This is a genomic window from Chromobacterium haemolyticum (genome assembly GCF_002081825.1).
Taxonomy (GTDB): domain Bacteria; phylum Pseudomonadota; class Gammaproteobacteria; order Burkholderiales; family Chromobacteriaceae; genus Chromobacterium; species Chromobacterium fluminis.
This window is the reverse complement of sequence record NZ_MUKU01000030.1, coordinates 1-56,137: the sequence shown is the minus strand read 5'-3', so window position 1 is coordinate 56,137 and position 56,137 is coordinate 1. Positions and strand designations below refer to the sequence as shown.

51 protein-coding genes and 1 tRNA gene (1 of these 52 cut by a window edge) are annotated in these 56,137 nt (G+C 62.7%); 26 read left to right on the top strand and 26 right to left on the bottom strand.

The genetic code is table 11. The annotated features are described in order from the left end of the window. Positions 1–2,068, bottom strand: partial view of a M9 family metallopeptidase gene (locus B0T39_RS18700; protein ID WP_081549233.1) — the 5' portion only. Its footprint begins 182 nt before the window's first position; only the first 2,068 of its 2,250 coding nucleotides appear in the window; it begins with the start codon at positions 2,066–2,068; its stop codon lies beyond the left edge, outside the window. Positions 2,069–2,785: 717 nt separating this feature from the next. Here B0T39_RS18700 and B0T39_RS18690 point away from each other — a divergent pair. Then, positions 2,786–2,870 (top strand) — tRNA-Tyr (locus B0T39_RS18690). A 50-nt stretch (positions 2,871–2,920) separates the two neighbouring features. On the opposite strand, the gene fghA is transcribed toward B0T39_RS18690, so the two are convergent. Together fghA and B0T39_RS18680 are read right to left on the bottom strand one after the other, a co-directional pair. Further along, positions 2,921–3,754: an S-formylglutathione hydrolase gene (fghA, locus tag B0T39_RS18685; protein ID WP_176219605.1), complete on the bottom strand. Its 834-nt coding sequence runs from the start codon at positions 3,752–3,754 to the stop codon at positions 2,921–2,923. A 19-nt stretch (positions 3,755–3,773) separates the two neighbouring features. Continuing rightward, entirely contained in the window at positions 3,774–4,898 is a 1,125-nt protein-coding gene (locus tag B0T39_RS18680; RefSeq protein WP_081549226.1) for an S-(hydroxymethyl)glutathione dehydrogenase/class III alcohol dehydrogenase, read from the bottom strand. Between the two features lie 131 nt (positions 4,899–5,029). On the opposite strand from B0T39_RS18680, the gene B0T39_RS18675 reads away from it, so the two are divergent. From B0T39_RS18675 to B0T39_RS18655, 5 genes are all read left to right on the top strand, one after another. Continuing rightward, on the top strand, positions 5,030–5,923 hold the full coding sequence (locus tag B0T39_RS18675; RefSeq protein ID WP_081549225.1) for a LysR substrate-binding domain-containing protein: 894 nt from the start codon (positions 5,030–5,032) through the stop codon (positions 5,921–5,923). A gap of 76 nt (positions 5,924–5,999) precedes the next feature. After that, the gene (locus B0T39_RS18670; protein WP_254894600.1) at positions 6,000–7,010 is read left to right on the top strand and encodes a nucleoid-associated protein; all 1,011 of its coding nucleotides are present in this window, start codon (positions 6,000–6,002) and stop codon (positions 7,008–7,010) included. Between the two features lie 829 nt (positions 7,011–7,839). Beyond that, positions 7,840–9,093 (top strand): EAL domain-containing response regulator, encoded by a 1,254-nt coding sequence (locus tag B0T39_RS18665; protein ID WP_081549223.1) that lies wholly within the window; start codon positions 7,840–7,842, stop codon positions 9,091–9,093. Positions 9,094–9,187: 94 nt separating this feature from the next. After that, on the top strand, positions 9,188–9,844 hold the full coding sequence (locus B0T39_RS18660; RefSeq protein WP_081549221.1) for a response regulator transcription factor: 657 nt from the start codon (positions 9,188–9,190) through the stop codon (positions 9,842–9,844). Positions 9,845–9,846: 2 nt separating this feature from the next. Next, positions 9,847–12,225 (top strand): ATP-binding protein, encoded by a 2,379-nt coding sequence (locus B0T39_RS18655; RefSeq protein ID WP_176219603.1) that lies wholly within the window; start codon positions 9,847–9,849, stop codon positions 12,223–12,225. Between the two features lie 232 nt (positions 12,226–12,457). On the opposite strand, the gene B0T39_RS18650 is transcribed toward B0T39_RS18655, so the two are convergent. The 8 genes from B0T39_RS18650 to hemF form a co-directional block, all read right to left on the bottom strand. Continuing rightward, the gene (locus B0T39_RS18650) at positions 12,458–13,357 is read right to left on the bottom strand and encodes a 4-deoxy-4-formamido-L-arabinose-phosphoundecaprenol deformylase (protein ID WP_019103780.1); all 900 of its coding nucleotides are present in this window, start codon (positions 13,355–13,357) and stop codon (positions 12,458–12,460) included. A gap of 163 nt (positions 13,358–13,520) precedes the next feature. Further along, positions 13,521–14,564 carry a bifunctional UDP-4-keto-pentose/UDP-xylose synthase gene (locus tag B0T39_RS18645; protein WP_081549216.1) on the bottom strand — a complete coding sequence of 348 codons (1,044 nt, stop codon included), beginning with the start codon at positions 14,562–14,564 and terminating at the stop codon, positions 13,521–13,523. A gap of 68 nt (positions 14,565–14,632) precedes the next feature. Next, on the bottom strand, positions 14,633–15,535 hold the full coding sequence (locus B0T39_RS18640) for a formyltransferase (RefSeq protein ID WP_019102859.1): 903 nt from the start codon (positions 15,533–15,535) through the stop codon (positions 14,633–14,635). Next, complete coding sequence (locus tag B0T39_RS18635; protein ID WP_019102860.1) at positions 15,532–16,479, bottom strand: glycosyltransferase; 948 nt, start codon at positions 16,477–16,479, stop codon at positions 15,532–15,534. Before B0T39_RS18635 ends, B0T39_RS18640 begins: the two co-directional genes overlap by 4 nt. A 7-nt stretch (positions 16,480–16,486) precedes the next feature. Then, complete coding sequence (locus B0T39_RS18630; protein WP_081549214.1) at positions 16,487–17,614, bottom strand: DegT/DnrJ/EryC1/StrS family aminotransferase; 1,128 nt, start codon at positions 17,612–17,614, stop codon at positions 16,487–16,489. A 14-nt stretch (positions 17,615–17,628) separates the two neighbouring features. Next, positions 17,629–18,000 carry an SMR family transporter gene (locus tag B0T39_RS18625; RefSeq protein WP_019102862.1) on the bottom strand — a complete coding sequence of 124 codons (372 nt, stop codon included), beginning with the start codon at positions 17,998–18,000 and terminating at the stop codon, positions 17,629–17,631. 28 nt (positions 18,001–18,028) lie between these two features. Further along, complete coding sequence (locus tag B0T39_RS18620) at positions 18,029–19,699, bottom strand: glycosyltransferase family 39 protein (protein WP_081549212.1); 1,671 nt, start codon at positions 19,697–19,699, stop codon at positions 18,029–18,031. Between the two features lie 126 nt (positions 19,700–19,825). Then, positions 19,826–20,737 (bottom strand): oxygen-dependent coproporphyrinogen oxidase, encoded by a 912-nt coding sequence (gene hemF, locus B0T39_RS18615; protein ID WP_019102864.1) that lies wholly within the window; start codon positions 20,735–20,737, stop codon positions 19,826–19,828. A gap of 99 nt (positions 20,738–20,836) precedes the next feature. Between hemF and B0T39_RS18610 the strand changes: the two genes are divergently transcribed. Further along, positions 20,837–21,457 carry a glutathione S-transferase family protein gene (locus B0T39_RS18610; protein ID WP_081549241.1) on the top strand — a complete coding sequence of 207 codons (621 nt, stop codon included), beginning with the start codon at positions 20,837–20,839 and terminating at the stop codon, positions 21,455–21,457. Positions 21,458–21,517: 60 nt separating this feature from the next. On the opposite strand, the gene B0T39_RS18605 is transcribed toward B0T39_RS18610, so the two are convergent. The 4 genes from B0T39_RS18605 to B0T39_RS18590 all read right to left on the bottom strand — a co-directional run bounded on the left by B0T39_RS18605 (position 21,518) and on the right by B0T39_RS18590 (position 25,766). Next, a complete protein-coding gene (locus B0T39_RS18605; protein ID WP_081549210.1) occupies positions 21,518–22,108 on the bottom strand; it encodes an outer membrane beta-barrel protein in 591 nt (196 codons plus the stop codon). A gap of 460 nt (positions 22,109–22,568) precedes the next feature. Further along, positions 22,569–23,390: an alpha/beta hydrolase gene (locus B0T39_RS18600; RefSeq protein WP_081549207.1), complete on the bottom strand. Its 822-nt coding sequence runs from the start codon at positions 23,388–23,390 to the stop codon at positions 22,569–22,571. Positions 23,391–23,696: 306 nt separating this feature from the next. Beyond that, on the bottom strand, positions 23,697–25,043 hold the full coding sequence (locus tag B0T39_RS18595) for an ATP-binding protein (protein WP_081549205.1): 1,347 nt from the start codon (positions 25,041–25,043) through the stop codon (positions 23,697–23,699). Between the two features lie 3 nt (positions 25,044–25,046). Then, the gene (locus B0T39_RS18590) at positions 25,047–25,766 is read right to left on the bottom strand and encodes a response regulator (protein ID WP_081549203.1); all 720 of its coding nucleotides are present in this window, start codon (positions 25,764–25,766) and stop codon (positions 25,047–25,049) included. Positions 25,767–26,010: 244 nt separating this feature from the next. On the opposite strand from B0T39_RS18590, the gene B0T39_RS18585 reads away from it, so the two are divergent. Beyond that, positions 26,011–28,071, top strand: a complete 2,061-nt coding sequence (locus tag B0T39_RS18585) for a carbon starvation CstA family protein (RefSeq protein ID WP_081549201.1) — start codon at positions 26,011–26,013, stop codon at positions 28,069–28,071. Then, entirely contained in the window at positions 28,071–28,259 is a 189-nt protein-coding gene (locus tag B0T39_RS18580; RefSeq protein WP_043589723.1) for a YbdD/YjiX family protein, read from the top strand. Before B0T39_RS18585 ends, B0T39_RS18580 begins: the two co-directional genes overlap by 1 nt. A 66-nt stretch (positions 28,260–28,325) precedes the next feature. On the opposite strand, the gene B0T39_RS18575 is transcribed toward B0T39_RS18580, so the two are convergent. From B0T39_RS18575 to B0T39_RS18565, 3 genes are all read right to left on the bottom strand, one after another. Next, complete coding sequence (locus B0T39_RS18575) at positions 28,326–29,273, bottom strand: AEC family transporter (RefSeq protein WP_081549199.1); 948 nt, start codon at positions 29,271–29,273, stop codon at positions 28,326–28,328. Between the two features lie 3 nt (positions 29,274–29,276). Further along, positions 29,277–30,518, bottom strand: a complete 1,242-nt coding sequence (locus B0T39_RS18570; RefSeq protein WP_081549197.1) for a pyruvate carboxyltransferase — start codon at positions 30,516–30,518, stop codon at positions 29,277–29,279. Between the two features lie 390 nt (positions 30,519–30,908). After that, on the bottom strand, positions 30,909–31,934 hold the full coding sequence (locus B0T39_RS18565; RefSeq protein ID WP_081549195.1) for a YeiH family protein: 1,026 nt from the start codon (positions 31,932–31,934) through the stop codon (positions 30,909–30,911). A gap of 117 nt (positions 31,935–32,051) precedes the next feature. Between B0T39_RS18565 and B0T39_RS18560 the strand changes: the two genes are divergently transcribed. Beyond that, a complete protein-coding gene (locus tag B0T39_RS18560) occupies positions 32,052–32,936 on the top strand; it encodes a LysR family transcriptional regulator (protein WP_081549193.1) in 885 nt (294 codons plus the stop codon). 7 nt (positions 32,937–32,943) lie between these two features. Here B0T39_RS18560 and B0T39_RS18555 read toward each other — a convergent pair whose 3' ends face one another. The 3 genes from B0T39_RS18555 to paaN are packed head-to-tail and all read right to left on the bottom strand — an operon-like array spanning position 32,944 to position 36,610. After that, the gene (locus tag B0T39_RS18555) at positions 32,944–34,578 is read right to left on the bottom strand and encodes a cation/acetate symporter (RefSeq protein ID WP_081549191.1); all 1,635 of its coding nucleotides are present in this window, start codon (positions 34,576–34,578) and stop codon (positions 32,944–32,946) included. Beyond that, positions 34,575–34,883: a DUF485 domain-containing protein gene (locus tag B0T39_RS18550; RefSeq protein WP_019101120.1), complete on the bottom strand. Its 309-nt coding sequence runs from the start codon at positions 34,881–34,883 to the stop codon at positions 34,575–34,577. Before B0T39_RS18550 ends, B0T39_RS18555 begins: the two co-directional genes overlap by 4 nt. A gap of 59 nt (positions 34,884–34,942) precedes the next feature. Next, positions 34,943–36,610: a phenylacetic acid degradation protein PaaN gene (gene paaN / locus B0T39_RS18545; protein ID WP_081549189.1), complete on the bottom strand. Its 1,668-nt coding sequence runs from the start codon at positions 36,608–36,610 to the stop codon at positions 34,943–34,945. 201 nt (positions 36,611–36,811) lie between these two features. On the opposite strand from paaN, the gene paaG reads away from it, so the two are divergent. The 13 genes from paaG (at position 36,812) to B0T39_RS18480 (ending at position 48,514) form a co-directional block, all read left to right on the top strand. Further along, entirely contained in the window at positions 36,812–37,609 is a 798-nt protein-coding gene (gene paaG / locus B0T39_RS18540; protein ID WP_081549187.1) for a 2-(1,2-epoxy-1,2-dihydrophenyl)acetyl-CoA isomerase PaaG, read from the top strand. 1 nt (position 37,610) lies between these two features. Continuing rightward, positions 37,611–39,125 (top strand): 3-hydroxyacyl-CoA dehydrogenase, encoded by a 1,515-nt coding sequence (locus B0T39_RS18535; protein WP_081549185.1) that lies wholly within the window; start codon positions 37,611–37,613, stop codon positions 39,123–39,125. Continuing rightward, complete coding sequence (paaI, locus tag B0T39_RS18530) at positions 39,118–39,549, top strand: hydroxyphenylacetyl-CoA thioesterase PaaI (RefSeq protein WP_019101124.1); 432 nt, start codon at positions 39,118–39,120, stop codon at positions 39,547–39,549. Before B0T39_RS18535 ends, paaI begins: the two co-directional genes overlap by 8 nt. Before the next feature lie 131 nt (positions 39,550–39,680). Next, positions 39,681–40,994, top strand: coding sequence for a phenylacetate--CoA ligase PaaK (gene paaK, locus B0T39_RS18525; protein WP_019101125.1), 1,314 nt, complete (start codon positions 39,681–39,683; stop codon positions 40,992–40,994). 123 nt (positions 40,995–41,117) lie between these two features. Further along, the gene (paaA, locus tag B0T39_RS18520; RefSeq protein ID WP_019101126.1) at positions 41,118–42,101 is read left to right on the top strand and encodes a 1,2-phenylacetyl-CoA epoxidase subunit PaaA; all 984 of its coding nucleotides are present in this window, start codon (positions 41,118–41,120) and stop codon (positions 42,099–42,101) included. Between the two features lie 12 nt (positions 42,102–42,113). Continuing rightward, the gene (locus B0T39_RS18515; RefSeq protein WP_019101127.1) at positions 42,114–42,614 is read left to right on the top strand and encodes a 1,2-phenylacetyl-CoA epoxidase subunit B; all 501 of its coding nucleotides are present in this window, start codon (positions 42,114–42,116) and stop codon (positions 42,612–42,614) included. A 10-nt stretch (positions 42,615–42,624) separates the two neighbouring features. After that, positions 42,625–43,407 (top strand): 1,2-phenylacetyl-CoA epoxidase subunit PaaC, encoded by a 783-nt coding sequence (paaC, locus tag B0T39_RS18510; protein ID WP_081549183.1) that lies wholly within the window; start codon positions 42,625–42,627, stop codon positions 43,405–43,407. Then, on the top strand, positions 43,407–43,913 hold the full coding sequence (gene paaD, locus B0T39_RS18505) for a 1,2-phenylacetyl-CoA epoxidase subunit PaaD (RefSeq protein WP_039754569.1): 507 nt from the start codon (positions 43,407–43,409) through the stop codon (positions 43,911–43,913). Before paaC ends, paaD begins: the two co-directional genes overlap by 1 nt. A gap of 33 nt (positions 43,914–43,946) precedes the next feature. Beyond that, positions 43,947–45,014, top strand: coding sequence for a 1,2-phenylacetyl-CoA epoxidase subunit PaaE (paaE, locus tag B0T39_RS18500; protein WP_019101130.1), 1,068 nt, complete (start codon positions 43,947–43,949; stop codon positions 45,012–45,014). 122 nt (positions 45,015–45,136) lie between these two features. After that, positions 45,137–45,769, top strand: coding sequence for a TetR/AcrR family transcriptional regulator (locus B0T39_RS18495; RefSeq protein ID WP_081549181.1), 633 nt, complete (start codon positions 45,137–45,139; stop codon positions 45,767–45,769). Then, positions 45,738–46,511: an enoyl-CoA hydratase-related protein gene (locus tag B0T39_RS18490; protein ID WP_019101132.1), complete on the top strand. Its 774-nt coding sequence runs from the start codon at positions 45,738–45,740 to the stop codon at positions 46,509–46,511. The genes B0T39_RS18495 and B0T39_RS18490 overlap by 32 nt, the downstream gene beginning before the upstream one ends. Positions 46,512–46,526: 15 nt before the next feature. Further along, positions 46,527–47,741, top strand: coding sequence for a 3-oxoadipyl-CoA thiolase (gene pcaF / locus B0T39_RS18485; protein WP_019101133.1), 1,215 nt, complete (start codon positions 46,527–46,529; stop codon positions 47,739–47,741). Further along, positions 47,741–48,514, top strand: coding sequence for an enoyl-CoA hydratase-related protein (locus B0T39_RS18480; protein ID WP_081549175.1), 774 nt, complete (start codon positions 47,741–47,743; stop codon positions 48,512–48,514). Before pcaF ends, B0T39_RS18480 begins: the two co-directional genes overlap by 1 nt. A 48-nt stretch (positions 48,515–48,562) precedes the next feature. On the opposite strand, the gene B0T39_RS18475 is transcribed toward B0T39_RS18480, so the two are convergent. The 5 genes from B0T39_RS18475 to arsC all read right to left on the bottom strand — a co-directional run bounded on the left by B0T39_RS18475 (position 48,563) and on the right by arsC (position 53,786). Continuing rightward, complete coding sequence (locus B0T39_RS18475; RefSeq protein WP_039754557.1) at positions 48,563–50,095, bottom strand: DHA2 family efflux MFS transporter permease subunit; 1,533 nt, start codon at positions 50,093–50,095, stop codon at positions 48,563–48,565. A 12-nt stretch (positions 50,096–50,107) separates the two neighbouring features. Continuing rightward, complete coding sequence (locus B0T39_RS18470; RefSeq protein ID WP_081549173.1) at positions 50,108–51,268, bottom strand: EmrA/EmrK family multidrug efflux transporter periplasmic adaptor subunit; 1,161 nt, start codon at positions 51,266–51,268, stop codon at positions 50,108–50,110. 10 nt (positions 51,269–51,278) lie between these two features. Beyond that, positions 51,279–52,685, bottom strand: coding sequence for an efflux transporter outer membrane subunit (locus B0T39_RS18465; RefSeq protein WP_141111297.1), 1,407 nt, complete (start codon positions 52,683–52,685; stop codon positions 51,279–51,281). A 109-nt stretch (positions 52,686–52,794) separates the two neighbouring features. After that, a complete protein-coding gene (locus B0T39_RS18460) occupies positions 52,795–53,295 on the bottom strand; it encodes a MarR family transcriptional regulator (protein ID WP_081549171.1) in 501 nt (166 codons plus the stop codon). A gap of 143 nt (positions 53,296–53,438) precedes the next feature. Then, positions 53,439–53,786, bottom strand: a complete 348-nt coding sequence (arsC, locus tag B0T39_RS18455; RefSeq protein WP_081549169.1) for an arsenate reductase (glutaredoxin) — start codon at positions 53,784–53,786, stop codon at positions 53,439–53,441. A gap of 185 nt (positions 53,787–53,971) precedes the next feature. Here arsC and B0T39_RS18450 point away from each other — a divergent pair, with 185 nt between their 5' ends. The 3 genes from B0T39_RS18450 to B0T39_RS25710 all read left to right on the top strand — a co-directional run. After that, positions 53,972–55,174: a multidrug effflux MFS transporter gene (locus B0T39_RS18450; RefSeq protein WP_081549167.1), complete on the top strand. Its 1,203-nt coding sequence runs from the start codon at positions 53,972–53,974 to the stop codon at positions 55,172–55,174. Between the two features lie 151 nt (positions 55,175–55,325). Next, positions 55,326–55,688, top strand: a complete 363-nt coding sequence (locus B0T39_RS26525; RefSeq protein ID WP_081549165.1) for a transposase domain-containing protein — start codon at positions 55,326–55,328, stop codon at positions 55,686–55,688. Then, the coding region (locus tag B0T39_RS25710) for a transposase (RefSeq protein ID WP_176219604.1) at positions 55,610–56,137 on the top strand (528 nt) is incomplete at its 3' end. The genes B0T39_RS26525 and B0T39_RS25710, both read left to right, overlap by 79 nt.

Below are 56,137 nucleotides of genomic sequence, written 5' to 3'. Positions count from 1 at the left end.
CGTCGCCGCTGCCGCCGCTGGTCCACAGCTTGAGGTTGCGCGCGCCGGCCGGCAGCAGGATGGTGGCGTAGGCCGCGCCGGAAGCGGAGGCGGAGAGACCGCCGATGGAGCAGTTCTTGCCCAGGTAGCTGGGAGAGGCTTCCTTGCACGGCGGCAGGCCGGTGTCCGACGGCAGCGGCGGTTGGCCTGCGGTGGTGGCGCTTTGTGCCCAGTTGGAGAATTCGGCGTCGTAGCGGGCGCCTATCTGCTGGATCTGATTGAGATAGCCGTTGTAATCGCCGCTGCGGAAGCGGGCGAGGAAGCCGTCCACATCGCCGCGGTGGCGTTCCATCATGAAGCGGGTGGCCATATAGCCCCAGCGGTAGGCGCGGGTGACGTAGTCCGTCATGCCGTAGGTGTTGCCGAAGATCTGGCTCAGCGTGTAGTTGCCGCTGCGGGCGGCGTCTATGGCCGGCTGGTTGACGTTGCCCAGCGACAGGTATTCGGCCAGCCCTTCTATCCACCATACCGTGGGCAGGCGGGTGCTGGCGCCGAAATCGCCGTACATGTCGAAGCGGCCGTCCAGATAGTGGATGTATTCGTGTTCCAGGTTCCAGACCTTGAAGGTGGGGCGCAGCCAAGAGGCTTCGTGAGCGATGAAGCGCGCTTGGTTGCCGGCCGCGGCCGGGTCGCCTTCCAGATACATGCCGCCGTTGTCGGTGCTGATGCCGTAGATGATGGAGGCGTATTTGGCGTAGTTGTTGTAATCGTTGAACACCACCACTTCCAGCGAGGTGTTGTTGTCGTTGGCCACCGGCTGCTTGCGGGTTTGCAGCATCTGGTGGAAGTAGGACTCCTCTTTTTGCAGCAGCGCGCAGGAGGACTGCAGCTGGTCCAGGGTCATTTCCTGGGAGCGGATGCGGATGCTGGCGCTGCAGGTGTAGCGATTGACCAGGATGGCGTCGGCGAGCCGGGTTTCGAAGTCGCAGGTGCCGTAATCGGCGCAGCTGGCGGCGTCGTAATACTTCACCGCTTCGGCGGCGGCCAGCCACAGCTCGTTGTCGTTGCCGGTCATGCTGCTGCCGGAGAGAATGGCCTGGACCTGGGGTTTGATCGCGGGCTTCAGCGCCGGGTATTGCATGAAGCGCAGCCCTTCGCGGGTGGCGTCGCCCAGCTGGAAGGCGCTTTCGGTGCCGAGCAGGGCGCTCTTGTTGGCCAGGGCGAAGCGGGTCAGCGCCGCCGAGTAGCTGCCGTCATTCTGCAACAGCGGCGCGGCGTTGGCGCGGCCGTGGGCGTAGAAGAACACGGTCAGCGCGCCGGTGAAGCCCTGGCTGGCGGTGGTTTCGCGCAGGGCCTGGGCGGCGTTGGGCTGGCCGGCGCTATTAGTGTAGCGTTGCACGATGGCGCGCATGCTGGGCAGGTAGTAAGCCTCGTCCGCCATATTGGTGATCAGCTTCATCACCTCGCCGGCGGTCGTGGAGGCCTGGGCGTTGGCGGAGAATAGTGCGTTGCCGTCGGCCAGTTGTTTGATGCCGGGGCGCAGCACGGAGAGCAGATTGGGGTCCAGCGCCGGCAGGGCGCCACCGCTGGCCAGGTAATAGCCGGCGCGCAGGTAGAGGGTGAGGTTGACCAGGGCCATGGAGCCGGCGTTGTACGCCGCGGCCTCTTGGGCGAAGCGTCCGGCGACGGCGTTGAGGTTGGCCGCGCTGTAGAGCGTGGCGGCCAGTTTGCTGTCCAGGGAGAATAGGCCGTAGGTGCAGGTGTAGTCGGGCAGGCCGGCCAGGTAGTTGGCCAGGGCCGCGCCGCTGTAGCCGGCCATGGCTTTCACGTCCGGGCATTGCACAACGGCGGCGCGGCGGATCAGCTTGCTTTTGGGCTTGCCGATCACGGTGCGGTCGTCAGGCAAGCGGTAGCGGGATTGCGCGTCGCTTGGCGGACGCTGTTGCCATTGTCGCGGCGGCGGCGCTTGTTTCGGCCGGGCCTGCGCCTGGTGGGGGGCTTTTTGCAGCTTGGGCGCGGCCAGCGCCGGCTGCGCCAGCAAGGCGGCGGCCAAGCTTAGGCTCAGCGCGGCGAGAGGAATGATCTGCATGGCTTGTCTCCGTATGTCAGGGCGTGTCCCTGATGGCGAGATCATGCCAATGGCACAGCGGGCTTTCTTGGCGCGCTTGAGCGTCCGCGCGCGCAGATTTGCCAAATCCGCGGCTGGCGCGGGGGAGCAGGCTAAGAGCCTGTTTACGATCTCGCGAGCAAGGGCGAGACAAGGCGTTGCCGCTAAGGAGTGGAGTGGTCATACGGTGCATGAGCATGTCGAAGCCGGTTTCAACGCCCTTTATCTATCCATCCCGCCGGCGCGCAGCAGATCGTAAACAGGTTCTAAGAACCTGTTTACGATCTTTTGTCTGTGCTTTGAAACACGGTTTTCTGCACAGGAGGCAGCGTATCCGACGCGCCCCGGGTCCCTTCAAGCCTGCCGTCGGGTGGCAGGTCCGAGGTCTTAAGCGGCTGCCTGTTCGAGCCGCGCGACGGTAGCGCGCTGCGAGTTCAGCCGCGCCTCGGACCTGACGGGAACCGGCGGGAAGCCGTAGGCCTGGCTTGCAGGGTGGCCTTTGGGGGTGGAGGGGATATTTGGCCAAGCAAATATCTCCTCCCTGCTCGTCGGGCAGCCCCGGCAATGAAAATCATCATCCGCGCAGCGGATTCCATGTCTTGGAGCCATCTCTCGGAAAGATCGTGAACAGGCTCTAAGGGTTTTCGCTAGGCAGTGATTGACGTGGGCGGCGCGAGGCTATATTATCCGCCTCTCTCTGGAGGGGTTCCCGAGCGGTCAAAGGGATCAGACTGTAAATCTGACGGCTCTGCCTTCGAAGGTTCGAATCCTTCTCCCTCCACCAGATTCAACAAAAAAGCCAGGCGATGCCTGGCTTTTTTGCGTTCCGCCGTCTCACAGGCCAAGGTGGCGCGCGTGGAAACGCAGCTGTTCCTCAATCAGGCTGGCGACGAAGTAATAGCTGTGGTCGTACTCGGCGTGGCGGTGCAGCTCCAGCGGGTAGCCGCAGTCCCGCGCCGCCCGTTCCAGCGCCTCCGGCTGCAATTGCACATCCAGAAAGCTGTCGGCGAGGCCAATGTCCACGCGCAGCGGCAGTTGTCGCTGCGCGTGTTTGAGCAACAGGCTGGCGTCCCAGTTCTCCCAGGCGGCGCGGTCTTCGCCCAAGTAGGCGGCGAAGGCCTTTTGGCCCCAGGGCGCGTTGACCGGGTGGCAGATGGGGCTGAACGCCGATGCCGAGACATAGTCCTGCGGTCGTTTCAGCGCGCAGATCAGCGCGCCGTGGCCGCCCATCGAGTGGCCGGCCACCGCGCGCAGCCCGGTGACGGGGAAGTTGGCTTCGATCAGCGCCGGCAGTTCCCGGCTGACGTAATCGTACATCCGGTAATGACGGTCCCACGGCGCCTGGGTGGCGTTCAGGTAGAAGCCGGCGCCCTGGCCCAGGTCGAAAGCCTCGTCGTCCGCCGCTTCCGCGCCGCGCGGGCTGGTGTCCGGCGCGACGATGGCCAGTCCCAGTTCCGCGGCGACGCGTTGCGCGCCGGCCTTTTGCATGAAGTTCTCGTCGGTGCAGGTCAGGCCGGACAGCCAGTACAGCACCGGCACGCGCCGGCTGGCCCCCGCTTGCGGCGGCAGGTAGACGGCGAAGCGCATCCGACAGCCCAGCGTCTCCGAATCATGCAGATACTGTCGGTGCCAGCCGCCAAACGATTTGTTGGCGCTGATGTTTTCCAGGTTCACGCGCGTCTCCGGCTCAGTAATGGATCACGGAACGGATGCTCTTGCCCTCGTGCATCAGGTCGAAGGCTTCGTTGACGCGTTCCAGCGGCATGGTATGGGTGATGAAGTCGTCCAGGCGGAATTCGCCCCTCAGATAACGTTCCACATAGTCCGGCAACTCGCTGCGGCCGCGCACGCCGCCAAAGGCGGAGCCGCGCCATACCCGCCCGGTGACCAGCTGGAACGGGCGGGTGGAGATTTCCTGCCCGGCCCCGGCCACGCCGATGATCACCGATTCGCCCCAGCCCTTGTGGCAGCATTCCAGCGCCGCGCGCATCACTTTGACGTTGCCTATGCATTCGAAGGAGAAATCGACGCCGCCGTCGGTCATTTCCACGATCACGTCTTGGATGGGCTTGTCGAAATCATTGGGGTTGACGCAATCGCTGGCGCCCAGCTTCTTCGCCAGTTCGAACTTGCTCTCATTGATGTCGATGCCGATGATGCGGCCGGCGCCGGCCATGCGCGCGCCGATGATGGCGGACAGGCCGATGCCGCCCAGGCCGAAGATGGCCACGCTGTCGCCGGCCTTGACCTTGGCGGTGTTGATCACCGCGCCCATGCCGGTGGTGACGCCGCAGCCCAGCAGGCACACTTCTTCCAGCGGCGCGGCCGGATTCACCTTGGCCAGCGAGATTTCCGGCAGCACGGTGTATTCGGCGAAGGTGGAGGTGCCCATATAGTGGTAGATGGGCTTGCCGTCCTTGGAGAAACGGGTGCTGCCGTCGGGCATCAGGCCCTTGCCCTGGGTGGCGCGGATCTTCTGACACAGATTGGTTTTGCCGGACAGACAGAATTTGCACTCGCGGCATTCCGGGGTGTACAGCGGGATCACGTGGTCGCCCACCGCTACGCTGCTGACACCGGGGCCGACGGACTCTACGATGCCGCCGCCTTCATGACCCAGGATGCAGGGAAACACGCCTTCCGGGTCTTCGCCGGACAGGGTGAAGGCATCGGTGTGGCACACGCCGGTGGCCACCATTTTCACCCGCACCTCGCCTGCGCGGGGCGGCTGCACTTCCACTTCTTCTATGCTCAGCGGCTGGCCGGCGGCCCAGGCCACGGCGGCCTTGCATTTGATGATGTCCTGGCTCATGAGCCCTCCTTTGGTGTTGGATCGCCGTCGCCGACGGTTTTGAACCGGCGGCGGCAAAACTTTCATTGTATTTCTCGTGTTTGAATAGATAATCGTGGCAATTGGTAAATGATTTTTTCCGAGGTGGAATAATGTTGGGTTGGGAAGGCATTTGCGAATTTGTCAGCGTGGCGGAACAGGGCAGTTTCACCAAGGCGGCGCAGGCGCTGGGGATTTCCGTCGCCCAGGTTAGCCGCCAGGTCACGCATCTGGAGCAGCGGCTGGGTGCCAAATTGCTGTATCGAACCACCCGCCATCAGGCGCTGACCGAGATCGGCGCGTTGTATCTGCGCCACTGTCGGCAGTTGTTGGATTCGCTGGCGGAGGCGGAGCAGGCGATTTCGCGTCATCAGGCGCAGCCGCAGGGCAAGCTCAAACTCACCGCGCCGCTGGCTTACGGCGAAAGCCATATCGCGCCGCTGTTGACTCGGTTTCTACAGCGCCACCCGCAGCTGGAGGCGAGTTTGAACCTGTCCAACCAAGTGCTGGATCTGGTGCAGGACGGTTACGATCTGGCGATCCGCATCGGGCATCTGAGCGATTCCACGCTGATGGCGCGGCGGTTGGCCTCGCGCCGTCATCATGTCTGCGCCGCGCCGGCCTATCTGGAGCGCTGCGGCACGCCCTTGGAGCCGGCGGACCTGGAGCGCCACAACTGTCTGTCTTTGGGGGGAGAGCATTGGCATCTGCTGGACGGCGGCCGCAGGCGGCAGGTGAGGATCAAGGGCAGCTTGCGTTGCAACAGCGGTCACGCCTTGGCGCACGCGGCGCGCTTGGGCCTGGGGCTGGCGCAATTGCCGGATTACTACGTCGCCCGCTTTTTGAGCAGCGGAGAGCTGATCGAGGTGCTGGCCGATTACCGCGAGCCGGAAGAGGGCATCTGGGCCTTGACGCCGCATAACCGCCAACTATCGCCCAAGGTTCGGCTGCTGATGGACTTTCTGGCGGACTCCCTAACCGACGATCCGTTGGCCTTGCCGGAATAGCAGGCCGTTTTCGCGGTTGCCAAGCCAGGGCGCAGTGGCAATAATCGCGCATTCGATTTTAGGCGGGAGCGCGGAAATGTTGGCGATTGGCGAATGCAGGGTGGAGCGGTTGGTGGTGCACCGGGTGGGCAATGCCGCGCGCGGCGAGGGAGCGCGCCTGTCCGAGCGGGCGAGCTCCGTGGACGAAGAAGTGTCCTCGCTGTTGCTGGGCGGCTATTTGAAGAACATTGTGTCGGACAAGCGCCAACACCAGTTTTTCCACGAGTCCGATCTTAATCTGAACGAGATTTACCATTTCACTCGCCAGTTTTTCCGCGGAGAGCTGGATTTCCTGGCGGTGTCCCAGCGCATCGCCAAGCATCTGTACGCGCGTTCGCAGCATCCCAACATCAATGCCGGCGACCTGCTGGTGATCTTGTTTTCCGGCCTCAACGACGGCGACCGCGAGCTGCGCGCGCTGGGGGTGTTCAAATCCGAGATCCGCGATGACTTTCTCACAGTAGTGGAGTCCGGCGACGTGTTCGACATCAGCCACGCGTCCGGCATCAACCCGCGCTTGATAGACAAGGGCGCGTTGATTTTGGAGCATGGCCCCACGGTGTACGCGGTGGACCGGCTCAGCCGCGAGGCCAAGTTCTGGCTGGACGATTTCCTGAAAGCCATGCGGGTGCCGGACAAGGCGTCCAGCAGCAAGATGATGGCCAGCGTGGTGGAGCAGTTGTCGGAGGAGATAGAAGACCCGCTGCAACAGGCGCGCTTCAAGGATGAGTTCCTCAACCTGGTGAGCAGCGAGGAAGACGTGTCGGCCAGGCAACTGGCCAGCGCCGCCGAGAAGTTCGTTCCGCGCGAGCAGGTGGATCAGGCCATGGGTTCCGCCGCTGAGTCCTATGGTTTCGCGCTGGACGAGGAGGCGAAACTGCCGGCCAAGGGCATGGCGCGGCAGTTGGAAAAAACCTTGTCCAAGTATGGCGTCGGCCATGGCATCAGCGTGTTGCTGCCCAGCGGCGTTACCTTGAAGAATATCCAGTCGCAAAATGACGGCGAAGGCGAACTGACCCTGACCCTGCGTCTCAACAAACGCGGCTGATCGCCAGCCGAGTTTGTGTCTTGCTGCGCCGGTCGAGTGACCGGCGCGAAATCTTTTGTCGTGTTTCCGCGTCAAGCGGGCGGCTCTTGTCGCCTTGCCCTGCTTAGAGCCGCTGAAAACCCTCTACCCCTTCTTGTCGTTCAATCTGTACCGTCTGCGGCGGCGCGCCTTGGTCCAAGTGGTCTGCGGGGTTTTGTTTGTCTTGCTCTCCCTTCTTGTCGCTATTCTCGGCATCGCCATGTCTGGCGGCCTGGGTCGTATGCGCTATTGATTATTGCTTGTCGGAAATAATGTTGGTGTTGTTATTTATATCTTTAAATGTTTATTAATTCATATATTAATAATATATTTAAAAAAGAATTATGCGTACTGGGTTGTGTTTTAAGATAAATCCTATATTTGATTATGAAATATTTTTTTATCATCGAGTTTTAAAGCCTAAATAAAGCGGCGTTATTCCGTTTTATTTCACACGCGAGCCGCCGCCGCGGGAGCGACGGCTATGAATACGCAGGCATGATGTGTGCGGTGAGTCACGGCCGGCGCGGCTTATTTGGTAAAGACGGACCTTGCATTGCCATGTCAAAGACATTATGGCGCGGGGCTTTGCCGGCAGGGGTTTGCAACCTTGGATGATTCTTTGAGATTCATTGACTTGGGATGGGTGCTGCCGGCAATGTGACTGCCACATTGTCATGAGTTAATTGGCTAAGTCAGAGCCGTAATTAAACTTGTAAATCATATGCTTTTTGGGATTCTTAAAATGACGGCGCGTCAAGGCGAGCGTGGCGGATATTAAGCTGTCAGTATTCCAAACGGTAGGAAATCCATGGAAAATCTTAATGTTATGCTGGTGTCCGGGTCTTCGCGGGACAATGACCGTTTTCAGCGCATGCTGTTTCGGGCCGGTATCCGCAATATTCGTCATTGCGGCCATATTCGCGAGGCGGAGCAGCAATTGCTGCGCGAGCCGGTGGATTTGCTGGTATGCGATATTCAGATGCCGGACGGCGGCGGCGCCGAACTGATCGCCAAAGTGCATGCCGGCGTGCGTCGCGGCGAGTTGGCGGACACGCCGATGCTGTTGTGGCAGAGCGCGGCGGGCAAGCTCTTGCAGGAGTCGCATGTCAGGCTGGCGCGCGAAGCCGGTTTCAACTATGTCTGGGTGACGCATCCCAGCATGGATGACGGCGAATGCGCGCTGTTTCTGCGTCAGGTCGAGTTGGCTAGGGAGGCGATGGCCGAAGCCGTCCGGGTCAACGGCGTGCCGGGGCGTTTGGGAACCCGGCCTTTTAGCGAGCAGGAGGTGATTGAAGCCCTGTGCTCCAAAGGCAATATCTCGATCGATTTGCAGCCGCAGGTGCGCCTGCGCGATGGGGCGGTGGTTGGCGCGGAGGCGCTGGCGCGTTGCATGCATCCGACGCGGGGCAATATCCGCCCGTCGGTGTTTCTGCCTGTGGTGAGCAAGTTGGGCCTGGATTTGCTGCTGTTCTTCCATGTGCTAAGCGGCGTGATCGCCACTCAGCAAGCGTTGAACGAGCAGGGCGTGCGCTTGCCGATTTCCATCAACGCGTCGGCGGCCACCCTGGCGTCGCCGAATCTTGTGCGAGAGATCACCATGCGTTGGGACAAGACCAAGCTGGCCCGATCGTTGCTGGTGATCGAACTGACGGAAAACATCGAGCCGGAAATCGGGCTCAATTTGATGGTGGCCTTGAACCAGTTGCGCGCCAATGGCTTCGACATTGCCTGCGACGACTACGGCATCGGCATCTCTTCGTTAAAGATGTTGTCCGCCATGCCTTTCTCGTCCCTGAAGCTTGATCAACTGTTCGTCGCTTCGATGCTGGAGAGCTCGCGACATTACGAAATCGTCCGCTCTTCCATCCTGCTGGGCAAAGAGCTGAATCTGCAGGTAATCGCCGAAGGAGTGGAGAGCGCGCGTCACGTCAAAGCTTTGCGGGAAATGGGCTGCGAGACTGGTCAGGGCTTTGGTCTGTACCGTCCGATGGCGCCGTCTCGCTATATCGAACTGGCGCGGTGGGCACCGGTAGAGTGGGATGCGCGAAGCCCGGACAGTTAGGCTAGGCGGCGGGGAGGCCGGGCGGGGAAGGAGGCGGAGGCATTCCCGCAGGAAGCGGCGATAAGCGGATGGGTCAATTTTAAATGAGAACGGCATGAGAAAAAGAATATCGCTGATGATTCTGGATGACCATGACGTGGTCAGGGTGGGGCTGGAAGCCAACCTCAAGCAATATCAGGAGTTCGAGATCGTTGGAAGTTTCGCGCAGAGCTCCCAGCTGCTGGCGGTTTTCCGCAAGCAGCTGCCGGATGTCCTGTTGATGGATTTTTCCTTGGGCAGCAATGAAGTGGACGGACTGAACCTGATTCAGTCCATCAATGTCCGTTATCCGGAGTGCAAGGTCCTGGTGCTGTCGTCGGTCGACTTGGTGGGAACGGTCAACCTGATGCTGCGCGCGGGCGCCCGCGGCTTTTTCAGCAAGTCGCAGCCGGTGGACGCGCTGGCGGGGGCGATTCACAGCGTTTATGCCGGACGGGTGTATCTGACGGTCAAGATGATGAGCGAGATGAATCTTTTGCTGTCGGGCGACATCAAGCTGGAGGAGGGCAAGGTGTTGGATCCGTATTCGCGCCTGTCGCCGCGGGAACGCGAGGTGGTGCGCTGTTGCCTGGATGGCATGAGCACCAGTCAGATTGCGGAGAAGTTCTCGCGCAGCATCAAGACGGTCAGCACCCAGAAAAAGGCGGCTTTTCAGAAACTGGGCATCAATACGGACAGGGAACTGTTTTTATTGAACTCCAAATTGGAGTAGCGGTGCGACTTCGACATTTGGGCTGCCTGATCGTCCTGTGCGCGCTCTTGTCCGCTTGCGCGGATCAGGGCAGCAAAATCCAGTTGAGCCGGGAAGAGGCGGAGTGGGTAGGCCGGCATCCGGTAGTGGATGTGTACGTACTCAGGTCCAAGCTGGCGCCCAATCGCAAGAACAGCAATATCCAGTACAAGGGTGTTGAGGCTTTCTTTCTGCAGTACGTGGGCAAGAAAAGCGGCTTGCAATTCAACATCGTGCAAGTGCATTCGGCGCAGAGCCTGATCGAGGCCAGTCGCGGCGGACGGGCGATGATGCTGGCCAGCATCAATCAGGACGCGATAGGCGAATTGAACCTGAACAAGGACTACTACTTCACCCAACCGTATTCCTCGCAGCCCTTGATGGCGATCACGCGTCGCGACCACCCGGTGGTGTTCGACCACGACAAGCTGCACGGGCGCAAGCTCGCTTTCATCTTCAACGACAACTCCCGTTCCTGGCTGCTGGGAGACCAGGCCAATCTGGACCTGCTTGTGGTGGAAACGCCGACTCAGGCCTTGAGGGCGATCCGGGACCGGCGCGCGGATGTTGGCCTGGTGCCGGAAAGCTACGCCCGCTTTCTGTTGAATTATCGTTTTCCCGATTTGACCAGCTCCGGCGCGCTTCCCGGGTATTACGCGATCTACCGGATGGGGGTCAGCAAAAGCCAGCCCCTGCTCTATGCGATCCTGCGGCGCAGCCTGGAGCAGATGTCGGCCGACGACGTCGACGCCGCCCGCCTGGCTTGGGAAGAACAGGTGGCGGCCCGGCCGTCGGTCTACAACGTGTTCAGAAACTATGCCGGAGAGGGCACCGTGCTGGTGCTGCTGTTCTTCGTCTTGCTGTTGGCGATGCGCTCTACCACGCAACTGCTGCGCAAGGCGCGAATGGGCGAAGCGGCCAAGAGCGAGTTCCTGGCGGTGGTCAGCCATGAAATCAGAACGCCGATGAACGCCATCATCGCCGCCGGCGAAATGCTGCAGGCCATGCCCATGGGCGAAAAGCAGCGCGAACTGGTGTTGCAGTCCAATCTGGCGGCCAACAGCCTGCTGCAACTGCTCAACAATATTCTCAACGCTTCGCGCTTGGACGCCGGTCAGGAAAGCCTGGAGCCGTCCTTCGTCAATGTCGGCTCTATCCTGGAAGGGCTGGTGAAGCTGTACACGCTGGCGGCGCGGATGAAGGGGCTGGAGCTGCGTTATGTCTGCGAGCTGCCGGAGCGGGCGCTCTGGCTGGATCCTTCGCACCTGCAGCGGGTATTGCACAATCTGATTTCCAACGCGGTCAAGTTCACCGACAAAGGTTCGGTCACGCTGCGGGCGAGTCTGCAGAGCGGCCGCTCGGGCGGCAAGCGCGGCGTGCTGGTGTGCCAGGTAATCGATACCGGCATAGGCGTGCCGCTGGCGGCGCAGAAGACTATTTTCGACGCCTTCGTGCAAGCGGATTCCGTTGCCACCCGCAAGTTTGGCGGGTCCGGGCTGGGGTTGACCATCTGCAAACGCTTGGTGGGCTTGATGAAGGGGCGCATCACGCTGGACAGCGACGGCGAGACCGGCACCACGCTTACCATCAAGTTGCCGGTGCGTCTGGGGCCGGCGCTGGCCAAGGAGGAGACGGAGACGGAACCATCCGGCCCGCCCCAGGCGGTGGGGCAAGGGCAGCGGGTGCTGGTGGTGGAGGACCATCCCGCCAATCAACGGATGATTTGCGAGCAACTGAGTCAACTGGGCTGTCGCCCCATCGTGGCCGGCACAGGCACGGACAGCCTGTTCATTCTGCAGCAAAGCCAGGATATCCGGCTGATCCTGATGGACTGCAGCCTGCCGGACATCAGCGGTTACGAGGCGGCGCGGCGGATACGCGCGTGGGAGGAGGCAAAGGGGCGCGTTCTCCTGCCCATCGTGGCGATCTCCGCGGCCAGCGACGATCAGCACCGGGAAAAGTGCATGGACAGCGGCATGAACGGGGTGCTGGTCAAGCCTTTGCGGCTCAGGGATCTGCAGCACATGCTATTCATGTGGCTGCCGGAAACGGTTCCTGTTGCCGACTCCGCCGGATCGCAGCTTCAGGGCAGCGGGCTATGGGAGATGTTTATCGAACACAATGAGCGCGATTATCGCCAGGCGGTGAGGGCCGTTCAGCACGCTCATTGGTCCACGGCCAGCCAGCATCTGCACCGGATCTACGGCGCGGCCTTGACCATGGAGCAGCGGGAGCTGGCGGAGTTGGCGCGCGAACTGGAAGGGACGCTGTTGCGGGGCGATGCGGAGGGTTTGAACGAACTCATGGACGCGCTGCGCGCGATGCTGGATCGGTTGGCAAGCCAGACCCCGCCGGCCGGGTAATGAAGCCGGGCGGCGGCTGAGTGGGCTATCGTTTCAGCCCTATAAAGATAGAGCACTGGTTCCTAGAATGTGTTTACGATCTAGCGAGCTAAGAACGTGTTTACGCTCTCGCGAGCAAGAGCGAGACAAGGCGAAAACCGCTGAGGAAGCGGAAGGTACCAGTGGTACATGAGCATTTCGAAGCGGGTTTCAACGCCGTATCGCCGCAGCGCAGCAGATCGTAAACAGGTTCTTAGGCTTGCAGCGCCAGCGTGCCGCTGCGGCCGGGAATCTCTCCCATCACTACGCGGCCGGCAGGCAGCGCGGCCGTGTCCAGGCTGCTGAATAGCTCGATGCAGCTGCATAATTGGTAGCCTTGGGCTTTCCAGCCCACCAGCAGATGCTCGAAGGTATAGCCCAGGCGCAGGCCTTCCAGTTCGGCGTGCAGCGTGTAGACATGACCGGTGGCCGGGGCTTCTTCCGTCAGCGCCAGAATATGGTGATGAACATTGTCGGCGGTAAGTCCGTCCAGGCCTATCAACTCGTCCAGTGTAGGCAGCGTGGTGGGCAATTGCGGCACGCCCAGCGGCTGGCCGGCGGCGTCCACTGGCTGGAACGGGTGGGTACCGCGGCCGTCGGACGCGTATAGCATGCCCAGCTCGCGTTCATAGGCCAGCGCCGCATCGTTGATCTGCCAGCCGGCGGCGCCGTGGGTGCGCGCCGGTTCGCCGAAGATCTGTTCAAAGCGTTCGGCCGCCTTGCGCATTTCCGCGCGGGTCCAGGCGGCGTCCTTGTTTGCGACGTAGTCCTGCCACTTGATGTGATCCCAAGTGTGGATGCCGACTTCGAAGCCTTGCGAGCGCACTTCGCGCATCAGCTCGGCTTCGCGCTTGCCGATGTCGGGACCGGGCAGCACCGTGCCGTACAGCAGGGTGCGGATGCCGTAGTGTTCCACCACCGAGGTGCGCGACACCTTGGACAGGAAGCCGGGGCGGAATACCCGTTTGATCGCGCGGCCGGTGTGATCCGGGCCCAGGCTGAACAAGAAGGTGGCCTTGGCGTGGTGCTGCTGCAGCATGTGCATCAGCCGCGGCACGCCGTCGCGGGTGCCGCGCCAGGTGTCGACGTCGATTTTAAGAGCGAGTTTTCTCATGGGGGATCTCTAAGAGCCTGTTTACGATCTCGCGAGCTAAGGCGAGAGAAGGCGTTGCGGCTGGGAAAGCGGAATATCCGCGTGGTACATGAGCATTTCGAAGCCGGTTTCAACGCCCTTCTCTATCCATCCAGCCGACGCGCAGCAGATCGCTAACAGATTCTTACTCGGACAGGTCGCGGCTGGCGGCCACTTGGTCGCGGTAGTAGTCGTAAATGCCGCGCAGCGCGTCGGCCATGGTCACGCTCGGCTTCCAGTCCAGGTCCGTCATGGTGTTGGCGATCTTGGGCACGCGGTTTTGCACGTCCTGATAGCCCTTGCCATAGTAAGCGCCGGACGTGGTTTCCTCGATCTTCACCTTGTCGGCGTTCAGTTGGTATTCCGGGTAGACGCGGGCCAGGTCCAGCATCATCGCGGACAGTTCGCGGATGGAATAGTTGTTGGCTGGGTTGCCGATGTTGTAGATCTGGCCGGAGGCCTTGCCGTCTTTATTCTCGATGATCTTCATCAGAGCGCTGATGCCGTCGTCCACATAGGTGAAGGCGCGTTTTTGATGGCCGCCGTCCACCAGCTTGATGGTCTCGCCGCGCACGATATGGCCCAGGAACTGGGTGATCACGCGGCTGGAGCCTTCTTTCGGGGTATTGATGTTGTCCAGTCCGCCGCCGATCCAGTTGAATGGACGGAACAGCGTGTAGTTCAGGCCTTCTTGCATGCCGTAGGCGTGGATCACGCGGTCCATCAGCTGCTTGGAGCAGGAGTAGATCCAGCGCGGCTTGTTGATCGGGCCGCAGATCAACTCGGAGTTCTCCGGATCGAACTCTTCGTCATGGCACATGCCGTAGACTTCCGAGGTGGACGGGAACACCAGGTGTTTCTTGTACTGCACGCACTGGCGAACGATGGGCAGGTTGGCTTCGAAGTCCAGCTCGAACACGCGCAGCGGGTTGTTCACATAGGTGGACGGAGTGGCGATGGCCACCAGCGGCAGCACCACGTCGCATTTCTTCACGTGGTACTCGATCCACTCCTTGTTGATGGTGATATCGCCTTCGAAGAAGTGGAAGCGCGGGTGGTCTTTCCACTCGGTCACGCGGTCATCGTGCATGTCCATGCCGTAGATGTGCCAGTCGGTGGTTTCGATGATGCGCTTGGTCAGGTGGTGGCCAATAAAGCCGTTGACGCCGAGGATCAGTACTTTTTTCATTGAGATTTCCTTCATCGTCCCCTGGAGGGGGACTGTGATTTGCATGTGTATTCCGTGAGTGCGCCGCTTCAGGCCAGCGTCAGCGTCTGTGTTGTCGCCGGATCCAGCGCCGCGCCGTCCAGCGTGGCGGATAGTACCTTCAAGCGGCCGCCGTCCACGGCGTCCAGCCACAGCGCGCCGTTTTCTGAGTGTAGCCGGGCCGTTTGCAATTGCTGACCGTGGCCGCCTGCGCGCAGGGTTTTCCAGATTACCAGCCGGCCGCCGTCGATGTCGGCGAAGGCGCCCGGGAACGGGTGGGTCAGCGCGCGCACGAAGTTGTGCAGATCGGCGGCGCCGGCTTGCGGGTCAATGCGGCCATCCTCCGGTTTGCGGCCGCCGAAATAGCCGCCTTGGCTCAAATCCTGTTGGCGGAATTCGGCCTTGCCGGCAAGCAGCGCCGGCAGGCTGCGGGCCAGCACCATTTCCGCGGCCACGGTGACCTTGGCGAACACTTCGTCGGCATTATCATCCGGCAAGATGGGCACCGCCATCTGATCGACGAGGGGGCCGTTGTCCGGCTTGACGTTCATCACGTGCAGGGTGGCGCCGGTTTCGGTTTCGCCATGGATGATGGCCCAGTTGATCGGCACCCGGCCGCGGTATTTGGGCAGCAGCGAGCCATGCATATTGAAGGCGCCGCGCGCCGGGCATTCCAGCAGCGGGGCTTTGAGCATGTGACGGTAATAGAAAGAGAACAGGAAGTCCGGCCGCACCGCTTGCACTTGGGCCAGCACTTCCGGCGTGTTCGGGTCGTCCGGGGTGATCACTGGTATGCCGTAGTCGCGGGCCACCTGCTCCACGCTGGCGAACCAGATGTTTTCATTGGGGTTGTCACGGTGGGTGACCACCAGCGCCACATCCACGCCGCCGCCGATCAGCGCTCTCAGGCAGCGCACGCCGACATTGTGATAAGCGAAGACCACGGCTTTCATGGTTTGTCCTTTTGCTCCAGCACCGCGCCGATCACATAGCGCGGCCTATCCCGCACTTCTTGGTAGATGCGGCCGATGTATTCGCCGAGCAGGCCGATGCCGAACAGCGCGATGCCGATCAGCAGGAAGGCGATGGCGAACAGGGTGAACAATCCGCCCACTTCCGGGCCGACGATGAAGCGCCGCAGCACCAGGTAGACCACCAGCACGCCGGAGCCGGCGGAGACCAGCATGCCCAGCAGCGAGAACAGCTGCAGGGGCACGATGGAGAACCCGGTCATCAGGTCGAAGTTCAGGCGGATCAGGCTGTACAGCGAGTACTTGGATTCGCCGGCGAAGCGCTCTTCATGGCCGACGGTGACTTCGGTCGGGTTCTGCGCGAACTGATAGGCCAGCGCCGGGATGAAGGTGTGCAGCTCGTTGCACTGATTGATGGTGTCGATGATGCGGCGGCTGTAGGCGCGCATCATGCAACCCTGATCGGTCATCTTGATGCGGGTCAGCTTTTCGCGCAGGCGGTTCATCGCGCGGCTGGCCAGGTGGCGCCACAGGCTGTCGTTGCGCTGGCGGCGGATGGAGCCGACGTAGTCGTGGCCCTTGTCCATTTCCGCCAGCAGCAGCTTGATGTCCTCCGGCGGGTTTTGCAGGTCGGCGTCCAGCGTCACCACCCGATCGCCGCGGCTGTATTCGAAGCCGGCCAGAATGGCGCGGTGCTGGCCGAAGTTGCCGTTGAACAGCACCACTCGGGTCACGTCTGGGCGCAGGTCGAACTGCGCGGCGAGCATGGCAGGGCTTTTATCGCGGCTGCCGTCGTTGACGAAGACGATTTCATAACGCACGCCCAGCGCGTCCAGCGCGGGGTAGAGGCGGTCGAACAGCGCCGGCAGCACGTCCTGCTCGTTGTATACCGGGATGACGACGGAAAGATCGATTACGCTTTTCATAGATGTTTTATACGCTCAGCACGGGCTTCAGCACGCCGCTCACGGCGGCGCACACGCGTTCCACGTCCTCGTCGGCCATGGCCGGGAACAGCGGCAGGGTGACGGTGCGGCGGCCGATGTCTTCCGCCACCGGGAAATCGCCCGGCTGGAAGCCCATCTCGCGGAACAAGGTGAACAAATGCATGGCGGGGTAGTGCACGCCCACACCTATGCCCAGGTCTTTCATCCGGGCGATGAATTCGCCGCGGTCCATGCTCATTCGGTCCAGGGGCAACAGCGGCTGGAACATATGCCAATTGCTCTGGGCCATGTCCTCTAGCGGCAGCTCGCAGCCCAGCTGGCGGTCGAAATGGCGGAAATACAGCGCCGCCAGCTCGCGGCGGCGGGCGTTGAACCCCTCCAGCCGCGGCAACTGGCCCAGGCCGATGGCGGCGGCGATATCGGTCATATTGGCCTTGCCGCCCAGCACGTCCACGTCCATGCCGCCGTCGGCGTGGCGGGTCACGCCCTGTAGCCGAAGCTTCTCGAACAGACGGGCTTCGTCCTCGTCGTTCAGCACCAGGCAGCCGCCTTCGCCGCTGGTCATGTTCTTGTTGGCGTGGAAGCTGAAGGACACCAAATCGCCAAAGCTGCCGATGCGGCGGCCGCACCAGTTGGCGCCCATGGACTGGGCGGCGTCCTCGATCACGCGCAGCCGATGGCGCTTGGCGATGTCGTAGAGGCGGTCGCGGTCCACCGGCAGGCCGGCCAGGTCCACCGGGATGATGGCGCGGGTGCGCGGGGTGATCGCCGCTTCCGCCAAGTTCAGGTCGATGTTGCGGCTGGCGCGGTCGGCGTCGACGAATACCGGTTTGGCGCCCACTTTCAGAATCACGTTGGCGGTGGCCACCCAGCTCAGCGGGCAGGTAATCACCTCGTCGCCGGGGCCGACGCCGGCCACTTGCAAGGCCATTTCCAGCGCGGCGGTGGCGGATGCCACCACTCGTACCGGACGGCCGCCGACATGGGCGGACAGCTCGGCTTCCAGTTGACGGGATTTGGGACCGGTGGTGATCCAGCCGGAACGCAGCACCTCGCCGACGGCGGCGATGGTGGCTTCGTCGATGTCCGGGCGGGTGAAGGGCAGGAAATCCATTTTAGCCTTTCTGCTTAGCTGCGGGCGACCAGCACCACACCGATGATGATGACGCCGATGCCGATCAGTTTTTGAGCGCTCAGCGCTTCGCCGAACAGCCAATAGGCCAGCAGCGCGTTGACCACGTAGCCGATGGACAGCATAGGGTAAGCGATGCTGACCTCCACTCGCGACAGCGCCATGATCCATACCACCACGCTGACGACATAGCAGGACAGGCCCCCGACGATGGGCAGATTGGTGGCCAGCGACCAGCCTATCGGCAGTACGTTGGAGGCGGAAAAGTCAAAGTGGCCGATCTGGCGCACGCCGGCTTTCAAGCATAGCTGGGCGGCGGCGTTGAGCAGCACGCCGAGCAGAATCAGGCCGAATTCGATCAACTTCATAGTAGAGCGGGTCCAAAGGTTGGCGGTTTCACGGCTTGGCCACCACTAGGCGGCGCGGATCTTGGTAGACCACCCGCATCGGCAGGCCCTGGGCTTGCAGTTCCTGATAAGTGGCGGGGTCGGTCATCGCCAGCGCGCGCGGGGCGGCGTTCCAGGCGGCGACGAATTGTTCCAGTCGCGGCATCCAGCGCTGCGGCTCCTGGCTCTCGCCGAATTCAAACTCATCGACAAACTGCACCAGGGTGACCGGGCGGCCCAGATAGAAGGGGAAAGTCTGGTCGTAATAACGGACCGAGAACACCGGCGTGTCCGCATGGAGATAAGGCTGGATCTGGCGGACGATTTCCTTGCTGCCCTTCAGCCGGCCATAGCTGTCGTGGCCGGCGGCGGCGACGCTGACGGCCAGCAAGCTGCCGAAAGCCAGCCAGCACAGCGCGGCCAGCTTGTGTTCGCGGCCCAGCAAGCGCCAGGCGACAACGGCGCAGGCCAAGAACAGCAGCGCGGCGGCAGCGACGAAATGGGCGAAGCCGTGCAGTACGTCGAGCGGGATGTCCTCGGACGCGAAACGATCAACAAAGGGATAGAGAGCAAGCGCGGCCAGCCACAGTAGCAGCGCCGGCAGCAGGTGCTTCTTCAGCGCGGCGGAGGGCAAGCGCTGCAACGTCGGCGCCAATAGCAACGCCAGCGCCGGGAACATCGGCAGGATGTAGGATGGCAGCTTGGAGCTGGACTTGCTGAAGAAGGCGAAGATAAAGACCGACCAGATCAGCAGTAGGCGGCCGACGCGCAGCCGCGCGCCAGGTTCGCGCCAGCCGTCGCGGCACAGCGTCGGCAGCAGGCTGGTCCAAGGCAGCAAGCCAAGCAGCAGATAGGGCACGAAATACCACGGCGCGCCGGTGCGTTTGTGCTCGGTGGTGAGGAAGCGTTCCAGGTGTTCGCGGATGAAGAAGAAATGGGCGAAGTCCGGGTTGCGCTGGGACACCAGAATGAACCACGGCGCGGTCAACAGCAGGAACAAGGCCAGGCCGCTCAGCCAATGCATGCGTTTCCAGAATGCCCATTGCCAGTTGAGCAGGCTGTACAGCACTAGGGTGGCGCCGGGAATCAGCAGGCCGATCAAGCCTTTGCTCAGCGTGGCGGCGGCCATCGCCGCCCAGGTGACCCACATCCAGTTACGGGTCGCGCGGGCGTCGGCGCCGTCGTGTTGTGCCAGCAGGAAGCCGCATAGCGCCACGGTCAGGAAGAAGCTCACCCCCATGTCCAGCGACAGGAAGTGGCTATTGGCCACGATCCAGGCGCAGCTGCCGGCGGCCAGCGCAGCGTGGCGGCCGGCGTCTACGCCCCAGAGCCGGCGCGCGGTGAAGCCGCACATCGCCACGGACAGAAAGCCAGTCAGGCCCGGCCAGAAGCGGGCGGCGAACTCGTTGACGCCGAAGGCGGCGAAGCTTAGCGCGCCCATCCAGTATTGCAGCGCCGGTTTTTCGAAATACAGCAGGCCGTTCAGTCGCGGAGTGATCCAGTCGCCGCTGTGCAGCATGAACAGCGACAGCGTCGCGTAGCGGCCTTCGTCCGCGTGAATCAGCCCGCGGTAGCCGAGGGTGCCGAACCAGACGACGGCGAACAGCAGCCATAGCGCCGGCTCCTGCCAGGGACGGGCGGCGCGGCCGGAGAGCCCGGCCGAAAAATGGGGTTGATTCATGCGGAACGGATGGTCATGGGATTGTTATGGGCAGCTGCGCAAGGATACCCGATTTCGCCATTCTTGTGATTGGCTAAACTCATGTGCGGGCTGGGGAAAACGCGGTATCCGGCTTGGCTTCGGCTCTCAGGCCAGCCAGTCGCGCGGGGTCAGGAAACGCTCGGTCAGCTCGGCTTCCGGGCTGCCCGGTTCCGGTTGGTAATCGTATTCCCAGCGCGCCAGCGGCGGCATCGACATCAGGATGGATTCGGTGCGTCCCCCGGACTGCAGGCCAAACAGGGTGCCGCGGTCCCAGACCAGGTTGAATTCGACGTAGCGGCCGCGGCGATAAAGCTGGAACTGGCGTTCGCGGTGGCCCCAGCTATCGCCTTTGCGGCGTTCGACGATGGGCAAGTAGGCGTTGGTGAAGCCGTCGCCCACCGCCTGCATGAAGCGGAAACAGGAATCGAAGCCCCAGGCGTTCAAGTCGTCGAAGAACAAGCCACCGACGCCGCGCGCCTCCTGGCGGTGCTTCAGGAAGAAATACTCGTCGCACCAGCGCTTGTAGTCCGGGTACACCTGTTCGCCGAAGGGCCGGCACAAATCGCGGGCCACGCGGTGCCAGTGCACCACGTCGGCTTCCACGGCATAGAACGGGGTCAGGTCGAAACCGCCGCCGAACCACCACACCGGCGTCTCGCCGTCCTTCTCCGCGATGAAGAAGCGGACATTGGCGTGGCTGGTGGGGATGTGCGGGTTTTCCGGATGGATCACCAGCGACACGCCCATGGCCTGAAAGCCGCGGCCGGCCAGTTCGGGACGGTGGGCGGTGGCGGAGGCGGGCAGCGCGTCGCCGTGTACATGCGAGAAATTGACGCCGGCCTGTTCGAACAGCGCGCCCTTGGCCAAGACCCGGCTGCGCCCGCCGCCGCCGCCCGGGCGCTGCCAAGCGTCCTCGACGAATTGAGCGCCGCCGTCGGCCTGCTCCAGCGCCGCGCAAATGCGGTCTTGCAGGTCCAAGAGAAAGGCTTTGACATCATTGACGCGCGGCTGGCTCATCGCAGTATCCTGAAGGCTTGAAATGGGCTGCATTGTAGCAGACGGGGCGGCGCGCGCAGGCGCTAGCCGCCCAAGCCTTGAACAAGGGAGATGCGCATCATGATTGATCTGTATACCTGGGGCACGCCCAATGGGCGCAAGATTTCCATTATGCTGGAAGAGCTGGAGTTGCCGTACGCCGTGCACGCGGTGGACATCGGCAAGGGCGAGCAGTTTGCCGAATCTTTTCTGGCCATCAGCCCCAACAACAAGATTCCGGCCATTGTGGACAGCGACGGGCCGGACGGGCGGCCGCTGGCGATGTTCGAGTCCGGCGCCATTCTGCAATATCTGGCGGAAAAGCACGGCCGTTTGTTGCCGGCTGCGGGCGCGGCGCGCTACGAGGCGCTGCAATGGCTGATGTTCCAGATGGGCGGCTTCGGGCCGATGCTGGGGCAGGCTCACCATTTTCTGCGCTACGCGCCGGAAAGCCTGCCTTACGCGCAGAAACGCTACCACGACGAGGCTTTGCGCCTGTACGGGGTGCTGGACCAGCGGCTGGAAGGGCGGGATTACGTCGCCGGCGAGTACGGCGTCGCCGACATCGCGCTCTATCCGTGGGCGGCGCGTCATGACTGGCATCAGGTAGATCTGGCGGCGTTTCCGCGGGTAAGCGATTGGTTCCAACGCGTCGGCGAGCGGCCGGCGGTGCGGCGCGGCATGGCGGTGCCGGCGGTCTGAAACGCAAAACCAGCCGCGGGCACAGGGGCCGCGGCTGGCGAGCGCTGGCAAGGCGTGGGATCAGAAGTGGTAGCTGATGCCGGCCTTCAGCACGCTGGTGCCGGACGTCTTGACCACGCTTTGGCCCGCCATCTGGAAGTCAGTGCCGGCGATGTATTCGTATTCGCCACGCAAGGACAGGTTTTTGTGCAGCTGATACTGCGCGCCGAAACCAAGACCCAATCGGGTGTCGTTGAAAGTTTTGTTGGCAACTCGGTCGATCTTGAGCTTGGTGTGCACGTTGTTCAGGCTGGCCTTGCCGAAAACTTCCAAATCCTGGGTCACCGGCAGGATGCCCAGCACGGCGATGCGTTCGGCCTTGGTGGCGACGGAGCCGTTGCCGGTGCGGCCGCTGAAGGAGCCGTTGGCCGTGGATTTGCCGAAGTCAGCGTAGGACAGCTCGGTAGCCAGATATTGGTTGAAGCGGTAACCGGCGCCCAGTTCCCATACCGTGCCGGCGGCCTTGGCCTCTTTCAGGACGATGTTGCGGTTGCCGGACTCCGGCTTGGAGAAGTTATAACCAGTGTTGCCGAAGACGTAGAAGCCCGGATCGGCTGCATGCGCGGACAGAGCTGCCAGGCTCAACACGGAAGCGGTGATTAGTTTTTTCATTTTTGCGACTGTTTGCTTTGTTGATAACTGCGATATTGTGCGAATAAGAAGCAAGTCAGTCTGTTGAGCTTGTAAGCGCTCTTTGTGTGAAGGGTAAAGGGCTTGTGTAACAATCTGTAACAAAACAGGGTGGGCGGCTGAAAGAAAAGATGCCCGCCGAAGCCGGCGGGCACGCAAAGTCACACAAAGGGAAGAGAACGGAACCGTTGCAAGACCGGCTGGGGGCCGATCCGGCTCGTGCAAACAGTTTGCTTCAGCTGGTCCTTGCCTTCCATTGTTGATGTGTTCTGGCTTGATGACGGTTGGTGACGAGGCGGCTTGGAAGTTTGCGTAGCTGTTAAATTCAATGTTCAGTTGTGATTGCTTGCAACTTTAATTCAAGGCGAGGAGGCCGGCGCAGCTGGCGCAGGCAAGAAAAAAGGCAAGCGGGAAGCTTGCCTTGATTGTAAGAGCGCGGCGTTCAGGCGGCGGCGAACAGGGCCCAGCCGTCTTGCTCGGCGGTGGTGGCCGGCGCTTGGGCGCGCTGGTTGAAAAACTTCAGGCTGCGCTTGAGCACTTCGCCGCGTTCATTGTCCACCATTACCATATGGTAGCTGTTGGACAAAGGCATGAAATCGACCTTGCCGCCCAGGTGGCGCTGTAGGTGATGGGCGGAGCGCGGGCTGGTGATGTCGTCCTCGTCGGCATGCACGATCAGCGTCGGACAAGTGATCTGTTCCAGCCGCGACATCAGCTGGCGGCGCAGCCCATCCACCTGGCGGATGCAGGCCAGCGGGATGTAGGCGTAGTGGAAGCGCTCGCCGCGTTCAAAGCGCTGCTGGATCGCTTTGCGGATGCGGGCGTTCTTGATGCCGAAAGGTTCCACCTCCGGCACGCGCATCTTTTTAGCCAGGCCGGGAATGCGGTAGACGATGTGGCGCGCCCAAGTGAGCTTGGGCAGGCTCCAGCCGTCGAGGAACAGCGGCGGCGCGTACAGCGCGAGGCCGTCCTTGTGGTTTTCCAGCCGCGCCACTTCCAGCGCCACCAGGCCGCCCAGGCAAACGCCGGCCAGATGCACTACCTTGTGGCGCGTCTTCAGCTCCAGGTATTCCTTGCGTATGGTTTCCACCCAGTCCTGCCAGCGGACGGACAGCAGATCTTCCGGCTCGCCGCCATGTCCCGGCAACAGCGGGGTGTGCGTGACGATGTCAGCCTCCTCCAGCGTGCGTCCAAGCGCGCCAAGGTCGTATGCGCTGCCGCCCAGACCGTGTACCAGCAGGGCGGCCGGTCGTGAAGAAACCATGGAAAATACCCGAATCCAAGTTGAGATGCTGGCATTATCCCGGCGCCTCGGCCCTGGGTCTGTTGGCTTCCTGTCCCCGCTTTGTGACGGCGCGTGACCCAATTCAGATTGCTTAACAAACTGCGGCTTTACATTTCGTCGGTTCTGGCGAAAGCGTTTCGGCATCCTTCTAGAGCGGGTTTACGATCTTGCTAGAGCGAGACAAGGCGAAAACGGCTGAGAACCTGTTCATAGTTTGCTGCGTTTCGCGAAGCGTTGTACTCACCGTGTCACGCCTCGAGGCGCGCAGCAGATCGTAAACAGTGCTTATTGCTGCGGCTGCATGATGCGCAGTGTAAAGCGCGCGCCGCCTAGTTCGCTGGCGGCCACGCTGGCCTGGCCGCCGTGATGTTCGGTGATCAGCTTGACGAAGGACAGGCCCAAACCGTAGCCGCCGGTGGCGCGGTCGCGGCTGCGGTCCAGGCGCAGGAAGGGTTCGAACACCTTGTCGCGCTCAGCCTCGGGGATGCCGCAGCCGTCGTCGTCGACATGGATCAGCAACTGACCGGCGGCGTTGTGACACACCGTCAGCCGCACTTGGGTGTTGGCGTATTTGAAGGCGTTGAGCAAGAGGTTGCGGCTGGCCACGTACATCAGTTTGCGGTCGAAGGCGCCGTTGCCCAGCGCGCAGTCCAGCTCCAGTTTGATGCCGGGCGGCTTCAGCGGCGTGACCAGATCGATCAGATCGTCGAACCAGTCGTAAAGGTCAACGGTTTCCCAGTGCAAGGGAACTTCGTTGCGGTTGAGCTTGGCGAACTCCATGCTGGTGTTGAACAGTTCTTCCAACTCCTGCATATCGCGCTCCATGCCTTCGCGGTAGCGCCGCCACTCCTGCTCGTCCTCTTCTTCTTCCAGCATGGTCAGGCCGAAGCGCAGCCGCGCGATCGGGGTGCGTATCTCGTGGGCGATGGCGTGAGACAAGGCCTGGCGGGTTTCCATCTGCCGCTCCAGGCGGGCGGCCATGCTGTTGAAAGCCAGGGACAAAGGCGCCAGCAGCCGGCTTTTCGAAGGTTGGGCGCGGGCGCTGAAGTCGCCGTCGGCGAAGACCTCCGCCTTGCGGCGCACTTCCAGCAAGTCTTTCCACAAAGGACGCAGGCTGAAGTAGATCAGGGTGCCCAGCGTGGAGCCGGTCAGCAAAATCCACAGCAGCAGGATTTCCATGTCTTCGCTGATCCAACTGCTGTTGCTGGCCGGCGCCTCCAAGGGGCCCAGCAGCAGCAGGCGCGGATCATGGGGTAGCGGCACGTAGAGCAATTGGTTGTCGAAGTCCAGATAGGGGCGGCCGCCCAGCAGCGCGGCGTGGCCTTCCTGCTCGAAATCGTCGGGAGGGTGGGCGATCAGTTTGACCGGATAGCTGAAGGCGCGGGCGATGTCGGCCAGCTTGCCGTCCCAGTCCTTGTGCGGCGTCTGGGCCAACTGCTGGCGGATCAGCGTCACGGTGCCGTTCATGAACTGCAGCTTGCCGTCGCGGTCGCTGTTTTCGTACAGCTTGGTGACCAGGAAGCCGAAGCCGATGATGATGATCAGCTCCACCAGCATGGTGGCGAAGAAATAACGGGCAAACAGGGTGCCCAGCGACGGTTTGAGCCAGCCGCGCAGACGACGGGTGCTCATTGCTTATTCCCAGTCGCTGCGTGAGAACAGATAGCCTTTGCCGCGCACGGTCTTGATCCGGGCCGGCGCGTCCGGATTGTCGCCCAGTTTGCGGCGCAGCCGCGAAATGCGCGCGTCTATCGAACGATCCAGCCCATCGAAGCCTATGCCGCGCAATTCGCTCATGATGTCGTCGCGCGACAACACCTGGCCGGCGTGGGAGGACAGCAGCCACAGCAGGTCGAATTCGGCGGTGGTCAGATCAATCAGTTCTCCGTTCAAGGTGGCCTCGCGCGTGGCCTGGCTGATGCAGAACTGGCCAAAGGTGAAGCTGTCTTCGTCGCCGGCCTCGCCGTCCGCCTGCGCGCCCGGCCCGCCGCGGCGCAGCAAAGCGCGCACCCGCGCCAGCAGGCGACGGGGCTCTACCGGCTTGGCCAGGTAGTCGTCTGCGCCCAGTTCCAGCCCCAGGATTTCGTCCACGTCCTCGTCGCGCGCCGTCATGATCAAAACCCTGCCGTTATAGCGCGGGCGGATTTCACGGCAGACGTCGAAGCCTTCCTTGCCTGGCAGCATGATGTCCAGGATCACCAGGTCCGGCTTTTCTTCCAGGATGATGGCCGGCGCGGTGTCGCCGCGGCCGTGCTGGGAGATGCGATAGCCGTGCTTGCTCAGATAGGCGCCTATCAATTCGGCTAGTCTCACGTCGTCTTCGACAATGAGAATATGGGGGGTATCGCTGTTCATGTCCGTCGACGGGATTTCGGTGGTTCAAATCAAAATATTAGCACGCGGTGTTTGCCGGCGACTTTAGCATTATCGTGACTGCTATTCGTCATAAATCATTGATAGCTTTTGTAAATTATAAGGCTTGCTTGATTTTCCGGCGCTATCAATCCAGAATCGGTCAGGCAAAAAAGCCGGCCGTGGCTGCTGTCGTCGCCAGGGACCGATGAATTAAAACGGGATAAAGAGAATAGGAACTTGCCATATGCAACAGATAAGAGAATGGGCCGTGTGGCTGGCCATCGCCCTGGCCGGCGCAGCGGCCTTCGCCGTTGTGGCCCTCAATCGCGGCGAACCGGTCAACGCTGTTTGGCTGATTGTGGCTGCGGTGTCGGTTTACTCCATCGCCTATCGTTTTTACGGCCGCTTCATCGCCGACAAAGTACTGGAGCTGGATGCCCGCCGGCTGACCCCGGCGGAAAAATACAATGACGGCCTGGACTACGTGCCCACCAATAAATGGGTGTTGTTTGGCCACCACTTCGCCGCCATCGCCGGCGCCGGACCGCTGGTGGGGCCGGTGCTGGCCGCGCAGATGGGCTATCTGCCGGGCACGCTGTGGATTTTGGTGGGGGTGATGCTGGCCGGCGCGGTGCAGGACTTCCTGATTCTGTTCTTGTCGGTGCGCCGCGACGGCAAATCGCTGGGCGAGATCATCCGCACCGAACTGGGCGCTATTCCCGGCATTATCGCCTCCATCGGCATTCTGATGATCATGGTGATCCTGCTGGCGGTGCTGGCGCTGGTGGTGGTCAAGGCGTTGACTGGCAGCCCCTGGGGCACCTTCACCATTGCGGCCACGATACCGATCGCTCTGTTCATGGGCGTCTACACTCGCTACATCCGGCCGGGCAAAATCGGCGAGATTTCCGTCATCGGCTTTATCCTGCTGATGCTGGCCATCGTTTACGGCGGCGACATCGCCAAGAACGAAACCCTGGCGCCCTTGTTTACCTTGAGCGGCACCACGCTGGCCTGGATTCTGATTGGCTACGGCTTCGTCGCTTCGGTGCTGCCGGTGTGGCTGTTGCTGGCGCCGCGAGATTATCTGTCCACCTTCCTGAAAATAGGCACCATTGTCGGCCTGGCCATCGGCATCATGATTGTGGCGCCCAATCTGCACATGCCTGCGGTGACCAAGTTCATCGACGGCAGCGGCCCGGTATTCTCCGGCAATCTGTTCCCCTTCCTGTTCATCACCATCGCCTGCGGCGCGGTGTCCGGCTTCCATGCGCTGGTGGCCTCTGGCACCACGCCCAAGATGCTGGAGAATGAAACCCACGCCCGCGTGATCGGCTACGGCTCCATGCTGATGGAAAGCTTCGTCGCCATCATGGCGTTGATCGCCGCCTGCGTGCTGGATCCGGGCGTCTACTTCGCGATGAACAGCCCGGCGGCGGTGATAGGCAAGACCGCGGAGGAAGCCGCCCAGGTGATTTCCAGCTGGGGCTTCGTCATTACGCCGGACATGTTGACCCAGATGGCCAAGGACGTGGGCGAGAGCACCATTCTGTCTCGCGCCGGCGGCGCGCCGACTCTGGCTGTGGGCATGGCGCACATTCTGTCCAATGTGATTGGCGGGCCGGCGATGATGGCCTTTTGGTATCACTTCGCCATCCTGTTTGAAGCCTTGTTTATCCTGACCACCATCGACGCCGGCACCCGCGTGCTGCGCTTCATGATCCAGGACCTGCTGGGCCTGGTGGTCAAGCCGATGGCCAACACGGAATCCTGGGCCGCCAACTTGATCGCCACCGGTCTGGCGGTAACCGGGTGGGGCTACTTCTTGTATCAGGGGGTGGTGGATCCACTGGGCGGCATCAACACATTGTGGCCGCTGTTCGGCATCGCCAACCAGATGCTGGCCGGCATCGCGCTGATACTGGCCACCGCTGTGCTGATCAAGATGCAGAAAACCCGCTATATCTGGGTTACCGCGGTGCCCACGTTGTGGCTGCTGGTCGTGACGCTGACCGCCGGCTGGCAGAAGCTGTTCCACGCCAGTCCCAAGATCAGCTTCCTGGCCCACGCCGACAAGTTCTCCGCCGCCGCGGCCAAGGGCGAGCTTCTGGCGCCGGCCAAGAATATGGCGCAAATGCACCAGATCATCTTCAATGACTATGTGGACGCCACTTTGACGGCGCTGTTCATGGCGGTGGTGATCGCCATGCTGGTGTTCGCGCTGAACGTGATGCGCAAGTCGCTGGCGGTTAAGTGGTCCACCGCCAAAGAGGTGCCGGCGGTGTTCCGTGAGGAGGGCGCGTAATGAACAAGCTATGGCAGCAATGGGCGAAAACCGCCCGGTTGATGGTGGGCGTCAAGGATTACGACGCCTATGTCGCCAGCCGCCGCCGTTTCAATCCGAATGCGGAGGTGATGAGCCGGGAGGCCTTCTTTCGCCGCTGCCAGGACGAACGCTACGGCGGCAAGAGCATGAAGAAGTGTCCATGCTGACGTTGTTCTCGCTGCATTAAATCACCACCGCCCGAGTAGTATCCGCCGGGCGGTGGTTTTTTAGCCTCAAGCCAGAATCAGCAACAGGCCCGAGAGGACGAGCAATCCCATGCCCACCGATAACAACATGGCGCTGGATACTTGCGTTTCATAACTTTGGTAGCGAGACGCCAGAATGAAAACATTGACGGCCACCGGAAGCGCTGCCATCAGAACGGCGATCTTGACGCTGAAAGGGTCAAGTTCAAAGCCGTAACGGCAGGATAAAAACACCAGTCCCGGCAGCACGGTCACTTTTAGGACGGCCAGAAAAATCGAGTCAGCTTGGGCCAGGCCTGTCATTGGGTGGATGGCCAGCGCGGCGCCCAGGGCGACCAGCGCAAGCGGTCCGGTTGCATCGGTCATTTGCCTGGCGAAGATGTGCAGGGCGCTGGGTAGACTCAGTCCGGCGGCGATGAAAACAGCAGCAAGAAGTACAGCTAGGATCAAAGGGTTGCGGACGATGCCTTTGGCTATCGCGATCAATAGCGGCCAGCCTCCAGGCTGAGCATGGCCGGTCCGAACGCTGGTCATTTCCATCAGCAGGCTGCCTCCCGCCAGAATGACAAGATTGTCCGCTGTTGTGATCATTACCGCGGGCAACACGGCGGCGTCTCCAAACGTCATTACCATCAATGGCAAGCCCATATAGCCGACGACGCCGGAAATAGAGGCCAAGCCTCGGAGTCCAGCGATGCGTAGATCCCCTCCCCAAAAGAGGCGGCCAACAGCGGCGGCGATTAAAAACACCAGTAGGCAAGCTAGGTAGTAGGCGTTGAGCAAATTCCAATTAATACCAGCCTGGTAGTCCGCGCTCAGCGTCTTCATGAAGATAAAACAGGGTAGGAACAGCCAAAATACGACGCCGACCAAGCCTCTGACGGTTTCTTTTCCAATGACGCCCGCGCGAACTATCCCATACCCGCATAGAATCATCGCAAACAGGGGTAATATGATGGTTATGATTTTTCCCATGGCTCAAGCTTCATTCTCTACCAGTAGCTTATATGCAATGGATGCGATTTTTTGGGGAGAGTAGGCGCTTGAGCGATAGTAGTTATGCAAGTGTAGTCTCAAAGCCTTGTATTTGGCTTCGGTTTCAATAGCCTCTGCTTGCATCTTGATTTTGATGAGTTCAATGACATGCAACCATCTTTGACTTGGGATGTTGGTTAAATCTAAAGATGGGCAGTACTCTTTTAACGCTTGTTTTATTGTGTTGGGATGTAATCCGACAAGGTTGATAAAGTAAGATTTTTCATCTTTAGCTTCTAGGAAGTCAGGGATGTTTAGTACACCGTAGTTTGAATCAGTCTCGAATATTCCGCTGACAGAACGGTAAATATTGGGTGGTTGTAAGAAAATTTCTTCGCAAGCTTGTGCTGTACGAATGATTTTTTTTAGGTTGATTTCATGATTGCCCAGCTTGATGTCATTGTTTAGGCATAGTTTGAGAACTTGTTCTATTGGGGCAATTCCTGAACGGTTCCCAAAACCAGCCAATGAGCCCTCTATCATCTGAAATCCGGATTGAATAGATTGCATGGCATTGGCCACGGCAAGCCCATTGTCATTGTGTGCGTGAAGGCAGAAAGTAATGCCGGGATAGTCTTTAACTAGTTTGGAGCAGAGCCATTGGGTGATGTGGGGTTGTAAAGAACCAAGTGAGTCGTTGATGCGTATGATAGAGACGCCTAAAGAGATTGCCCAGTCAATTTGCTGGCAAATGGCTGAGTAGGTTTGATCTGATACGCTCGTTCTGAAATTGTTTAGTATGCTGGCTTTAAACTTTTTTGCCCCCAGTTTTTTAAATGCCATTAAGGCCTTTTCGAACTCGTTTTCATTTTTACGATAAGTGATCATGCCAAAGCTGAAAATAGTATCCTCTATGTCCTCAATGTTTTGCTTTCTTTGGCTAAAGTAGTAGTAGGCAGTTTCCCAGCAATTTACTAGGATGATAAACGTGGTCTGGGTGTCTGACGGTAGTGTTCCGTCCCTTTTTTCTTGTTGTACTCGGTCCCAGACCAAAGGCTCTTCAGGACCACAGCCAATGACGAAATCTCTGATTCCGGCATCAGTAAGACTATGCAAAATTTGCATTTTTGCATCTAGTGAAATGGGGAAGGCTGTCCTCTCAATGCCTTCTCTTAAGGTTTCATCCACTAGATAAGGAACTGAGAATTTTTCGTGTCTTAACGGTAGAGGTGATAAGGCGTACATTGGTGTGCTCCTTTTCTTTTGTTTAGAGCATCCCCGAGTTTTTTTGAGTGTGATTCAGTCTCCCCGCTTGATGTTATCGAGTCAATTGATCATTTTTTATTTTATTCTTGTTTTATTAAATTAGATTATCGATCCGGTTTTTCTGCTTTGAGTATGAGGTATTAGTATTTTTTCGTGTTTCTTGTAAGATAGGTTTAGTTGATGTAATGCGAGGGTTGCATGAGTTAATTTGATGGCTACGTTTGTAGGTAGAGGAAAGTAGGGGGAGAGGAACAGAGTTGGATTCAGTTCCTAAACCGGTTGAAGGGGGGCTGATTTGCTTGGGCGGGAGGCCCGGATCGTCATGTTGAAGCATGAGGATCCTGGGAGGGGCGTGTTGTTTCTGCTAGTTCAATGCAGCAGATAACTAACGCTGAAGTTGATCAGGCCGCCGCCGACGATCAGCCAACCAAACAGGATGGAAGCCAGCAGCATCGGTTTGGCGCCGGCCTGGCGGATGGCGGAGAAGTGGGTGGTGATGCCCAGCGCGCCCATTGCGGCGGCCAGCAGCAGGTTGTCCAGCGAGACGATGGCGCTGACCCACGCGGCAGGCAGCAGGTTGAAGGAGTTGAAGGCGGCCACGGCAAGGAAGACGACGGCGAACCAGGGGATGGCGATGCCGCTCTTCTGTTGGCGGCTGCCGTGGGGTTTGGCAGCCAGCCAGCTGGACAAGGCGATCAGGAACGGCGCCAGCATCATTACGCGTATCATCTTGGTGATCACCGCTGTGGTCATCGCCGCCTCGCTGACCGATTTGCCGGCGGCAACGGCTTGCGCCACTTCATGGATGGTGGAGCCCGCGAACACGCCGTAGTTGAACTCGGAAATGCCCAGATGGCTGGTCCATTGATACAGCATCGGCCACAGGAACATCGCCACGGTGCCGAACACCACTACGGTGGCGACGGCTACGGCCACTTTTTCCGCATGAGCTTTGATTACGGGTTCCGTGGCCAGAATCGCGGCCGCGCCGCAGATGGAACTGCCCGCGCCGATCAGGATTACGCTCTGCTCGTCCATGCCCAAGTATTTGCGGCCGATGCGGAAAGCCAGCAGAAAGGTAGTGCACAGCACCAGGGTATCGATCAATACGCCGGCGAAGCCGACGGCGGCGATGTCCTGGAAGGTGAGTTTGAAGCCGAACAAGATGATGCCCAGGCGCAGCAGCTTTTGCTTGGAGAACTGGATGCCGTGGTGGCTGGCGCCGGCAAAGTAGCGGTAGACGGTGTTGCCTATCAGCATGCCGCCCAGGATGGCGATGGTGAGCGCGGAGAAGCCTAGGTGCTTCATCGCCGGCAAATCCGCTGCGTAGAGCGAAGCGACGGCGACGGCGATGGCCAACGCCAGGCCCGGCATGATTTGGCGAAGGTTTGTCATAAGCAAATGCCTGTTTGGTCTATGGCGAATGGTGCTAACGATACGCCCCTCGTTTTCAGTAGAGAAACGGATAAAATGGATATATATCAGTAGTAAAATCGATATTAAGGAGGCGGTATGGGCTTGAAGCTGACTCTGCGCGAACTGGAGGTTTTCGTCGCGGTGGCCGAATACGGCACCGTCACCCAGGCGGCCAACCATGTCGCCCTGACCCAGTCCGCGGCCAGCCAGGCGCTGGACAAGCTGGAAACCGGGCTCGACGTGCGCCTGTTCGACCGCATCGGCAAGCGCTTGAGCCTGAACGAGCATGGCCGGCTGCTGTGGCCCAAGGCGCGGGCGATGCTGGATGCGGCCCAGGACATGCAAAGCCTGTTCAACGCCGGAGCGATGTCTTTGAAGATAGGCGCCAGCAGCACGGTGGCGAACTATTTATTGCCACAGCAACTGGCGGCTTTCCGCGCCGCCTGGCCGCTGGCGCGGCTGGAACTGGACGTGGCCAATACCCGCGACATCGTCGACGCGGTAGCGGCGCTGCGGGTGGACTTCGGTTTCATCGAAGGGCCTTGCCACCACCCGGACTTGATTGCTCAGCCCTGGCGTCAGGACGAACTGGTGGTGTTCGCCGCCGCCGATCATCCCTTGGCGCAAGGCGAAGCGGCGCGCCAGGACCTGGCTAAGGCCGAATGGATTCTGCGTGAAGCCGGCTCCGGCACGCGCGAGGAAGTGGACCGTCTGCTGTTGCCGCACCTAGCCATGCTTAACGTGAGCATGGAGTTGGGTCATTCCGAGGCGATCAAGCACGCGGTGGCGGCCGGCCTTGGCGTCAGCTGCCTGTCGCGGCGGGTGGTGGCCGATCTGTTGCAGACCGGCGCGGTAGTGGAAGTGAGCGCCGGCCTGCCAACGCTGACGCGCACCTTGTATCAGGTGCAGCACCGCGACAAGACGCTGACCCGCGGCATGGCCGCGTTCCAGAACATGACGATGGCGGCGCTGCTGGCCTGAGCCGTGGTTAGTGTTTGCCGGTGCCTGTGCCGGCTCCCAGCCCGGTCAAAGCGCGAATATATTGCGCCGGGAAACGGCTGCGTTCCAATTGCCCCTGGGACGAGCGGTCGCAGACTGACAATAGCCAGGCGCAGGCGAAGGCCGCGCTCATGGAAAACAGCGCCGGGTTGGCGTAGGGGAAGATAGCTCGTGGATGGCCCAGGATGTCCACCCACACCATGGGCCCCAGCACTAGCAAGGCGATGGCGGAGACCAGGCCGGCCAGGCTGCCGGCCACCGCGCCTCGGGTGGTGAGCCGGGGCCAGAACATTGCCAGAAACAGCACCGGAAAATTCACCGAGGCGGCAATCGCCAGTACCAGGCCGGACAGGAAGGCGATGTTCTGCTTTTCGAACAATAGTCCCAGCAGGATGGTCAGCAGTCCTATCACCAGCGTCGCCAGCCGCGACACCCGCATTTCCTCCGCATTGCTCACCTTGCCCTGGCGCAGCGCCACCGCGTACAGGTCATGAGACACCGCCGACGCGGCCGACAGGGCCAGGCCGGCCACCACGGCGAGAATGGTGGCGAAGGCCACCGCCGACACCAGACCGAGGAACAGATTGCCGCCCACCGCCTGGGCCAGGTGCACCGCCACCATATTGGCGCCGCCGACAATGCCGCCGCCTTCGTCGCGAAAGCCGGCGTCGCCGCCGACGATGAGGATGGCGCCAAAGCCCACCAGGATCAGCAGCAGGTAGAAATAGCCGATGAAACCGGTGGCGTAGAACACGGACTGGCGCGCGGCGCGGGCGTCGGCCACGGTGAAGAAGCGCATCAGCACGTGGGGCAGGCCGGCTGTGCCGAACATCATGCCCAAGCCCAGGGAGACTGCGTCCACCGGATTGGACACCAGGCCGCCAGGCGCCAGGATGGCCTGGCCGCGAAGCTCGGCGGCGGCGGCGAACATCGCCTCGCTGCTGTAGCCGAAGCGCCGCCAGACCATGAAGGCCATGAAACTGGTGGCCGACAGCAGCAGCACCGCCTTGACGATCTGCACCCAGGTGGTGGCCAGCATGCCGCCGAACATCACGTACAACACCATCAGCACGCCGACGATGACGACGGCGCTCAAATAGCTGGCGCCGAACAGCAACTCTATCAACTTGCCGGCGCCCACCATCTGCGCCACCAGATAGAGTAGCGCCACCGTCAGCGTGCCGCAGGCGGCGGTGATGCGCACCGGTGTCTGGCTCAGCCGGTAGGACACCACGTCGGCGAAAGTGAAGCGGCCCAGGTTGCGCAGTCGTTCGGCGATCAGGAACATGATGATGGGCCAGCCGGCCAACACTCCCAGCGCATAGATCAGGCCGTCGTAGCCCTTGCTGAACATCATTGCGGAGATGCCGAGGAAGGACGCGGCGGAGATCATGTCGCCGGCGATGGCCAGGCCGTTCTGCAGCGGGCTGACGCCGCCGCCAGCGGTGTAGAAGTCGGAGGCGGAGCGGGTGCGGCGCGCGGCCCAGCCGGTGATGAACAGGGTCAGCGTCACGAACAGCAGGAACATCAGGATGGCGTTCCAGTTCAAGGGGCGCTGCGCGCCGGCCTGGGCCCAGGCCGGGAAGGCCAAGGTCAGCGCCGATATGGCGAGGAGGGCTCTCATGGCTGGCACTCCCGCAGGACTTCGTCGTTCAGCGGGTCCAGCCGCTTGTTGGCCTGGCGCACGTAGATCCCGGTCAGCGCGAACGCGGCCAGGATGATGGCGACGCCCACCGGCATGCCCAAAGTGGTGACGCCGGCGCCTATGGGCCGGGCCAGCCACTGCGGCGCGAAGGCCAGCACCAGGATGAAGCCGTAATAGAGCAGCAGCATGACGGCGGTCAGGCTCCAGCCCAGCCGCGTCTTGCGGCTGGCCAGTTGTTGAAAGGCGGGGTGGTTCAGAATCGCTTGCTGTTGTTGTGGTGTCATGACGCGGCTCCGTTCGTGAGTCTGGCGGGCGACGCCCCGGCCATGGCCGGGGCCGGGGATCAGCCGAAGCTGCGGGTCTGCGCCACGCGGAAGCGGTTGGCGACGAAAGCGCTGTCCGACAGGCTGGCGTTGGCCGCCGGGTTGCCGCCGCTGCCGTGGAAGTCGCTGAAGGCCGCAGACTGGTTGACCATCACCGCGCCGGTGAAGTTGAGCGCCAGCGACACGCAGGCGTTTTCCGCCGCCTGCCGGGCCTGTTCCCGCACCTGCTGGTCCGTGCTGTAGACCGAGAAGCTCAGAGCGCCGCAGCGGCGCATGAGGTCTTCCGCCTGACGCAGCGCGGCGGCGCTGTCCGGCGCCTGGATCAGGAAGCTGATCGGCCCGAAGTGTTCCTGCTCGTAAATGGCGCGGTCTTCCATCGACAGCTGGCGCAGCAACGGAGTGCGCACTTCGGCTTCCGGGTAGTGCGGGTGGCTCAGCCTCCGGCTGTCCAGCGCCGGCTGGCCCAGCGCGCGCGCCGCCTCCAGCCTTTGCAGCACGCCGGGGTTCTGGATCGCGCCCAGCAGCTCCACCGCCTTGGCCGGCTCAGCGCACAGCGCCTCCAGCGCCGCGCACAGGCCCGCCACCGTCTGCTGGTAGGACAGTTGGCCTTCGGGAGTGTGGATGCCATTGGCCGGGATGAAGATGTTCTGCGGCGCGGTGCACATCTGGCCGCTGTACAGCGCCAGCGATAGCGCGAGATTGCGGCACAGGCCGGGGAAGTCGGCGGTGGAGTCCAGCACCACGCAGTTGACGCCGGCTTTTTCGGTGTAGACCTGGGCGTGACGGCATTGGCTCTCCAGCCACTCGCCGTGAGCGCTGCTGCCGGTGAAGTCGATCAGCTTCACCTCCGGTCGCTGCGCCAGCAGGCTGGCCAGCGGCTCGCCGTGCTGATTCGCCGCCAGCAGCACGGTATTGGGGTCGAAGCCGGCTTCGGCCAGCACCTCGCGGGCAATGCGCACCGTCAGGGCCAGCGGCAGCACCGCGCCGGGATGCGGCTTGACGATCACGCTGTTGCCGGTGGCCAGGCTGGCGAACAGCCCGGGGTAGCCGTTCCAGGTGGGAAAGGTGCTGCAGCCTATCACCAGGCCGACGCCGCGCGGGATTACCTTCCAGTTTTTCTCCAGCACCAGCGGCTCGTGCTTGCCTTGTGGTTTGCTCCAACGGCAGCGATCGGGAATGGCCGCCATTTCGCGCCATGCGTAGGCCACCGCTTCCAGCGCGCGGTCCTGCGCATGCGGGCCGCCAGCCTGGAAGGCCATCATGAAGGCCTGACCGGTGGTGTGCATCACCGCGTGGGCGATTTCAAAGCTGCGGCGGTTCAGCCGCTGGAGTATCTCCAGGCAGACGCCCACCCAGGCCTGCGGGCCGGCTTGCCGCCACGTTTGCAGCGCCGCGGTGGAGGCGCTCAGCAAGGCGTCGGCGTCGTGGCGCGGATAGCGGATGCGCAAGGCGCCGCGATAGGGGGAGCGCTCGCTGCCCACCCAGCCCTGGCTGGGCGGCAGACCATCCAGTGAGAAGTCTTGTTGCAATAAAGCCTCAAGCGCCGCCTGACCGTCGGCGGCTGCGGTTTCGCCGTAGCTTCTGGGGCTGGGCATTTCCGGGTACGGCGACCAGTACTGGCGTTCACGCAAGGCCTGCAGGGCCTGATCCAAGGTGGCTTGATGTTGCTGGAACAAAGGGTGAGACATGGACGTTCTCCTCGGGCGGAGGGATGGGAGGCCGGTCTGCGCCATGCCAGCGACAGGACCGGGCGCGGCAACAACAGTTTTAGCGCGCTGTCATTGATGTGGGTCAGCTTATAATTGATTTTCCGGTCGGTCAATGATAGCGTTTGCCACAGTAGTGGTTTGGCCTGCATCACCATGGCCGCATCCCAAAAAGGGGCAAGCATGCAGACAGCGGAAACAAGCATCGAATTGAAACGGGAAGCCGGCGTGGCGACTTTGACGCTGAACCGGCCGCAGCGCCTGAACAGTTTCAATCCGGCGATGCATCAGGCTTTGGCGGCGGCGCTGGACCGCCTGCGCGACGACGTAGAGGTCCGGGTGTTGGTGTTGACCGGTGCCGGGAGGGCATTTTGCGCCGGCCAGGATTTGAGCGACCGGGCGGTGCTACCTGGGCAGCAGGCGGTGGACCTGGGGCAGTCCATCGAGGACTACTACGCGCCGCTGGTGCGGCGGCTGCGCGACATGCCCAAGCCGGTGATCGCCGCGGTCAACGGCGTGGCCGCCGGCGCCGGCGCTAACATCGCCTTGGCTTGTGACTTGGTGATCGCCGCGCGCTCGGCGCGTTTTACCCAAGCGTTCAGCAAGGTTGGCCTGATGCCGGATTCAGGCGGCAGTTACTGGCTGCCGCGCCTGCTGGGCCAAGCTCGGGCGATGGGATTGGCGCTATTGGCCGAGCCATTGCCGGCGGAACAAGCAGAGGAATGGGGGCTGATCTGGCGTTGCGTAGACGACGAGGACTTCCCCGCAGCGGTGAGGCAACTCGCCGAACAGCTGGCCGGCGGGCCGACGCTGGCCTATGCGCGGATCAAGGGGGCGCTGCAGGCGGCAGAGGACAACAGTCTGGAGCAACAGCTGCGGCTGGAGCGCGATACGCAGCGCCAGTTGGGCTTCAGCGCCGACTACCGCGAAGGGGTGGCGGCCTTCTTGGCCAAGCGGCCGCCCTGTTTCCAGGGGAAATGAGATGGCACCGACAGCAGAGAGCCGTGTGGCTGTGATCGGCGCCGGGGCGATGGGGCGCGGCATCGCCGCGGTGGCGGCGGCGGCCGGGCATGAAGTGTATCTCTACGATCAGGATGCCGGCGCCGCGGCGGCGGCGGCGGACGCGATCGCCGCCGACTGGGCCAGCCTGGTTCAGCGAGGCAAATGGAGCCAGTCGCAGCTGGACGCCGCGCGCGGCCGGCTGCGGCCGGTGGCCAGCTTGGAGGAACTGGCCGACACGAGCTTGGCGATAGAGGCCATTGTCGAACGTCTGGACGCCAAGAAGGCGCTGTTGCGGCAGCTGGACGCTCTGCTGCCGGCCGCCGCCATCCTGGCCAGTAATACCTCCTCCCTATCCATCACCGAGCTGGCGGCGGGACTGCGCCATCCCGAGCGGTTGATCGGTCTGCATTTTTTCAACCCGGCCACGCGGATGAAACTAGTGGAAGTGGTGAGCGGGCTGTCGACCGCGCCGGCGCTTGCGGAAGGGATGTGCACTTTGATGCGCGCCTGGAGCAAGACGCCGGTGCCGGCCGCCTCCACTCCGGGCTTCATCGTCAACCGGGTGGCGCGGCCGTTCTACGCAGAGGCCTTGCGGCTGCTACAAGAAGGCGCGTGCGCGCCGGCCACGCTGGACGCCTTGCTGCGCGAGGCCGGCGGTTTCGCGATGGGACCGTTGGAGCTCATGGATCTGATCGGCCACGACGTGAATTTCGCGGTGACGCAATCGGTGTTCCAGGCGATGCAGCAAGACCCGCGTTTCCGGCCGTCGCCGCTGCAGCAGGAACTGGTGGCGGCCGGCCGCTTGGGCCGCAAGAGCGGCCGCGGTTTTTACGATTACGGCCAGGCTTTGCCGGCGGCGGATGCCGCGCCGTCGCGGCCCGCGCCCGCCGTACTGCGGGTGCACGGCGGGCTGGGCGCGGCCGAACCGCTGCTGGCGCGCTTGCAGGCCGGCGGCGTGCGGCTGGAGCGCGAGCCGGGGCCGGCTCAAGGCTGGCTAAGCTGGGACGGTTTGCGGCTGGCCTTGTCCGATGGCCGCAGCGCCACCCGCCGCGCCGCCGACAGCGGCCACGCCGGCTGGGCGGTGTTCGATCTGGCGCTGGATTACGCCAGCGCGCAGCGGCTGGCGCTGGCGGTGGCGGACCAGGCCGCGCCGGAGCTGGCGGCGCAGGCGGAGGGCGTGCTGCAGGCGGCCGGCCTGCAGGTGTCGCGGCTGGACGACGCCGCCGGCATGGCGGTGTTGCGCACCGTGGCGATGCTGGCCAACGAGGCTGCCGACGCGGTGGGGCAGGGCGTGGCGGCGGCGGACAGCGTGGACCAGGCCATGTGCTTGGGTGCCGCTTATCCCCGTGGACCGCTGGCTTGGGCTGATCGGCTAGGCAACGAGTATGTGGCGCAAGTTCTGGACGCCCTGCACGCTCAATACGGCGACGAACGTTATCGGGTTTCGCCGCTATTGCGGCGGCTGGCGCTGTCTGGAGGACGATTCCATGACTGAGACCGAGTCCGCCGGGCGGCTTGCCGAGCACAGCGCGCTGGAAATGCTGAGCAAGGACCGAGCGTCGGCCAGCCTGGGCATGGAGTTGTTGGAAGTCGCGCCGGGCCGCGCCCGGATGCGCATGCGGGTGCGTGACGATATGCTCAACGGCTTCCAACTGTGCCACGGCGGCCTACTGTGCGCGTTGGCGGACACCGCTTTCGCCGTCGCCTGCAATAGCTGGGGCCCGCGCGCGGTCGGCGTGGCCATCAGCATGGAATACCTGCTGCCGGCGCATAGCGGTGATTGCCTGCTGGCGGAGGCCGAGTGCCAGCACCAGGGCGGCCGGCAAGGTCTTTACGATGTGAGGGTGAGCAATCAGCGCGGCGAAACCCTGGTCCTGCTGCGCGGCCGCTCGCACCGGTCCGGCCCGAAGGCGGAGTGAAGGGCCGTATACCTTCGCTCCGTCCCCTGCCACCCGCTAAGAGTCCATCAAGGAGAGCAAGCCAGCCCTACTGTTTCCAGCAGCAGCAAATGGCCGCAGAGCCAGCCCCCAATCCACATAGGAGAAGCACCATGTCCGCCACCCGCCCTTCGTCCAGCGAACTGGACGCGATGGAAACCGCCAGCCGCGATGAGTTGTCCGACTTGCAACTGCGGCGTTTACGCTGGTCCTTGCAACATGCTTACGACAATGTTGCCCCGTTTCGCGCCAAGTGCGTCCAAGCGGGCGTTCACCCCGAGCAATTGCGGCAGCTGGAGGACCTCAGCCGCTTTCCGTTCACCAGCAAGGCGGATCTGCGCGACAACTATCCGTTCGGCCTGTTCGCGGTGCCGCGGGATCAGGTATCGCGCATTCACGCCAGCAGCGGCACCACCGGCCAGCCGACGGTGGTGGGCTATACCCGCAAGGACATCGACAGTTGGGCCACGGTGGTGGCGCGCTCCATCCGCGCCGCCGGCGGCCGGCGCGGCAGCATGGTGCACATCGCTTACGGCTACGGCCTGTTCACCGGCGGCCTGGGCGCGCACTACGGCGCCGAGCGGCTGGGCTGCACCGTAGTGCCGATGTCCGGTGGTCAGACCGAGCGCCAGGTGCAACTGATCCAGGACTTCCGCCCGGACATCATCATGGTCACGCCGTCCTATATGTTGAACATCCTCGATGAAATGGAGCGCCGGGGCATGGAGTCCGCCGCCTGCTCGCTGCGGGTCGGCATCTTCGGCGCCGAGCCGTGGACCGGGCTGATGCGGCAGGAGATCGAACGCCGCGCCGGCATCGACGCGGTGGACATTTACGGCCTGTCCGAGGTGATGGGGCCGGGCGTGGCCAGCGAATGTGTGGAAAGCAAGGACGGCCCGGTGATCTGGGAGGATTTCTTCTACCCGGAAATCATCGATCCGTTCAGCGGCGAGGTGCTGCCGGATGGCGAGGAAGGCGAGCTGGTGTTGACCTCGCTGACCAAGGAAGCGATGCCGGTGATCCGCTACCGCACCCGCGACCTGACCCGTCTGCTGCCGCCCAGCAGCCGCTCGATGCGGCGCATCGGCAAGATCGTCGGCCGCTCCGACGATATGCTGATCATCCGCGGCGTCAATGTGTTCCCCACCCAGATCGAGGAAGTGATTCTGCGACAGCCGGGGTTGGCGCCGCATTTCTACCTGGAAGTCGACAAGGACGGCCACCTGGACTGCCTGGCGGTCTTCGTCGAGCGCGAGCCCAGCGGGCCGGCGCGCGACGACGCCAGGAAACTGGCGGAGCGGCAGCTGCAGCACAGCATCAAGAGCCATGTGGGTGTGACCGCCACCGTGCAGGTGGTGGAGCCGATGACGATAGAACGCTCGGTGGGCAAGGCGCGGCGGGTGGTGGACAAACGGCCGCGGAACTAGCCGGGGAGGCGGAGGATTTCATTAACGCTTGCTTTTTAATTGAACGATCGGTAAGTTAATTAATTAGGCCGTTTCCGCGCCCCTGACGCTTGGCCCGGAGACGCTCACCAAGGAGGATATGCGATGTACACCCAAGCCCTGGACCAGCCGGACATCGCCGCGATGGCGGCTGAGCCGTCGTTTCAGCAGCAGGCCTTCGACGCCAAGCTGCAAGCGGACGACAAGATAGAGGCGCGAGACTGGATGCCGCTCGCCTACCGCAAGACCCTGTTGCGGCAAATATCTCAGCATGCGCATTCCGAAGTGGTGGGCATGCTGCCGGAAGGCAACTGGATAGGTCGCGCGCCCACGCTCAAGCGCAAGGCCATTTTGTTGGCCAAGGTGCAGGACGAGGGTGGGCACGGCCTTTATCTGTACGCGGCGGCGGAAACCCTGGGCAGCCCGCGTGACGAAATGGTGGCGGCCTTGCTGTCCGGCCGCGCCAAGTACTCCAGTATCTTCAATTACCCGACTTTGTCCTGGGCCGACATCGGCACCATAGGGTGGCTGGTGGACGGCGCGGCGATCATGAACCAGATTCCACTGTGCCGCTGCTCTTACGGCCCATACGCTCGCGCCATGGTGCGCATCTGCAAGGAGGAAAGCTTCCATCAGCGCCAAGGGTACGACCTGCTGTTGACGATGATGAGCGGCAACGTGGAGCAGCGGGCCATGGTGCAGGAGTCGGTGAACCGTTGGTGGTGGCCGGTGTTGATGATGTTCGGCCCGCCGGACCGGGATTCGGTGCACAGCGCCAGCAGCATGCAATGGGGCATCAAGCGCATCTCCAACGACGATCTGCGGCAGAAATTCGTCGACGCCATCGTGCCGCAGGCCGAGGTGCTGGGCATCGCGCTGCCGGACCCGGCGCTGGCCTGGAACGCGGAACGCGGGCATTACGACTTCGGCGAGCCGGACTGGGAGGAGTTCAAGCGGGTGCTGGCCGGCGACGGCCCCTGCAACCGCGAACGCATGGCCGCGCGCGTCCGCGCGCATGAAGAGGGGGCCTGGGTGCGCGCCGCCGCCCAAGCCTATGCAGACAAACAGGCGGCGCGCGCCGCCGCCTAATCAGGAGCCTCCATGTCCGAGTCCACCAACGCCTGGCCGCGTTTCGAGGTCTTCGTCCTCGGCCGCAACGCTTTGCAATACAAGCACTCCAGCAGCCTGCATGCAGCCGATGCGCGCCATGCGCTGCTGCTGGCCCGCGATATCTATTTCCGTCGCCAAGAGGGCGTCAGTCTGTGGGTGGCGCCCAGCGACAGCCTCGACGAAAACGGCGAGCCGCCCTCCGCGGGGGAGTCGGCCACGGAGTCGCAACAATACGAAGTATTTCTGCAGCTCAAGCCGGGCCTGGACCACCTGCACGTCGCCAGCCTGCTGGCCGCGTCGGCATCGCAGGCCTTGCAGCGGGCGGAGCGTGCCTTTGGCGAGTTCCCGCCCGGCGCGGTCTGGGCGCTGCCCAGCGCGGCGCTGAGCTGTAGCGAGCCGGACGAACGGGAAATGCTGTTCGAACCCATGGCCGGAAAGACTTATCGCCTGCCCACCTTCTTCCAGTTGCCGGAAGCCGTGAACCATATGTGAGGAGTGCGCGATGTCTGTGCAGAGAGTTGTGCAAACGCAGCCGCCGGTGACGGCGGACCTGATCGAATACGCGCTGCGGCTGGGCGACAACACCTTGTTGCTGGGTCAGCGTCTGGGTGAATGGTGCGGCCACGCGCCGGAGCTGGAGGACGACATCGCGTTGAGCAATATCGCGCTGGACCTGATAGGCCAGACGCGCTTGCTGCTGAGCCTGGCCGGCGAATGGGAAGGACGGGGCCGGGACGAGGACGCGCTGGCCTATCTGCGCGACGCGCCGGAGTTCCGCAATCTGACCTTGCTGGAGTTGCCCAACGGCGACTTCGGCCAGACCGTGCTGCGCATCGCCCTGTTCAGCGCCTACCAGGTGGCCTTGTGGCGGGCGCTGCGCGACGGCGCGGAGCCGCGGCTGGCGGCGATCGCCGGCAAGGCGCTGGCGGAAAGCCGCTACCACCTGCGCTACGCGGCGGAATGGGTGGTGCGGCTGGGCGACGGCACCGATGAATCGCGGCGGCGCATGCAGCGGGCGCTGGCGCATTGGTGGCCGTATCTGGCCGAGATGTTCGACAACGACGCGCTGGAGCGGCGCCAGGGCGGCATTGCGCCGCAGGCGGCTCTTCTGCGGAAGGAATGGGAGGCGCTAGTGCTGCCGGTGTTGGCGGAAGCCACGCTGCGGCTCCCGGCGGACACCGGCTATCGCTCCGGCGGCAAGCGCGGCGAACACAGCGAGTCCTTGGGCCATGTGCTGGCGGAGATGCAGTTCCTGCAGCGCGCCTATCCCGGAGGGTGCTGGTGATGCGCGCCGCGCGGCTGAGCGTGGCGCAAGCCTGGCGGGTACTGGATCAGGTGCCGGATCCCGAGGTACCTGTGGTGTCGCTGTGCGATCTGGGCATCGTGCGCAAGGTGGCGCGGGTGGGAGAGGACCTGGAGGTCACGCTGACTCCCACATATTCCGGCTGTCCGGCCACCGAGGCCATCGCCGCCTCGGTGCGGCAGGCGCTGAGTCGGGCGGGCGAGGCGCGGGTGGTGCTGCGCACCCAGTTGAGCCCGGCCTGGAGCAGCGACTGGATCAGCGCCGACGGCCGCGACAAGCTGCGCCGCTACGGCATTGCGCCTCCGGCGTGCGCGAGCGCGGCCGAGGACAACTGGCAGCCGTTGCGCTTCCAATCGACGGCGCCAGCCTGCCCGCAATGCGGCTCCGGTCGCAGCCGGCGGCTGAGCCAATTCGGCTCCACCGCTTGTAAGGCGCTCTATCGCTGCGAGGCGTGCCTGGAGCCATTTGAGTATTTCAAGCCGATCTGAGTCCGCGGAGAGGACCGGAGTAAGGAGACTGGAATGAGACTAGCTTTTCATCGCCTGCGCATCGTCGAACGCCGCCAGGAAACCGACGATGCCATTTCCTTGATGCTGGAGCCGCCGGCGGAGCTTAGGGAGAGCTTCCGCTTCACCCAGGGCCAGCATCTTGTGTTCCGCGAACAGATTGACGGCGTGGAGCAGCGGCGCACTTATTCGCTGTGCTGCGGTGTGGATGAGGACATCTTGCGGGTGGCGGTGAAGCGAGTGGACGGCGGCGTGTTCTCCAGCCACGTCCATCAGCATTGGCAGCCTGGGCGCGAAGTGGAGGCGATGCCGCCGGAGGGGCGTTTCTTCACGCCACTGGCGGTGGAGCAGCGCAAGCACTATCTGGGCATCGTCGCCGGCAGCGGCATCACCCCCTTGCTGTCCACCTTGAAAACCACCTTGCGGCGAGAGCCGCACAGCCGTTTCACCTTGCTGTACGGCAATCGGAAGCGCGGCGGGATCTTGTTCGCAGACGAACTGGCGGCACTGAAGTCGCGCTATCCGGCGCGCCTGGCGGTGTATCACTTCCTCAGCCGCGAAGCGCAGCAACCGGAGTTGTTCCACGGCCGTCTCGATGGCGAACGGCTGCAAAGGGCGCTGGCCGCGTTGCTGCCGGACAGCGCGGTGGACGAAGCCTTCGTTTGCGGACCCAACGATATGATAGATCAGTCCCGCGCCTGCCTTGAGCGCGCGGGACTGGCCGCCGGGCGCATTCATTACGAACGCTTCGGCGTGCCGGAGCGCGGCGAGGCCAAATCGGCAGCAGCGATCGAGGACAGTCCGGCGGCCAGCGTCACCATCATCATCGATGGTCAGCAGCGGCTGCTGGAACTGGGCGCGGGCGAGCGCATCTTGGAAGCGGCCACGGCGGCCGGAGTCGACCTACCTTACTCTTGCCAAGGTGGGGTATGCTGCACCTGCCGGGCCAAGGTGCTGTCCGGCCGGGTTGCCATGGACAAGAATTTCGCCCTGGAACCGGCCGAGGTGGAACAAGGCTTCGTGCTCGCCTGTCAGGCGCGTCCACGGACCCAGCAAGTGGTGCTCAGTTTTGATGAGCGTTGACGGTTGCTTGTCTAGAACCGCTGGCAAAACCCAGTTTCATCGGGGTTTGCCTGGCGGCTCGTAGTCATCGGGGAGGTTCGCTGGTGCCGCGTCTGGTCTTTTCATTCAACCGATATGCGGATATGGCCAGAACTAAATCTCCCAATTACGAGGCGCAGCAACAAAACATACTGGAAAACGCGGCCCGTCTGTTTGCCGAGCAGAGTTTTCCCAGTGCTTCGATAGCCCAACTGGCTGAGTTGTGCGGCATGTCCAAGCCGCTGCTGTACCACTACTATCGTGATAAATCGCATCTGCTGTTCGACATCGCCGACACCTATGTGGACCGGCTGGTCGGCATCGTCGACGAGGCGGCGCGGCAAGGCCTGCCGGCGGAGGCGCATCTGCGGCTGCTGATCGAGCGCTTCATGGAGGAGTACGCGTCCTCGCGCCACTACCACATGGTGTTGGTGCAGGACGTCAAATTCCTGGGCGAAGCGGACCGGCGGCAGGTGAAGGCCAAGCAGGCCGGCGTGGTGGCGGCCTTCGCCGAACTGATCGCCCGCTTGCGGCCGGAGCTGTCGACGGAGCAGGTCAAGCCGGTGACGATGACCTTGTTCGGCATGATGAATTGGACCTTTACCTGGTTCCGCGCCGACGGCGCGATTGATAGGGCGGGCATGGCACGGATAGTCAGCCAGTTGTTTCTTCACGGCGTGTATGGATGTGGAGAAGGAACTGACCATGAGCGAGCATTTGAGGGAGCGCCGCGCTGAGCGGATCTGCCACCTGGAGATTCACCGGCCGGCGCAGCACAATGCGCTGAGCCCCGAGTTGATGCGGGAGCTGGAGGCCGCGCTGGACGCGGCGGACAGCGACCCCGACATCAGCGTCATTCTGCTGTCCGGCACCGAGCAGGCTTTCGCCGCTGGCGCCGACATCGGCCGCATGGCCGAGTGGGATTATCAGCAAGTCTTTCTCGACGACTACGTGAGCCGGCATTGGGAGCGCGCGCGCAGCGTGCGCAAGCCGCTGATCGCGGCGGTGCGCGGCCTGGCGATAGGCGGCGGCTGCGAGCTGGCGATGATGTGCGATGTGATCATCGCCGGCGAGTCCGCCCGCTTCGGCCAGCCGGAAGTCAAACTGGGCACGCTGCCTGGAATGGGCGGCACTCAGCGCCTGCCGCGCGCCATCGGCAAGGCCAAGGCGATGGAGTGGTGCTTGAGCGGTCAGCTTTACAGCGCCGACGAAGCCGAGAGGGCCGGCCTGGTGTCGCGGGTGGTTGCGGACGCCGAGGTGTTGGCGACGGCGCGGGCGCTGGCTGCACGGATGGCCGGCTACTCGATGCCGGCGCTGATGCTGATCAAGGAGTCGCTGAACCGAGCCTTCGAATCCAGCTTGGCCGAAGGTCTGCTGTTCGAGCGACGCGCCTTTCATGCCAGCTTCTCTCTGGCCGACAGGAAGGAGGGCATGCAAGCCTTTCTCGACAAGCGGTCGCCGCAATTCCAACACCGTTGATCCAGGAGGTTTTCCATGCCCCATGCCTATATTTGCGATGGCATCCGCACCCCGTTTGGCCGTTACGGCGGCGCGCTTTCCGGCGTGAGGGCCGACGATTTGGCGGCGTTGCCACTCGCCGCGCTGATGCGGCGTCAGCCGCAGCTGGACTGGTCCTGCCTGGACGAGGTGATTCTGGGCTGCGCCAACCAGGCCGGCGAGGACAACCGCAACGTGGCGCGGATGGCGGCGCTGCTGGCGGGCCTGCCGCAATCCACGCCGGGAATCACCGTCAACCGCCTGTGCGCGTCTGGTCTGGACGCGGTGGGCCTCGCCGCGCGCGCGATCGCCGCCGGTGAAGCCGACCTGATTTTGGCCGGCGGCGTGGAGAGTATGTCGCGCGCGCCCTTCGTCATGGGCAAGGCCGACAGCTCGTTTGCGCGCAATGCGCGGATAGAAGACAGCACCATAGGCTGGCGCTTCGTCAATCCGGCCTTCCAGCGTCAGTTCGGCATCGATTCGATGCCGGAAACCGCGGAAAACGTCGCGCGGCAATTCCATGTCTCCCGCGCCGATCAGGACGCCTTCGCGCTGCGCAGCCAGCAGCGTTACGCCGCGGCGCGCGAGCGCGGCTTTTTCGACGCGGAAATCCTGGCGTTGGAGTTGCCGCAGCGCAAGGGCGAGTCGCTGCGGGTAGTTCAGGACGAACACCCACGGCCGGCTACCACGTTGGCGGAGCTGGCTCGGCTCAAGAGCGTGGTGGCGGATGGATCGGTTACCGCCGGCAACGCCTCCGGCGTCAACGACGGCGCGGCGGCTTTGCTACTGGCCAGCGGCGCCGGGCTCAAGCGTCACGGCCTGCGACCACGGGCGCGGATTCTTGGTATGTGTTCGGTAGGGCTGGAGCCGCGCATCATGGGCTTGGGGCCGGCGCCGGCGGCGGAAAAGCTGTTGCGGCGGCTGGGCCTGAGCGTGGCGGATCTGGACGTGGTTGAGTTGAACGAGGCTTTTGCTTCGCAATCGCTGGCGGTGTTGCGTCAGTTGGGCTTGGCGGACGACGACGCCCGGGTGAACCCCAATGGTGGCGCGATTGCGCTGGGCCATCCGCTGGGCGCTTCTGGCGCCCGGCTGGTCTTGACCGCCTTGCGCCAGCTGGAAGCCAGCGGCGACCGGTTGGCTCTGTGCTTGATGTGCGTCGGTGTGGGTCAGGGGGTGGCCTTGGTGCTGGAGCGGGTGAAGGAGCTTGCGTGATGGATGAACTGGTTGTGCTGGATTATCCGGCCGCCGGCGTGGCGCGGCTGCGCTTGAACCGCCCGCAGGCGCTCAATGCCTTGAACATGGCGTTGCGACGGGAGCTGGCGCGGCATTTCCAGACGCTGAGCGCCTCGGCCGATGTAAGAGTGATTTTGCTGTGCGGCGACTGCCGCGCCTTCGCTGCCGGCGCGGATCTGGCCGAGCTAGTGGACTGCGACAGCATCGAGTTGATGCAGCGCCAGGTGCACACGCTGTGGCAGGCGATTGCGGACTGTCCCAAGCCGGTGATCGCCGTGGTGGCGGGCTACGCCTTGGGCGGCGGCTGCGAGCTGGCGATGCATGCCGACATCATCGTCGCCGCCGAGTCCGCGCAGTTTGGCCAGCCGGAAGTCAAAGTGGGCGTGATGCCGGGGGCCGGCGGCACCCAGCGCCTGCTGCGGGCGGTGGGCAAATTCCGCGCGATGAAACTGCTGCTGAGCGGCGAGCGCATCGGCGCGGCGGAGGCGCTGGCGATGGGGCTGGTCAGCGAGGTGGCTGCGGATGAGGCGCTGGAAACGCGCGCGCTAGAACTGGCGGCGCAGATCGCCATGCTGCCGCCGCTGGCGGTGGCGCAGATCAAGGAAGTGGTGCTGGCCGGCGCCGACGCGCCGTTGGCGACGGCGCTGATGCTGGAGCGCAAGGCCTACCAGCTCTTGTTCGCGTCGCGGGATCAGAAGGAGGGCATGCGGGCTTTCCTGGACAAGCGCGCGGCGGTGTTTCGGGGAGAATAGAAAAACCGGGCGGCGATGTCGTCGCCGCCCGGCCCGCTCAGGCTATTTTCAATGCGCGCCGCTGTCGCTGCCGGAGGCGGTGAACGGCGGCTTGGCGAACCACACCAGGCCGATCAGCAGTACGAACAGCACGCCGGACAGCCAGAAAATCTCGTTGGCCGCCATGATGTAACCCTGCTTGGTGATCTGCAGCGAGGTCAGCGCCGCCTGCTGCCCGGAGGACAGGCCGGCCATGTCCAGCAGCCGGAACCAGGCGTTGGAGGCCTGATCGTAGAGGCTGACATGCTCGGTCAGGCGCGCGTGGTGCATCGCCTCGCGACGGTCCCACATCGTGGTGGTGATCGAGGTGCCGATGCTGCCGGCCAGAATCCGCAGGAAGTTGGACAGGCTGGACGCGCTGGCGATCTGGCTCGGGTGCAGGCCGGATAGCGTGATCGTGGTCAGCGGCATGAAGAAGCAGGCCACGCCAATGCCTTGCACTACCTGTGGCCACACCACGTAGGCGAAGTCCATCTGGGGGTTGAAGGTGCTGCGCCAGAAGAAGCAGACGGCGTACACGCTGAAGCTCACCGTCACTACCCAGCGCATGTCCAGCCGCTGCGCGTACTTGCCGATGATGGGAGACAGCACCACCGGGATCAGCCCGATGGGCGCCGCGGCCAGGCCGGCCCAGGTGGCGGTGTAGCCCATCTGGGTCTGCAGCATCAAGGGCAGCAGCACCACGGTGCCGAAGTAGAGCATGAAGCCCAGGCTGATGGCGATGGTGCCGACGGTGAAGTTGCGCTGTTTGAACAGGCTCAGGTCGACGATGGGATGCTTCTCTCCAAGCTCCCAGATCACCAGATAAACCAGCGCCAGTACCGCGATCACCGCAAGGGTGATCACCTCGGTGGAGTTGAACCAATCCAGCTCCTTGCCGCGGTCCAGTACCATTTGCAGCGCGCCTACGCCTATCACCAGCAAGGCGAGGCCGATGCGGTCGATCGGCAGATCGACGGTTTCGGTTTCGCGCGGCTTGAGGATGCGCCAGGAAATGAAGGCCGCCGCCAGTCCCACCGGCACGTTGATGAAGAAGATCCAGCCCCAGTGCCAGTTGTCGCTAATCACCCCGCCCAGAATCGGGCCGAACACCGGCGCGACGATCACCGTCATCGCCCATAGCGCCAGCGCCATGCCTTTCTTCTCCGGCGGATAGCAGGACAACAGCAGGCTCTGCGACAGCGGAATCATCGGGCCGGCCACCGCGCCTTGCAGCACGCGGAAGAAAATCAGCATTTCCAGGCTGCTGGACATGCCGCACAGCCAGGAGGTGAGCACGAACAACAGGGTGGAGGCGGTGAACAGCTTTACTTCGCCCAGGCGCTTGGCCAGCCAGCCGGTCAGCGGTACCGCGATGGCGTTGGCCACCCCGAAGGAGGTGATCACCCAGGTGCCCTGGCTGGTGGCCGCGCCCAGGTTGCCCGAGATGGTGGGCAGCGCCACGTTGGCGATGGTGGTGTCCAGCACTTGCATGAACACCGACATCGACAGCGCCAGCGTGATCCAGACCAGCTTGGAGCCGGTCAATGGTGGATGATTCATGGTCCGGCCCCCTTATTCGGCCTTGCCTTCACCCGCGTTGGCCGCCAGCAGCGTCCGCACCAGTTCATCGGCCTGTTTCAGGTCTGGCAACTGGCCGGAGACGTCCTGGTGGGCGACGAAGGGCTGGGCTTCGGCCACGGCCTTGCCGTCGGTGCTGGAGGTGTCCACCACCACATCCATCGACAAGCCGACGCGCAGCGGGTGCGATTGCAGGTCTTTCGGCTCCAGCTGGATGCGCACCGGCACGCGTTGCACCACCTTGATCCAGTTGCCGGTGGCGTTTTGCGCCGGCAGCAGCGAGAAGGCGCTGCCGGTGCCGGCGGACAGGCCCACCACCTTGCCGTGGTAGACGATCTTGCCGCCGTAGAGGTCGGACTTCAGCTCCACCGGCTGGCCGATACGGATCTTGGCCAGTTGGCCTTCCTTAAAGTTGGCGTCTACCCACAGGTTTTGCAGCGGGATCACCGACATCAGCGGAGTGCCGGCGGCCAGGCGCTGGCCAACCTGCACATTGCGGCGGGCGACGGCGCCGTCCAGCGGCGCCTTGATCTCGGTGCGCTGCAGCGCGAGCCAGGCTTCCTTCAGCCGGCTGGCGGCGGCCTTGACCGCGGGCTGCTGCGCCAGCGCGTCCTTGCCCAGCAGCGCGGCGCTGGCTTTTTGCTGTTCGCGCGCGGCGTCCAGCGCGGCCTTGGCGCCGGCGACGGCGTCGTTGGCGTGGCTCAACTCTTCCGCCGACAGCGCGTCGGTGCCGGCCAGCTGTTTGCGACGCTTCAGGTCAGCGTCGGCGCGTGCCAGTTCGGTTTCGCGCAAAGTGACTTGAGCGGCCAATTGCTGGGTGTTGTTCATCAACTGCCGAGTCTGGCGCACGACTTGGGCGAACTCGTTGCGGGCGCGGTCGAAGTTCAGCTGCGCATCGTTTTTGTCCAGGCTGACCAGCAACTGGCCGGCCTTGACGTGTTGGGTGTCGTCCACCAGCACTTTGGCGACGGTGCCGCCCACTTCCGGGGTGACTTGCACCAGATGGCCGCTGACGTAAGCGTCGTCGGTGTTTTCCTGATGGCTGAGCACTAGCGCCCAGTAGGCGCCGTAGCCGATGGCGATGGCGGTGAACAGGGTGGTGGCGATGATCAGATTGCGTTTGCGGCTTTGCGCGGTTTTGGTTTTCTTGTCCATGGATGCGTTCTCAGTGGGTGGCGGGGGCGGCGTTGAAGCCGCCACCCAATGCGGTGTTCAGTGAAACCCAGGCCAGCTTGCGGCCGGCTTCGGCGTCGATTCGCGCCGATTGTTGCGCCAGCGCGCTGTCTTGGGCGTCCAGCAGGTTCAGCTTGTTGATGATGCCGGCCTTGAAGCGGGCGGCGGCGGAGTCGGCTGCGCGATGGCTGCTGTCTTGCGCTTTGCGCGACTGCTCCAGCTGCTTGCCGCTTTGCTGCCAGCCGCTGACGGAGTCGGCAGCGTCGCGCAGCGCGTCCAGTACGGTCTGGTTGTAGCTGTGCACGGCGATGTTGTAGCCGGCCCGCTGTTTGCCCAGATTGGCCTGGATCGCGCCGGAGTGGAAGAGGGGCAGGCTGATCGCTGGCATGAAGCCCCAGAAGGTGGAGTCGCCGTTCATCAGCTTGTTGAATTCCAGCGAGGTCTGGCCGGCGAAGGCGGTCAGCTTGATATTGGGATAGAACTCGGCGCGCGCTGCCTTGACCGCGCCGGCGGTGGCTTCCACCCGCGCGCGCTGGGCGGCGATGTCCGGGCGCTTGCCCAGAAGGTCGGCGCTCAGGCTGTCGGCGTCCATGGCCGGCACGGTCAGCGCCTTGCCGGCTTGCAAGCCGCGCAAGGCTTCCGGGCCTTGGCCGGTCAGCGCCGCCAGCGCATGACGAGCGCGGTCGCTGTCCTGGGTTAGCGCGCTTTGCTGCTGGCGCAGGCGATGCAGCGAAACTTCGTTGCCGCGCTGGTTGTCGCCCGGCAGCAGGCCGGCGTTGATGCGGGCCTGGGTCAGCGTCTGGCGGCTTTCCGCCAGTTGGATACGCTTGGCCAGCACCGCGCTTTGCGCCTGCAGCCGCTGCAACTGGGTGTATTGGGCGATGACGGCTTGAGTCAGCGTCAGCCGGGTTTGCGCGCCTTCGAAGGCGATGGCTTGCTGCTGGCCGACGGCTTCGTCGATCTGGCCGCGGTGCTTGCCCCAGAAGTCGAACTCCCAGCTGCCCATCAGCATCGCGGTGTAGGCGTTGACGTAGTCGCGCGAGATCGGCGCCGGGAACTCGTAATGGAGCTGCGTCATATTGGCGCTGAAATCGAGTTTGGGGCCGCTATTGCCTTCGACGATGCCGACTGCGGCGCGCGCTTGGCTCAGCCGGGCTTCGGCCAGTTTCAGCGAGGGCGCGTCCTGCAGGGCCTTGGCTACCAGCTGGTTCAGCACGGCGTCGTTCAGTTGCGTCCACCAATCATTGGCGATCTGTTCGCCCTGGCCATTGGCCAGCCGTAATTGTTCGGCTTTGAGCTCAGATGCCGGGACGTTGTCAGGGCCGAAGCTCGCGCAGCCGCCCAGCAGGGCGCTGAGCAGCAGGGCGCTGACGCCGTGCTGCCATTGAGTCTTTTTCACCTTGTGGGACTCCCGTATTCACTTGCTGTATTAGCAATTGGTAAAGTGATTGATGATGTGATAGTCACGCAAGTTATTATAAGGGCGAAAAAAAGCCGGTTTCCCAGCTTTAACCGCCCAGGCTGCAGAGCAGTTTGCGCAATAAGCGTTCGAACTCCTGTTTTTCCGCGGCGTCGAAATCCGACCACAACTCGCGGTGGCATTCGCGTGAAACGGGCAGCAGGGATTCCACGAGTTGCACGCCGCTCGGCGTCAACTCCAGCAGGATCTTGCGCCGGTCCTCCGCGCTGGGCGAACGAGCTGCCCAACCATTTTTGACCAGTTCGTCGGCAATGCGCGTGGCGTTGGTGCGTGATGAATCCAGTGTGTCGCTGATTTCAGACGGATAGAGCGCTTGTTGCGGGCAGGCGTACAGCGCCAGCAAGGCCATCCACACCGTCTCGTTGAGGCCGTGATGCTTCAGCTTGTCGCACAGATGGGCGGACAGCCGCGGCAGGATGTGGTATAGCAAGCGCGCCAGAATGACTTCCTGGCGGGGCACGCCGGGAAAACGCGCTTCGATCCGGTTAACGGCCTGCTCAAGCGTTTGAAATGACTTGGTTGGATTCATGGTCGTTATTTTAGTAACGGATGTTACTATTCCGCAAGTGATAATTTTGAAGGGGATGGGACAGATGCAGGCCGGCGGGGCGTTGGGTGCAAAAACGCCCAAGAGCGATTGCCTTGGGCGCTGGAGGGCGGAGCCGGCGAAGCTTAGTCCAGAAGCTGCAGCACCCGTTCCGGCGGCCGCCCCACCACGGCGCGTTCGCCGCAGACGGCGATAGGGCGCTCGATCAGCTTGGGATTGTCTATCATGGCGGTAATCAGATGTCTGGGTTCTAGCGTGATGTCGTCCAGGTAGAGTTCGGCGTACTCCTCCTCTTTCTGGCGAATCAAGTCGCGCGGCTCCATGTTTAGGAGAGTCAGCAGGCGCTCCAGTTCTTCGTAACTGGGCGGGTGCTTCAGGTACTCTATGATTTCTATTTCCGCGCCGGCGTTTTCCAGCAGGCTCAGCGCCTCTCTGGATTTGGAACAGCGGGGGTTGTGATACAGGCGGATCATGCTGGTCTCTCCTTGTTATGGCTGGCGTGGAGTGGATTGATCGTGGCACGAAATCGAAGCCGGCGCCAGCGGCGCGAGCTTGAACGGCAAGATATGCACTATGACGTTTTATTTATATCAGTCCGGTTTGGCAAGTGTCGGCCTAACCGTTAACATGCATTGACTCTCATTGTTATTTATCCGCCATGCACCCCTCCACTCGCAGCCACTTCGGGCTGGCAATCCTGTTGGCGGCCCTGTCCACGCTGGGGCCGTTTTCGATCGACACTTTCCTGCCGGCGATGAGTGCGATCGGACAAAGCCTGGCGGTCTCGCCACTGCAGATGCAGCAGGCGTTGACGGTATATCTATTGTCTTACGCGGTGATGATGCTGTGGCATGGCTCGATCTCGGACGCGGTGGGCCGTCGCCCGGTGGTGCTGGTCACCACCTTGTTGTTCAGCCTGGCGTCGATAGGCTGCGCTTTGGCCGACAGCCTGGGCCAGCTGCTGCTGTTCCGCGCGCTGCAAGGCTTTTGTGGCGGTGCCGGCCTGGTGGTGGGGCGCGCCATCATCCGCGACAAGCTGGACGGCGCCGACGCTCAGCGGCTGATGTCGCAGGTGACCATGCTGTTCTCGCTGTCGCCGGCGATTGCGCCGGTGGTGGGCGGCTGGCTGTTCGGCGCTTTCGGCTGGCATTCCATCTTCGTGTTCATGGCCTTGATCGGCCTGGCGCTGTTCCTGATGAGTTGGTTTGCCTTGCCGGAAACCCATCATGAGTCCGTACGGCAGCCATTGAAAATCAAGTATCTGTTGGCCAACTACTGGCAGGTGGGGCGCAAGCGCGAGTTCCAGCTGCTGACCGCAGCGGTGTCCTTCAATTTCGCCGGCTTCTTCTTGTACATCCCGTCGGCGCCGGTATTTCTGATGCAGCATCTGCACCTGGGGCCTGAGCAGTTCCTGTGGATGTTCGGCCCGGCGGTGTCCGGCATCATGTTTGGCGCCTATTTGTCCGGCAAGATGGCGGGGCGGGTGTCGCAGAAGGACATCGTGTCGCGCGGCTACGTGGTGATGTTCATCGCCGCCGGCTGGAACTTGCTGTACAACCTGCTGGCGCCGGAAGCCGCGATGCCGTGGGCGGTGCTGCCACTGGCGCTGTACACCACCGGCATGTCGATCGCCGCGCCGTCCATCACCCTAAACCTGATGGACCAGTTCCCATCGCTGCGCGGCACCGCTTCCTCGCTGCAGGGCTTTTTCCAGACCATGATGTCCAGCGTGGTGGCGGGTCTGATCGCGCCGTTGGTTTGGGGCAGCCCGCTGAGCCTGGCGGCCAGCATGATGGTCATGCTGGTGCTGGGGTTTGTGTTCCGGATGGGTTATAGGAGGAGGGTGACAATGGCATCCTGATAATGCCGTAGAGTCTTAATGATTAAGACCGTATCAATAAAAACACCACAGCCTCGCTGTAATGCCGTTCACTTAAGCAAGTGAACGGCATTTTTCATGGTGCGAATCTTGCTCATACTTCGCTCATGTTGACTCACTCATTTCCATCCCTATGGTTGGCAAGGCTCACAAACACCCTGATTTCTCTGCCCTTTCTCAGAAAATTGATCCTCAATGGATCGTCCACGCCCTTGCAGTGACCGGCAAAGCCAGCGTGCGACGGCGTAAATTGCCGGCCGAGCAGGTCGTCTGGCTTCTGATCGCGCTGGCTAGGTTCCGGCATCAATCCATCCCGGAAGTCGCTGCCCATCTCGATTTGGTGCTGCCCGACGAGGCTAACCCCGACATTGCCAAAAGCGCTTTGACCCAGGCACGACAGCGGCTCGGAGAAGAACCATTGGCTCAACTCTTCACTCTCTCTGCGCCGGGGCTTGGGATGAACGGCAGCGACGCGGACGAACTTGGCGTGGGTTAGCCCGTTATGCCATCGATGGCAGCACCCTCCGAACCTCCGACACGCCGGAAAATCGCCAGCACTTTGGTGCTCAGGTCTATGCCTCGGGCGTTGTGGCAAGCTACCCCCAGTTGCGGCTGCTGACGCTAACGGCATTGGCCACCCATTTAGTACGGGAAGCGGTGTTTGGCGAATATGGCAAGAGTGAAATGCGCTATGCGCGCGACTTGCTACAGGCGGTTCCAGATCATTCGCTCACGGTGTTCGATAAGGGCTTTCTCAGTGCGGACCTACTGCTGCAACTTCAGCAAGCCGGCACTGAGCGCCATTGGTTGATTCCGGCCAAGGCCAACAGCAAATGGGAACGCCTAGATCCACACCCGACCGATTACCGGGTCCGGATGAAGGTCTCGCCGCAGGCCCGCGAACACAATCCAACCCTACCGGCCTATTGGGAAGCTCGGGCCATC

Coding starts and splice junctions, on each gene's coding strand:
- paaG (WP_081549187.1), top strand. CDS start 36,812: ATGCAGACAGCGGAAACAAGCATCGAATTGAAACGGGAAGCCGGCGTG.
- paaK (WP_019101125.1), top strand. CDS start 39,681: ATGTCCGCCACCCGCCCTTCGTCCAGCGAACTGGACGCGATGGAAACC.
- B0T39_RS18590 (WP_081549203.1), bottom strand. CDS start 25,766: ATGAACAGCGATACCCCCCATATTCTCATTGTCGAAGACGACGTGAGA.
- B0T39_RS18470 (WP_081549173.1), bottom strand. CDS start 51,268: ATGGACAAGAAAACCAAAACCGCGCAAAGCCGCAAACGCAATCTGATC.
- B0T39_RS18535 (WP_081549185.1), top strand. CDS start 37,611: ATGGCACCGACAGCAGAGAGCCGTGTGGCTGTGATCGGCGCCGGGGCG.
- B0T39_RS18555 (WP_081549191.1), bottom strand. CDS start 34,578: ATGAGAGCCCTCCTCGCCATATCGGCGCTGACCTTGGCCTTCCCGGCC.
- paaN (WP_081549189.1), bottom strand. CDS start 36,610: ATGTCTCACCCTTTGTTCCAGCAACATCAAGCCACCTTGGATCAGGCC.
- B0T39_RS18675 (WP_081549225.1), top strand. CDS start 5,030: ATGTTGGGTTGGGAAGGCATTTGCGAATTTGTCAGCGTGGCGGAACAG.
- pcaF (WP_019101133.1), top strand. CDS start 46,527: ATGCCCCATGCCTATATTTGCGATGGCATCCGCACCCCGTTTGGCCGT.
- B0T39_RS18665 (WP_081549223.1), top strand. CDS start 7,840: ATGGAAAATCTTAATGTTATGCTGGTGTCCGGGTCTTCGCGGGACAAT.
- B0T39_RS18570 (WP_081549197.1), bottom strand. CDS start 30,518: ATGTACGCCTTATCACCTCTACCGTTAAGACACGAAAAATTCTCAGTT.
- B0T39_RS18460 (WP_081549171.1), bottom strand. CDS start 53,295: ATGAATCCAACCAAGTCATTTCAAACGCTTGAGCAGGCCGTTAACCGG.
- B0T39_RS18610 (WP_081549241.1), top strand. CDS start 20,837: ATGATTGATCTGTATACCTGGGGCACGCCCAATGGGCGCAAGATTTCC.
- B0T39_RS18490 (WP_019101132.1), top strand. CDS start 45,738: ATGAGCGAGCATTTGAGGGAGCGCCGCGCTGAGCGGATCTGCCACCTG.
- B0T39_RS18595 (WP_081549205.1), bottom strand. CDS start 25,043: ATGAGCACCCGTCGTCTGCGCGGCTGGCTCAAACCGTCGCTGGGCACC.
- paaE (WP_019101130.1), top strand. CDS start 43,947: ATGAGACTAGCTTTTCATCGCCTGCGCATCGTCGAACGCCGCCAGGAA.
- B0T39_RS18560 (WP_081549193.1), top strand. CDS start 32,052: ATGGGCTTGAAGCTGACTCTGCGCGAACTGGAGGTTTTCGTCGCGGTG.
- B0T39_RS18670 (WP_254894600.1), top strand. CDS start 6,000: ATGTTGGCGATTGGCGAATGCAGGGTGGAGCGGTTGGTGGTGCACCGG.
- arsC (WP_081549169.1), bottom strand. CDS start 53,786: ATGATCCGCCTGTATCACAACCCCCGCTGTTCCAAATCCAGAGAGGCG.
- B0T39_RS18680 (WP_081549226.1), bottom strand. CDS start 4,898: ATGAGCCAGGACATCATCAAATGCAAGGCCGCCGTGGCCTGGGCCGCC.
- B0T39_RS18580 (WP_043589723.1), top strand. CDS start 28,071: ATGAACAAGCTATGGCAGCAATGGGCGAAAACCGCCCGGTTGATGGTG.
- B0T39_RS18475 (WP_039754557.1), bottom strand. CDS start 50,095: ATGAATCATCCACCATTGACCGGCTCCAAGCTGGTCTGGATCACGCTG.
- paaC (WP_081549183.1), top strand. CDS start 42,625: ATGTCTGTGCAGAGAGTTGTGCAAACGCAGCCGCCGGTGACGGCGGAC.
- hemF (WP_019102864.1), bottom strand. CDS start 20,737: ATGAGCCAGCCGCGCGTCAATGATGTCAAAGCCTTTCTCTTGGACCTG.
- B0T39_RS18585 (WP_081549201.1), top strand. CDS start 26,011: ATGCAACAGATAAGAGAATGGGCCGTGTGGCTGGCCATCGCCCTGGCC.
- B0T39_RS26525 (WP_081549165.1), top strand. CDS start 55,326: ATGGTTGGCAAGGCTCACAAACACCCTGATTTCTCTGCCCTTTCTCAG.
- B0T39_RS18630 (WP_081549214.1), bottom strand. CDS start 17,614: ATGGATTTCCTGCCCTTCACCCGCCCGGACATCGACGAAGCCACCATC.
- B0T39_RS18635 (WP_019102860.1), bottom strand. CDS start 16,479: ATGAAAAGCGTAATCGATCTTTCCGTCGTCATCCCGGTATACAACGAG.
- paaD (WP_039754569.1), top strand. CDS start 43,407: ATGCGCGCCGCGCGGCTGAGCGTGGCGCAAGCCTGGCGGGTACTGGAT.
- B0T39_RS18625 (WP_019102862.1), bottom strand. CDS start 18,000: ATGAAGTTGATCGAATTCGGCCTGATTCTGCTCGGCGTGCTGCTCAAC.
- B0T39_RS18605 (WP_081549210.1), bottom strand. CDS start 22,108: ATGAAAAAACTAATCACCGCTTCCGTGTTGAGCCTGGCAGCTCTGTCC.
- B0T39_RS18645 (WP_081549216.1), bottom strand. CDS start 14,564: ATGAAAAAAGTACTGATCCTCGGCGTCAACGGCTTTATTGGCCACCAC.
- B0T39_RS18515 (WP_019101127.1), top strand. CDS start 42,114: ATGTCCGAGTCCACCAACGCCTGGCCGCGTTTCGAGGTCTTCGTCCTC.
- B0T39_RS18495 (WP_081549181.1), top strand. CDS start 45,137: ATGGCCAGAACTAAATCTCCCAATTACGAGGCGCAGCAACAAAACATA.
- B0T39_RS18450 (WP_081549167.1), top strand. CDS start 53,972: ATGCACCCCTCCACTCGCAGCCACTTCGGGCTGGCAATCCTGTTGGCG.
- B0T39_RS18565 (WP_081549195.1), bottom strand. CDS start 31,934: ATGACAAACCTTCGCCAAATCATGCCGGGCCTGGCGTTGGCCATCGCC.
- paaA (WP_019101126.1), top strand. CDS start 41,118: ATGTACACCCAAGCCCTGGACCAGCCGGACATCGCCGCGATGGCGGCT.
- paaI (WP_019101124.1), top strand. CDS start 39,118: ATGACTGAGACCGAGTCCGCCGGGCGGCTTGCCGAGCACAGCGCGCTG.
- B0T39_RS18650 (WP_019103780.1), bottom strand. CDS start 13,357: ATGAGAAAACTCGCTCTTAAAATCGACGTCGACACCTGGCGCGGCACC.
- B0T39_RS18640 (WP_019102859.1), bottom strand. CDS start 15,535: ATGAAAGCCGTGGTCTTCGCTTATCACAATGTCGGCGTGCGCTGCCTG.
- B0T39_RS18620 (WP_081549212.1), bottom strand. CDS start 19,699: ATGAATCAACCCCATTTTTCGGCCGGGCTCTCCGGCCGCGCCGCCCGT.
- B0T39_RS18600 (WP_081549207.1), bottom strand. CDS start 23,390: ATGGTTTCTTCACGACCGGCCGCCCTGCTGGTACACGGTCTGGGCGGC.
- B0T39_RS18480 (WP_081549175.1), top strand. CDS start 47,741: ATGGATGAACTGGTTGTGCTGGATTATCCGGCCGCCGGCGTGGCGCGG.
- B0T39_RS18550 (WP_019101120.1), bottom strand. CDS start 34,883: ATGACACCACAACAACAGCAAGCGATTCTGAACCACCCCGCCTTTCAA.
- B0T39_RS18660 (WP_081549221.1), top strand. CDS start 9,188: ATGAGAAAAAGAATATCGCTGATGATTCTGGATGACCATGACGTGGTC.
- B0T39_RS18575 (WP_081549199.1), bottom strand. CDS start 29,273: ATGGGAAAAATCATAACCATCATATTACCCCTGTTTGCGATGATTCTA.